Annotated in this window: 53 protein-coding genes, 6 pseudogenes, 1 CRISPR repeat array and 1 riboswitch (2 of these 61 running past the window's edge); of the genes and pseudogenes, 9 read left to right on the top strand and 50 right to left on the bottom strand. The window is 41.3% G+C overall.

Annotated elements, in window-relative coordinates:
• On the bottom strand, window positions 1–993 hold the 5' portion of the coding sequence (gene allC, locus PCORN_RS01610) for an allantoate deiminase (protein WP_036076935.1). 237 nt of this gene lie to the left of the window's left edge; only the first 993 of its 1,230 coding nucleotides appear in the window; its start codon is at window positions 991–993; its stop codon lies off the left edge, out of view.
• Between the two features lie 466 nt (window positions 994–1,459).
• Between allC and PCORN_RS01605 the strand changes: the two genes are divergently transcribed.
• Both PCORN_RS01605 and PCORN_RS01600 read left to right on the top strand, forming a co-directional pair.
• Window positions 1,460–1,822 carry an MmcQ/YjbR family DNA-binding protein gene (locus PCORN_RS01605; RefSeq protein ID WP_036076933.1) on the top strand — a complete coding sequence of 121 codons (363 nt, stop codon included), beginning with the start codon at window positions 1,460–1,462 and terminating at the stop codon, window positions 1,820–1,822.
• A 157-nt stretch (window positions 1,823–1,979) separates the two neighbouring features.
• Window positions 1,980–2,810 (top strand): alpha/beta hydrolase, encoded by an 831-nt coding sequence (locus PCORN_RS01600; protein ID WP_051999165.1) that lies wholly within the window; start codon window positions 1,980–1,982, stop codon window positions 2,808–2,810.
• Window positions 2,811–2,864: 54 nt separating this feature from the next.
• Here PCORN_RS01600 and PCORN_RS01595 read toward each other — a convergent pair whose 3' ends face one another.
• Window positions 2,865–3,284 carry a universal stress protein gene (locus PCORN_RS01595; protein WP_036076932.1) on the bottom strand — a complete coding sequence of 140 codons (420 nt, stop codon included), beginning with the start codon at window positions 3,282–3,284 and terminating at the stop codon, window positions 2,865–2,867.
• Between the two features lie 13 nt (window positions 3,285–3,297).
• A pseudogene (locus PCORN_RS01590) lies at window positions 3,298–4,460 on the bottom strand (MFS transporter).
• A 189-nt stretch (window positions 4,461–4,649) separates the two neighbouring features.
• Between PCORN_RS01590 and PCORN_RS01585 the strand changes: the two are divergent.
• The gene (locus tag PCORN_RS01585; RefSeq protein ID WP_036076930.1) at window positions 4,650–5,195 is read left to right on the top strand and encodes a PadR family transcriptional regulator; all 546 of its coding nucleotides are present in this window, start codon (window positions 4,650–4,652) and stop codon (window positions 5,193–5,195) included.
• A 517-nt stretch (window positions 5,196–5,712) separates the two neighbouring features.
• On the opposite strand, the gene PCORN_RS01580 is transcribed toward PCORN_RS01585, so the two are convergent.
• From PCORN_RS01580 to PCORN_RS18070, 7 genes are all read right to left on the bottom strand, one after another.
• Complete coding sequence (locus PCORN_RS01580) at window positions 5,713–6,048, bottom strand: hypothetical protein (RefSeq protein WP_149024207.1); 336 nt, start codon at window positions 6,046–6,048, stop codon at window positions 5,713–5,715.
• Window positions 6,049–6,327: 279 nt separating this feature from the next.
• Entirely contained in the window at window positions 6,328–6,732 is a 405-nt protein-coding gene (locus PCORN_RS01570) for an FMN-binding protein (RefSeq protein ID WP_036076924.1), read from the bottom strand.
• Between the two features lie 77 nt (window positions 6,733–6,809).
• Window positions 6,810–7,448: a TetR/AcrR family transcriptional regulator gene (locus tag PCORN_RS01565; protein WP_036076921.1), complete on the bottom strand. Its 639-nt coding sequence runs from the start codon at window positions 7,446–7,448 to the stop codon at window positions 6,810–6,812.
• Window positions 7,449–7,569: 121 nt separating this feature from the next.
• Window positions 7,570–8,958: a branched-chain amino acid transporter BcaP gene (locus PCORN_RS01560; protein ID WP_036076920.1), complete on the bottom strand. Its 1,389-nt coding sequence runs from the start codon at window positions 8,956–8,958 to the stop codon at window positions 7,570–7,572.
• Window positions 8,959–9,028: 70 nt separating this feature from the next.
• Complete coding sequence (locus PCORN_RS01555; RefSeq protein ID WP_036076916.1) at window positions 9,029–10,093, bottom strand: HEAT repeat domain-containing protein; 1,065 nt, start codon at window positions 10,091–10,093, stop codon at window positions 9,029–9,031.
• 12 nt (window positions 10,094–10,105) lie between these two features.
• Window positions 10,106–10,312, bottom strand: a complete 207-nt coding sequence (locus PCORN_RS18075) for an SMI1/KNR4 family protein (protein WP_051999164.1) — start codon at window positions 10,310–10,312, stop codon at window positions 10,106–10,108.
• Window positions 10,313–10,316: 4 nt separating this feature from the next.
• Window positions 10,317–10,514 (bottom strand): SMI1/KNR4 family protein, encoded by a 198-nt coding sequence (locus tag PCORN_RS18070; RefSeq protein WP_051999163.1) that lies wholly within the window; start codon window positions 10,512–10,514, stop codon window positions 10,317–10,319.
• A 147-nt stretch (window positions 10,515–10,661) separates the two neighbouring features.
• On the opposite strand from PCORN_RS18070, the pseudogene PCORN_RS01545 reads away from it, so the two are divergent.
• Window positions 10,662–12,396 (top strand): annotated as a pseudogene (locus PCORN_RS01545) (pyruvate oxidase).
• Window positions 12,397–12,504: 108 nt separating this feature from the next.
• Here PCORN_RS01545 and PCORN_RS16940 read toward each other — a convergent pair.
• From PCORN_RS16940 to secA2, 5 genes and pseudogenes are all read right to left on the bottom strand, one after another.
• Window positions 12,505–12,984 (bottom strand): DUF2716 domain-containing protein, encoded by a 480-nt coding sequence (locus tag PCORN_RS16940; protein ID WP_051999162.1) that lies wholly within the window; start codon window positions 12,982–12,984, stop codon window positions 12,505–12,507.
• A complete protein-coding gene (locus PCORN_RS01535; protein WP_036076914.1) occupies window positions 12,981–13,235 on the bottom strand; it encodes a hypothetical protein in 255 nt (84 codons plus the stop codon). The genes PCORN_RS16940 and PCORN_RS01535 overlap by 4 nt, the downstream gene beginning before the upstream one ends.
• A gap of 70 nt (window positions 13,236–13,305) precedes the next feature.
• Entirely contained in the window at window positions 13,306–13,698 is a 393-nt protein-coding gene (locus tag PCORN_RS01530) for an FN3 associated domain-containing protein (protein WP_036076911.1), read from the bottom strand.
• A 208-nt stretch (window positions 13,699–13,906) separates the two neighbouring features.
• Window positions 13,907–15,074: pseudogene (locus PCORN_RS01525) on the bottom strand (AI-2E family transporter).
• 84 nt (window positions 15,075–15,158) lie between these two features.
• Window positions 15,159–17,476: pseudogene (gene secA2 / locus PCORN_RS01515) on the bottom strand (accessory Sec system translocase SecA2).
• A gap of 431 nt (window positions 17,477–17,907) precedes the next feature.
• On the opposite strand from secA2, the gene PCORN_RS01510 reads away from it, so the two are divergent.
• Entirely contained in the window at window positions 17,908–19,734 is a 1,827-nt protein-coding gene (locus tag PCORN_RS01510) for a LysM peptidoglycan-binding domain-containing protein (protein WP_036076907.1), read from the top strand.
• A gap of 63 nt (window positions 19,735–19,797) precedes the next feature.
• Here PCORN_RS01510 and PCORN_RS01505 read toward each other — a convergent pair whose 3' ends face one another.
• On the bottom strand, window positions 19,798–20,712 hold the full coding sequence (locus PCORN_RS01505) for a hypothetical protein (protein ID WP_036076906.1): 915 nt from the start codon (window positions 20,710–20,712) through the stop codon (window positions 19,798–19,800).
• Between the two features lie 67 nt (window positions 20,713–20,779).
• Window positions 20,780–22,264 (bottom strand): right-handed parallel beta-helix repeat-containing protein, encoded by a 1,485-nt coding sequence (locus PCORN_RS01500; protein ID WP_159102505.1) that lies wholly within the window; start codon window positions 22,262–22,264, stop codon window positions 20,780–20,782.
• 230 nt (window positions 22,265–22,494) lie between these two features.
• On the opposite strand from PCORN_RS01500, the gene PCORN_RS01495 reads away from it, so the two are divergent.
• Complete coding sequence (locus PCORN_RS01495; RefSeq protein WP_036076997.1) at window positions 22,495–23,685, top strand: class I SAM-dependent rRNA methyltransferase; 1,191 nt, start codon at window positions 22,495–22,497, stop codon at window positions 23,683–23,685.
• A gap of 51 nt (window positions 23,686–23,736) precedes the next feature.
• Here the strand turns inward: PCORN_RS01495 and PCORN_RS01490 are convergent, their stop codons facing one another.
• From PCORN_RS01490 to cas6, 12 genes and pseudogenes are all read right to left on the bottom strand, one after another.
• Window positions 23,737–24,042 carry a hypothetical protein gene (locus tag PCORN_RS01490; protein ID WP_036076902.1) on the bottom strand — a complete coding sequence of 102 codons (306 nt, stop codon included), beginning with the start codon at window positions 24,040–24,042 and terminating at the stop codon, window positions 23,737–23,739.
• Between the two features lie 40 nt (window positions 24,043–24,082).
• Window positions 24,083–24,375 (bottom strand): annotated as a pseudogene (locus PCORN_RS01485) (transposase); the annotation flags it as partial.
• A gap of 292 nt (window positions 24,376–24,667) precedes the next feature.
• Window positions 24,668–27,928: an immunoglobulin-like domain-containing protein gene (locus PCORN_RS01480; RefSeq protein ID WP_036076897.1), complete on the bottom strand. Its 3,261-nt coding sequence runs from the start codon at window positions 27,926–27,928 to the stop codon at window positions 24,668–24,670.
• A 1,092-nt stretch (window positions 27,929–29,020) separates the two neighbouring features.
• A CRISPR array of direct repeats spans window positions 29,021–30,558; the repeat unit is 30 nt; unit sequence ATTTACATTTCACATTACTTAGATAAAAAC.
• Between the two features lie 200 nt (window positions 30,559–30,758).
• Complete coding sequence (cas2, locus tag PCORN_RS01475) at window positions 30,759–31,037, bottom strand: CRISPR-associated endonuclease Cas2 (RefSeq protein WP_036076895.1); 279 nt, start codon at window positions 31,035–31,037, stop codon at window positions 30,759–30,761.
• Between the two features lie 7 nt (window positions 31,038–31,044).
• Entirely contained in the window at window positions 31,045–32,034 is a 990-nt protein-coding gene (gene cas1b, locus PCORN_RS01470; RefSeq protein WP_036076893.1) for a type I-B CRISPR-associated endonuclease Cas1b, read from the bottom strand.
• Between the two features lie 28 nt (window positions 32,035–32,062).
• Window positions 32,063–32,536 carry a CRISPR-associated protein Cas4 gene (gene cas4 / locus PCORN_RS01465; protein WP_241433038.1) on the bottom strand — a complete coding sequence of 158 codons (474 nt, stop codon included), beginning with the start codon at window positions 32,534–32,536 and terminating at the stop codon, window positions 32,063–32,065.
• Window positions 32,537–32,550: 14 nt separating this feature from the next.
• Window positions 32,551–34,767 carry a CRISPR-associated helicase/endonuclease Cas3 gene (locus PCORN_RS01460; RefSeq protein WP_036076891.1) on the bottom strand — a complete coding sequence of 739 codons (2,217 nt, stop codon included), beginning with the start codon at window positions 34,765–34,767 and terminating at the stop codon, window positions 32,551–32,553.
• Between the two features lie 96 nt (window positions 34,768–34,863).
• Window positions 34,864–35,193: a hypothetical protein gene (locus PCORN_RS19975; protein ID WP_241433037.1), complete on the bottom strand. Its 330-nt coding sequence runs from the start codon at window positions 35,191–35,193 to the stop codon at window positions 34,864–34,866.
• A 2-nt stretch (window positions 35,194–35,195) separates the two neighbouring features.
• Window positions 35,196–35,636 (bottom strand): CRISPR-associated protein Cas5, encoded by a 441-nt coding sequence (gene cas5 / locus PCORN_RS19970; RefSeq protein WP_241433036.1) that lies wholly within the window; start codon window positions 35,634–35,636, stop codon window positions 35,196–35,198.
• The gene (gene cas7i, locus PCORN_RS01450) at window positions 35,623–36,492 is read right to left on the bottom strand and encodes a type I-B CRISPR-associated protein Cas7/Cst2/DevR (RefSeq protein ID WP_036076889.1); all 870 of its coding nucleotides are present in this window, start codon (window positions 36,490–36,492) and stop codon (window positions 35,623–35,625) included. Before cas7i ends, cas5 begins: the two co-directional genes overlap by 14 nt.
• Window positions 36,482–38,167 (bottom strand): Cas8a1 family CRISPR/Cas system-associated protein, encoded by a 1,686-nt coding sequence (locus tag PCORN_RS01445; protein WP_036076884.1) that lies wholly within the window; start codon window positions 38,165–38,167, stop codon window positions 36,482–36,484. Before PCORN_RS01445 ends, cas7i begins: the two co-directional genes overlap by 11 nt.
• A gap of 12 nt (window positions 38,168–38,179) precedes the next feature.
• Window positions 38,180–38,902 carry a CRISPR-associated endoribonuclease Cas6 gene (gene cas6, locus PCORN_RS01440; RefSeq protein WP_036076882.1) on the bottom strand — a complete coding sequence of 241 codons (723 nt, stop codon included), beginning with the start codon at window positions 38,900–38,902 and terminating at the stop codon, window positions 38,180–38,182.
• A 1,221-nt stretch (window positions 38,903–40,123) separates the two neighbouring features.
• On the opposite strand from cas6, the gene PCORN_RS16935 reads away from it, so the two are divergent.
• The gene (locus PCORN_RS16935; RefSeq protein ID WP_051999161.1) at window positions 40,124–41,152 is read left to right on the top strand and encodes a hypothetical protein; all 1,029 of its coding nucleotides are present in this window, start codon (window positions 40,124–40,126) and stop codon (window positions 41,150–41,152) included.
• A 100-nt stretch (window positions 41,153–41,252) separates the two neighbouring features.
• On the opposite strand, the gene PCORN_RS01425 is transcribed toward PCORN_RS16935, so the two are convergent.
• Genes PCORN_RS01425 through PCORN_RS01415 form a run of 4 tightly spaced genes read right to left on the bottom strand, consistent with a single transcriptional unit; the run spans window position 41,253 to window position 43,100 of the window.
• Window positions 41,253–42,179, bottom strand: coding sequence for an NADP-dependent oxidoreductase (locus PCORN_RS01425; RefSeq protein WP_036076873.1), 927 nt, complete (start codon window positions 42,177–42,179; stop codon window positions 41,253–41,255).
• Between the two features lie 55 nt (window positions 42,180–42,234).
• Window positions 42,235–42,531 carry an alpha/beta hydrolase gene (locus PCORN_RS18065; protein WP_051999160.1) on the bottom strand — a complete coding sequence of 99 codons (297 nt, stop codon included), beginning with the start codon at window positions 42,529–42,531 and terminating at the stop codon, window positions 42,235–42,237.
• A 19-nt stretch (window positions 42,532–42,550) separates the two neighbouring features.
• Entirely contained in the window at window positions 42,551–42,874 is a 324-nt protein-coding gene (locus tag PCORN_RS18060; RefSeq protein WP_051999159.1) for an alpha/beta hydrolase, read from the bottom strand.
• A 28-nt stretch (window positions 42,875–42,902) separates the two neighbouring features.
• Window positions 42,903–43,100, bottom strand: a complete 198-nt coding sequence (locus tag PCORN_RS01415; protein WP_036076872.1) for a YdbC family protein — start codon at window positions 43,098–43,100, stop codon at window positions 42,903–42,905.
• Between the two features lie 170 nt (window positions 43,101–43,270).
• Between PCORN_RS01415 and PCORN_RS01410 the strand changes: the two genes are divergently transcribed.
• Window positions 43,271–44,023, top strand: a complete 753-nt coding sequence (locus tag PCORN_RS01410; RefSeq protein WP_036076869.1) for a threonine/serine exporter family protein — start codon at window positions 43,271–43,273, stop codon at window positions 44,021–44,023.
• 77 nt (window positions 44,024–44,100) lie between these two features.
• Window positions 44,101–44,553, top strand: coding sequence for a threonine/serine exporter family protein (locus PCORN_RS01405; RefSeq protein ID WP_036076866.1), 453 nt, complete (start codon window positions 44,101–44,103; stop codon window positions 44,551–44,553).
• Between the two features lie 237 nt (window positions 44,554–44,790).
• On the opposite strand, the gene PCORN_RS20670 is transcribed toward PCORN_RS01405, so the two are convergent.
• From PCORN_RS20670 to PCORN_RS01325, 17 genes and pseudogenes are all read right to left on the bottom strand, one after another.
• The gene (locus PCORN_RS20670; RefSeq protein WP_077913739.1) at window positions 44,791–45,396 is read right to left on the bottom strand and encodes an ABC transporter permease; all 606 of its coding nucleotides are present in this window, start codon (window positions 45,394–45,396) and stop codon (window positions 44,791–44,793) included.
• Window positions 45,397–45,415: 19 nt separating this feature from the next.
• Window positions 45,416–45,940 (bottom strand): ABC transporter permease, encoded by a 525-nt coding sequence (locus PCORN_RS20665; protein WP_036076865.1) that lies wholly within the window; start codon window positions 45,938–45,940, stop codon window positions 45,416–45,418.
• A gap of 1 nt (window position 45,941) precedes the next feature.
• Complete coding sequence (locus PCORN_RS01390; protein WP_241433035.1) at window positions 45,942–47,048, bottom strand: ABC transporter permease; 1,107 nt, start codon at window positions 47,046–47,048, stop codon at window positions 45,942–45,944.
• A 19-nt stretch (window positions 47,049–47,067) separates the two neighbouring features.
• Window positions 47,068–48,006, bottom strand: a complete 939-nt coding sequence (locus PCORN_RS01385; RefSeq protein ID WP_036076864.1) for an ABC transporter ATP-binding protein — start codon at window positions 48,004–48,006, stop codon at window positions 47,068–47,070.
• 148 nt (window positions 48,007–48,154) lie between these two features.
• Window positions 48,155–48,986: pseudogene (locus tag PCORN_RS01380) on the bottom strand (MetQ/NlpA family ABC transporter substrate-binding protein).
• A gap of 18 nt (window positions 48,987–49,004) precedes the next feature.
• Window positions 49,005–49,679, bottom strand: a complete 675-nt coding sequence (locus PCORN_RS01375; RefSeq protein ID WP_036076863.1) for a methionine ABC transporter permease — start codon at window positions 49,677–49,679, stop codon at window positions 49,005–49,007.
• Window positions 49,676–50,698, bottom strand: a complete 1,023-nt coding sequence (locus PCORN_RS01370; RefSeq protein ID WP_036076862.1) for a methionine ABC transporter ATP-binding protein — start codon at window positions 50,696–50,698, stop codon at window positions 49,676–49,678. Before PCORN_RS01370 ends, PCORN_RS01375 begins: the two co-directional genes overlap by 4 nt.
• Window positions 50,699–50,795: 97 nt before the next feature.
• Window positions 50,796–50,915, bottom strand: a riboswitch (SAM riboswitch).
• 86 nt (window positions 50,916–51,001) lie between these two features.
• A complete protein-coding gene (locus PCORN_RS20660) occupies window positions 51,002–51,166 on the bottom strand; it encodes a hypothetical protein (protein ID WP_277620141.1) in 165 nt (54 codons plus the stop codon).
• 10 nt (window positions 51,167–51,176) lie between these two features.
• The gene (locus PCORN_RS01365; RefSeq protein ID WP_277620140.1) at window positions 51,177–51,839 is read right to left on the bottom strand and encodes a D-alanyl-D-alanine carboxypeptidase family protein; all 663 of its coding nucleotides are present in this window, start codon (window positions 51,837–51,839) and stop codon (window positions 51,177–51,179) included.
• 170 nt (window positions 51,840–52,009) lie between these two features.
• Entirely contained in the window at window positions 52,010–53,161 is a 1,152-nt protein-coding gene (locus tag PCORN_RS01360) for a sensor histidine kinase (protein ID WP_420912008.1), read from the bottom strand.
• Window positions 53,145–53,843: a response regulator transcription factor gene (locus PCORN_RS01355; RefSeq protein WP_036076860.1), complete on the bottom strand. Its 699-nt coding sequence runs from the start codon at window positions 53,841–53,843 to the stop codon at window positions 53,145–53,147. Before PCORN_RS01355 ends, PCORN_RS01360 begins: the two co-directional genes overlap by 17 nt.
• Before the next feature lie 57 nt (window positions 53,844–53,900).
• Complete coding sequence (locus PCORN_RS01350) at window positions 53,901–54,773, bottom strand: cation diffusion facilitator family transporter (RefSeq protein WP_036076858.1); 873 nt, start codon at window positions 54,771–54,773, stop codon at window positions 53,901–53,903.
• A gap of 132 nt (window positions 54,774–54,905) precedes the next feature.
• The gene (locus PCORN_RS01345; RefSeq protein WP_241433041.1) at window positions 54,906–55,727 is read right to left on the bottom strand and encodes a nucleotidyl transferase AbiEii/AbiGii toxin family protein; all 822 of its coding nucleotides are present in this window, start codon (window positions 55,725–55,727) and stop codon (window positions 54,906–54,908) included.
• 75 nt (window positions 55,728–55,802) lie between these two features.
• Window positions 55,803–56,456, bottom strand: coding sequence for a DUF6088 family protein (locus tag PCORN_RS01340; protein WP_036076855.1), 654 nt, complete (start codon window positions 56,454–56,456; stop codon window positions 55,803–55,805).
• Window positions 56,457–56,563: 107 nt separating this feature from the next.
• Window positions 56,564–56,869 carry a thioredoxin family protein gene (locus PCORN_RS01335; RefSeq protein ID WP_051999156.1) on the bottom strand — a complete coding sequence of 102 codons (306 nt, stop codon included), beginning with the start codon at window positions 56,867–56,869 and terminating at the stop codon, window positions 56,564–56,566.
• A 64-nt stretch (window positions 56,870–56,933) separates the two neighbouring features.
• Complete coding sequence (gene gcvH / locus PCORN_RS01330; RefSeq protein WP_036076851.1) at window positions 56,934–57,311, bottom strand: glycine cleavage system protein GcvH; 378 nt, start codon at window positions 57,309–57,311, stop codon at window positions 56,934–56,936.
• A 28-nt stretch (window positions 57,312–57,339) separates the two neighbouring features.
• Window positions 57,340–57,671: the 3' portion of an arsenate reductase family protein gene (locus PCORN_RS01325; protein ID WP_036076849.1), read on the bottom strand. Its footprint extends 22 nt past the window's final position; 332 of the gene's 354 nt are visible here — the last part of the coding sequence; the start codon falls outside the window, past its right edge; its stop codon occupies window positions 57,340–57,342.

Here is a 57,671-nt window from a genome sequence, read left to right as displayed (position 1 = left end):
TGGATCCATCGGCACTGGCGCTTCGTCCATCCATAAATCAATCGAGATATCGATGCCCATTTCCGCACAAATTGTTTTCATATCTTGCTCCATTTCTTTCGTGAAGCTGTGCAATTCTGCCTCATCTGTATGACGGCAATCCATCGTGAACAGCGTCTCACCAGGAACCACATTCACCGTATTTGGCTTCGGCTCTACTTTTCCGAATGTAAGTACGAGTGGATCGCCAATCTTTTTCGCTTTATCAATCGATTGCGACACGATTTTACTAAACGCATAAACTGTGTCTTTTCGGTAACCCATAGGTGTCGTTCCCGCATGGTTCGATTCGCCGTTTAGCACGATTGTATAGCGGCGTTGACCAGCAATACTATTCACCACACCAACCGCTTTGCCCTCGTTCTCCAACACTTTTCCTTGCTCGATATGGATCTCAACGAACGCCTTAATATCCTCACGCAGCGGTTTCGTTTCATCACGGAAATCAAACCCAGCGCCACGCATCGCATCAACGAATTTCACACCTTCAAAATCCGCAACGTCCGCCATTTCATCCTTATTCGCGATTCCAAAGAAGTTCTTACTTCCCCAGAAAACATACGGAAAACGGCTCCCCTCTTCTTCCGCCATCGAAATCACTTCTAGGTTCCGGAGCGGCTGGCCATGCTTTTCCTTCAAATACTTAATCGCTAGATATGCTGCTAGAACACCGAACTGACCATCCAACTTCCCGCCATTTACCACCGTATCAATATGAGAACCCGACATAATCGTCTCATCCTTATATGTAGACCCTTCCACGCGACCAAAAAGATTGCCGATATCATCAAAATACGTCGTGAAACCCGCATCATCCATTTTCTTCTTCACGCCCTGCTGCGCCTCCACCCAATAATCCGAGTAAAGCAAACGAGTCGTTCCCCCAGTCGGATCCGCGCCAATTCCCGAAAGCCAAGCCACACTATCCGCTACATCTTGAAAAATTTTATCCATCGTTCAAAGTCCACCCTTCATCTGATTTGTCCTTCTTGTTCTCTACTCTTTAAAGTGTAAGCGTTTCAAGTTTTGATTGCATCGTTTAAAAGTGATAAAAAACCTGTTCACCTTTTGTTCATTATAACTAATTAAGGTGTTGAAATTGTTGATAGTGATTATATAACAAAAAACTTCCTATTCTAGATAAGAGGTTTCCATGTATGCTGAATCCAAGAACTAAAAGCATTTCCTACTCCAACAGAACCAAGCTATAATAGCTATGTCGTCTATCTTCGACAAAGTGAAGCATCCAACAAGCAAGCTATAGGGTTCTCATTCTGCTTATGTTATAATATAGGTGAATCAATTTTATAACTCGAAAACGGCTTAAAATAGATTTCTTTTTTCATGAAAATCATTGGGCTGCAACGCTTTTGAGTTATGAAATCGGTTCAGATACCATTTTGAAAGAAGGAATCCACTTATGTCCTATAGAGAAGAAATATTCAACTTTTCAAAAAATAAATATAATACTTCACCTGAATACACTTTCAAAAAATATCCAAAGTATGCCGTTTTAAGACATATGGATAACAAGAAGTGGTATGGATTGATTATGAATGTCCCATCAAGTAAGTTAGGATTATCATCCGAAAATGAAATTGATATTATAGATATTAAACTACCAAAAAATGAGATAGAAGTTTTAAGGTTTAAGAAAGGTTTTTTCCCAGCCTATCATATGAATAAAGAAAATTGGATCTCGATTTCTCTTGAAGGACAAGTTCCCCTTTCTGAAATTTTAGAGCTTATTGAATATAGTTTTTCATTAACTCAAAAAGCCTAGTATGGTGAAAATCCATCATACTACGCTTTTATACATTATCCGTTTGTTAGCTGTCACGCTCAATCAATTATATTTACTTCCGTTGTAGTTTTTGCAAACCTATGTTACGCTTTTTTCATGAAAACAAAGGAGATGATCCCATTGCAAACCATTATTTTTGCTGAAAAAAAATGGCTTGGCGCTAAAAGGCGATTTCTATCCAAGTCCGCGTCCTGATGCAGCTAAAACGATTATTTATTTTCATGGTGGCGGCCTCATTTGGGGACTTCGCAACGACCTTCCAGAAGCGTACCGCAATCTTTTCCTCGAAGCTGGGTATCATTTTTTTGCGGTCGATTATCGATTGGCGCCAGAAACCAAACTTCCCGCAATATACGAAGATGTGCAAGACGCGATTTCCTGGTTTGAAGCCAACGCCCGTGCGGAGTTTGGCGTTGCGAATGCGTTCATCTTATTCGGACGTTCCGCCGGTGCTTACCTCGCGCTCCAAGCCGCAGCTGATGCCACGCTTCCAACTGCCGACGCTGTGCTATCCTTCTACGGCTATACCTCCATTGGTGGTTCCTGGTATCAAAATCCGAGTCCGCATTATGCGAAACTCCCAACGATTCCAGCCGATTTAAAAACCGCTTTGACTGGCAAAACCGAGCTCACAGAAGGATACATCGAAAAGCGTTACGCCTTGTACATATACTGTCGCCAAACCGGGCAGTGGCTCGATGAAGTTTTCGGACCGCATCAACACACCGATATCGACGCATTTTCCCTCGAAGACATGCGCGATTTCAGCTTTTTGCCACCCGTATTCATCGCGCATAGTACGACTGACAAAGACGTGCCATACAACGAAGCTGAAAAAATAGCCCAGACGACCTTCCAAAATGAACTTTTCACCGTGCAAAATTTGGAGCATGATTTTGATTCCAACATTGTCGATGGTTTGCCGGCCTACAAGCAGGCGTTACGTTTCTTAGAAGAATACAAATAAAAAAAAGCTAGTAGGAAAATCACGACGCCTTGACGTGAGCTTTCCTACTAGCTTTTATTTAATCAATAATACTGGGCATTCCGCGTGCTGGACGACTTTCTTCGCGACACTGCCAATCGTCATTTTTTGAACGAGCGACAAATCGTGATGCCCCATAATCAGCATATCTAAGCCCGCTTCCCCCGCGTATTTCGTCACTTCTTTAGCTGGAAAACCGCTCAAGATTACCGTGTTATACATCAGTCCTGCCTCGACGAACATCGTGCCTTTTTCGGCAAGCATTTTCTGCGCATCTTCCTCTAAACTTTCCGAAATATCTACACCAACCTCCACGTCCTCCGCAATCGCTTTGTCATTCACGACATGAATCAGCGTGATTTCCGGTACCTCTGCGAATTCTTGGCACAACGCCACCGTTTTTGTCACGATTTTTTTAGATAGTTGATCGTCTGCAATTAATACTGCTAATTTCATCCTAATCCCTCCATTAATCAAGTGCGCTCAACGCTTTTCTGCCTGCTAGCAAAATAATAATCCCGATAAGTACGGCAAATCCTGCTACATAAAACGTCACATGCGGATTGAACCAAACGGCCAAACTTCCAGCCAACCACGGCGCAATCGCACCACCCGTGAATCGGATAAAGCTGTAGGCCGAGGACGCCGTCGCACGTTCCACTGGCGAAACGACCATCACAGCCGACGTAATCAACGTATTGTTAATCCCTTGGAAAAATCCAGCAATCACGATGCAAACCGAAATGACCGTACTCGAATTCGCGCCAACGCCCATCACGACTAAGACAATCGCAAAAAATGCCAGTGCGCCGATCATCACTAATTTTGTCCCCCACATTTCTTCCAATCGCGGCGCCACAAAAACCGAAGAAATCGCGAGCATCAGACCCCAGCCGAAGAATACCAATCCGACTTGAATCGCGCTATATCCAACCATCAAAAATGGCGAATAAGCAAGTAATGTGAAGAATCCGAAGTTATAAAATAATGCCGTTAAACCTGTTACCAGTAAGCCTTTGTGACGCAAAGCTCGGAGCGAATCCCAAAATTTCGACTTCACTTTTGGCTTTGGTATCGGATCAAGAAGCATGACAATCGCCACAAATCCAATCGCCATTAAAACCGCTACCCCCGAAAAAATGGTGCGCGCCACGTGATGCTGCCGAGCAAACCACCAACCAGTGGGCCGACCGACATACCAAGTCCCATCGCCGCTTCATACATGATAATCGCTTTTTCCGTTGCGCCCGAACTAACCGCAATAATCGTTGCCAGCGCCGTCGAAATAAAGAGCGCGTTCCCGAGCCCCCAACCAGCGCGAAGCCCGACTAATTGCCCAACAGATTGCGATAATCCGCCAAGCCCTGCAAAAATAATAATAATGACGAGCCCGATAAGCAATGTCTTTTTCGCCCCGATTCGGCTCGATATAAATCCAGTAAACAGCATCACAATGCCCGTTACCAACATATAACTCGTAAATAATAACGATGTTTGTGCCGGTGTCGCATGCAGCTGCTCCGAAATTGATTTTAAGATAGGATCGACAAGTCCGATTCCCATAAAAGCGACCACACATGAAAAAGCTACTGCTAACGCCGATTTAGGCTGATGCAGTAAACTTTTCAATATGCCATCCTCTTTTTTTAATGCTACTTTTCCTTCTACCACGTTTACCACTCCTGTTTGTTTATTAATCTGTTTTAAAGTATACTCCTAATTCGACTATTATGTCAATATTGACATGTTTATTTTTACATTAAATTTTAGAATAAGATATGGTATACTGAACAAATAAACGTTGCGTTGGAGGGGTTCGAATTGAATACATTGAGTTACGTCCTGCTCTGCATGCTCGCGCGCAAATCCTGCACGGGCTATGAGTTAAAGCAGTATATGGAACTATTTTGGCAAGCACACCACAGCCAAATCTACACCGTTCTTGGCAAAATGGAAACAGAAGGCTACGTCCAATTTGAGGCTGATCCTGATACCACGAAAAAAAATTTACTCACTAACCGAAAAAGGCGTCCAAGCGTTAGCAAATGGGTGTTAGAAGAAACTGCCGAACCGATTAGCCGCGATGAATTCCTCGCTAAAATTTACGTGATCGCACTCATGGACAAAAGTACGGTAGCCCAGCTTTTCAACGACCGCCGCAGACACTACAAAAAAAGAGCCACGATTAATAAACCGAAGCTTGAGGAACTGGAAATACTGCAGAACGATCCAGCGCGAAAAGTAGAATGGCGCAATTCATTTGGACGGTATTTGATTGTAAAACGCCGTGATGAGCTGTGCATGCAAGAACTCGCATGGTGTGATTGGGCCGAGGATTTGTATCATAGTTCGTTTGATAAGATATAAAAAAGCGATGAGTCTAGGACATAACTCCAAACAAGATAAAATCGCTGCCCCTTTATTTTGAGGTAAGACGAAAATAATGCTTTACACAAATCGAGCGAAAGCGTTTGTATTCAGGGAATTTGATGGAAGCCGGAGAGCTGCGCATACTGGTGTATGTGATGACTGGAAACAGGGAGAGGGTAGTTTCCTCGACCATGTAAGAAGTTAAGCGTAGCAATATTGCGTAGCCGAACCGGAAGTCCGCCAATCCCGCCAGTGTAAACGCGCAAACAAGATAAAAAATTAATTTCAAAATAACCATTCATAAATTACTCCAATATCTGATTTTTTATTTTTACACCTGCACTTTCCAACTGAAAAATGATATTATCTACACTTTCTCCAAACGGAATATCCATTCGATAATTCTTACCACAAGACATTTCTATACGCATACCTTCACTATGATTAGAGAAAAATTTGCCCCCAAAAACGTTTAGATTCCAGTTCTACTTTTGTTATTTTCCTTAACTCTAATTTAAAATTTGCAGATTTTTGTACTAGCGGTAGAAAAGCTTTTTTTATTAGCAAGTTCGTCACATTCTTGTTCCCTCTTTCCTTGCCTTTTCTTAGCAAAATAATAAGGAGCATAAAACAACACCATTCCAATAACATTACCTGCCATACTCGCATGAAAAGCTTTCTTATTGTAGAAATCCCCGCCAACTTGAATAAAATACAATCTTCCACTATCCGTATAAACGCGCATATACCGATCGAATATGAACCCTTTTCTCTTCACTAAATGAAAAAACATATTATTCTCCCCTATGTAATCGTTGTATCGGAAACCGCTCAAACCATCTTTCATCATACAATGTCCGATAAAAATCCTTTCGCATATGATGTCCCCGATCGATAATCTCTTCCTTTTTTGAATAACTGTAACACGCAACCCCAATCAAAATCAACGCTACCAAAACCAGGCCCGCCGCAATAATTCTCCTCATGACGTGAAACTCCCTTATCTTTTTACACTTAGCGTACCATACAAATGACCCGAGAAACCAAATTTGTCCTAAACGTACGGATTTTGATCCTGAACGCACTGTAAAGAAGAGAAATGATACAAAAAACATCTGATTATATCAATCTACATGCCTTTTTCTACTGCATTTTCAACCGCTTTTTTAATAACTTTACTTGAATTTGTCGCGCCTGATATCGTGTCCACGTCTAATTTTTGTTCATCCACTATTTCATTAATAACCGCTTCTCCAGGTTTACCACGCTCATTTTTATGCTCTAAAATATCAATATTCACTATTTCTTTGTTTTTTATGGTCACTTTAACTTTAGCTTGTATATAATTCACATTACATTCTCCAGAATAAACGCCATCAGCAATATCTGATATCTTCATGTCGCCAACAGAAATTTCTTGAACCGCCTGTTTATAATCTGCTACATTTTTTAAATACACGGCTAAACAAACTAGACTAACAAGGATAACCAAAACAAGAATAGAAAGGATTCTTCTTTTTCTAAGTGATTTCATTTTCAGCACGTCCCCTCTTCTCTAAAGAAAATTTTTGTTATTTCGATTGTATTCCCAGAGATAATAGACCTATAATTTCATATTTCTGTATTTGCGATGGAGAGATACAGCATATGAAAGCCGTTTTCCAAAAATTTCTTTTTAGACAAGTTCATAGCGCTCTCTATATACGCTTCTTTATTTGAGCTGAGCTGAATAAAACCAGATAGCATCCCCCAAAAAGTAAATATAACTGATAAAATATCCAAATCATGTCGTAATTCACCCTTCTCCATACCAGCTATTAAAAAATCTTTTATCTTATCGTTAATATCTTCTCCAACTTGATATGTTTCTTTCTCTTCCGGCAAATAATCGCGACTTTCAAAATCAATATTTATTTTATCTAATACCATTTTGAAATAAAAAGGAAATTCTTCTTGATATTGCACTAACCCCTGACAAATTAAATCATACCTTGCCCTTGCCGTGTCATGCTGCTCTAATGAGGAAGCTATATACTTATAAAGCTTCTGCATACTTTCCAATACCAAAATGCTAATGATTTCTTCCTTATTTTCAAAGTATACGTATAATGTTGCCTTACTATATCCAGCCGCCTTTGCAATATCATCCATAGAAGTTGCAGAGATACCATTTTCCATAAAAAGTATGGAAGCTGCGGAAGCAATATTTTCTCGATGTACCCTTTTTGGTTCCTTTTTTCTTCGCCCCATGAATAAATGACCTCCTGACAAATAATTGAACTAACGGTTTAATTAAAACATTTTTTATTATATTTGTCAATGAGAGCATGAAAAAAGAGAACCCTATCTTTCAAGGATTCTCCGTTTTACATTATACGTTCAAATTAGAATGTCTTTTTCCATAAACGAAGTACACAGCCAATCCAACCACGAACCAGATAGCAAATGAAATCCAAGTAATCACGGAAAGATTTAAGATCAAGTAAACACATAATAGGAATGATAATGCTGGTACAACTGGATATAACGGTGTTTTGAAGCCTTCTGTCGGTAAATCTTTGTTTTTACGCAAGAAGAAAATTCCGAGTGAAACCATCGAGAATGCGAACAATGTTCCGATGTTAATCAGTTCAGCTAGTTGCGCTAGTGGCACTACACCGGACACAAGCCCCATTGCAATCGCAAAAATAAGTGTGTTACGGACTGGTGTATTACGTTTTCCTAACTTAGAAAAACTTTCTGGCAACAATCCGTCACGCCCCATTGCGAACAACAAACGTGTTCCACCATAAGACATAACAAGGATAACGGTTGTCATCCCGACAATCGCGCCAAGTGACAAGAGACCTGCGAACCAATTTTGCCCGATAGCTTGAAGTGCAAAGGCTACAGGAGCACTAACCCCTTCTAAATCAGCATAAGGGACGATCCCTGTCAAAACGCCGGACAACAAGATGTACAATAACGTACAAATCGCGAGGGAAGCAATAATCCCGATTGGCATATTGCGTTGTGGATTTTTCACTTCTTCTGATGCTGTCGAAACAGCATCAAAACCGATATAAGCGAAGAATACCATCGATGCTCCTGTGATAACACCACTAAATCCAAACGGCAAGAACGGTGTCCAATTGTCTGGTTTTACATAGAAAACACCAACAACAATAAATAAGACAACAACGGCAACCTTGATAAGTACCATGATATTATTGACACGCGTAGATTCTTTAATTCCTAGACTCAGTAAAATACCTATCACAATAATAATAATGAATGCCAACAGGTCAAAATAAGTACCTTGATCCGGATTGTAAGAACCAGATATCGCTGTTGGAATATGAAGACTAAATCCAGCCAGCAAACTTTTCACATAAGCCGCCCAACCACTTGCAACTGCTGCAACTGCGAGCCCGTACTCAAGTAATAACGACCATCCTAGTATCCATGCAATTCCTTCGCCGAACACATGGTAACTATATGTATACGCACTACCCGCAATCGGCAATTTAGAGGCAAATTCTGAATAACAAAGTGCCGCCAAACAACAAGCCAATCCTGCAATAATAAATGAAATAATAATTCCTGGCCCTGCAGTGATTGACGCAATTTGTCCTGGCAAAATAAAAATACCTGCCCCAACTACTGCCCCAACGCCTAGCATCGTTAAATCAAATGCACCGAGCGTCTTGTTCAAGTGGTGTTCTCCACCCGTTTCTAAATGAAATTTCTTTTTTCTGAAAAATGAATTGTTGTTTTTCATCAAACTCCTCCGTTCCTATACACGATTTTAGCATAATTTTCGGACTACTTCAACCTTCGTCGGGAGAAAATTACCCAACTAATTCCTCCAATGCATGATCGAACGCCTCACGAGCGGCAACTGTTTCTTCCAATTCCCGATATTCCTGCAAAATTGTCACGATAGAATCAAATACGGCTGGATTATTCCACGCGATTCCCGTCAAATATAGCACGGCACGAATCCTGACGATATAGTACTCATTTTTCAAGCTATCAAAAATTCGCTCCAATTCTGGGTGCCCTGAAAGCTCCAAAGCGTAAAGTATCCCAATTCGCGCGACATCATCTTGTTCCGCCTGCAATAAACGCTGCAAAATAGGAATCATTTTCTCATCCTCATTATAGCCAATCACTTCCGCGGCATAGCAACGAACTAGCGGGTCTTCATCATTTTCTAACATATCAAGAATTTGTGGAATAATCGTCGTGTTGCCCCACCGTCCCAAATATTCCAAACAATTAATCCGCCGCAAAACATCCTCATTTTTCAGACCAGCACACGCAATATCAAACGCTCGCGGATCATCCAAATACCATAAATACTCATACGCGCTATCCCGAATATCCGAATTTTCATGCGTCACGCCTTCAAGTAAAATATTAGCGACAACTGGACGATCGATGAAATCTACCAAAATTTCAAGCGTTTCATCTAATTCCGCATGCGCAGGCTCCAACATTCCGGCAAGCCTATTCCATTCACGCAACACATGCTTAAAGTTCTCCTCGATATTCTCCTGCATCCCTAAATATTCAATCGCCTCACAATAGAACGAAATCGAACCATCTTCATAATCCTCCACATAAAACTGAATATCCTCAATCGACTCTGGCTGAATACGAATATCCCCAGCGTATCCCTCACCAAACATATCCAATTTCATACTGCTTACACCAATAAAGCGTATCTCCAAATCATAAGCCTTCCGCTCCTTCGTCCAATACAAAAACTGCGTCGTTAAACACGGCTTTTGCTCAAAATATGGCGGAAGCTCGAGAAGCTCATGCGTAAATTTCTTTATGGTATTTAAGCGCCAAAGCTTGAAATTCTCAACCTCACTATTCATTTTTTCCCAACCATACCAGTGTTTCATTTTTCACCCTCCTCATTCTTGCATTCTAATCATCTCGCCTAAATCGCGATATATCTGCTCACACTCACAAGTCTCATGAAGCCACACATATACTTCTCTCAGTAGTTCCGCTGAATCGCCTATTCGTAAACACAGCAAATCACCTGTCCCATCTTCCGCAATTGCAATAAATGCATCCGATAGTCCATTTTCACGCGCTAATTTCGTATTCCTTGCCACATCATCAAATGTTTTTTTTCAAATTCCTCATATCTTTCACAGGATAGAACAGCCATTCACCAAACTCTGGTGCGTTCAACAATTGCACCAGTTCTCGATACTCCGGGCCAAAACGAATCCCCAGCTCCTGCTCCAACTTCGCCAAATCTGTTAGTATTACACCTTTCTTTTGCGTGGTGCTCATCGCTACATAACGTTCCATATCAATTCCTCCTGTGATCCATTTCGCAATATTCTAACCTCCATCATACCCATTTTTCCAAATTTCTTCAATAGTAAAAAAGTTTTCCTCCACGCAAGTAGGGTAGACAACACTATAAGACCAATCACTACGAAGGAGGACGAACACATGTCAAAAATCAAAGCAAGTACAGCTCTCGTGAACACGCTAAAAAACTGGGATATCGACCATGTCTATGGGATTCCGGGTGACTCGATTGATACGATTGTCGATGCGCTCCGTGCCGAGCAAGAGTCCATTCAGTTCATCCACGTCCGTCATGAAGAAGTCGCCACACTCGCCGCTTCCTCTTACAGCAAACTTACTGGAAAAATCGGAGTGGCCCTGTCAATTGGTGGCCCCGGCGCGATTCACATGCTAAACGGTATGTATGACGCCAAAATGGATAATGTGCCAATGCTCGTTCTAGCTGGCCAAGTCCCAACCAGCGTCGCCAACACGAAATATTTCCAAGAAGTCGACTTACCAACCTTATTTACCGACGTCGCCGTTTTCAACAAACAAATCGAAAGCGCGGAAACCTTGCCAGATATTGTAGACGAAGCCATTCGCACCGCTTACGAAAAAAAAAGGAGTTGCCGTTTTAACAATTCCAAACAACATTCCACTGACTGAAATCAAAAACATCGTCAAGCCAAAACACGAAGTTTACCAGCAAAGCAAACCGGAAATCGCGACAGAAACCATCGCTCGCGCAGCAGACCTTATCAATTCCGCGAAAAATCCGGTTATCCTAGCAGGCGTTGGCACCAAACACGCCAAAGAAGCGCTTGTCCAATTTTCCGAGCATACAAAAACGCCCGTCATCATCTCCCTGCCAGCCAAAGGAGTCATGCCAGACACACATCCGAATTTTCTTGGTAACCTTGGTAAAATCGGCACGAAACCAGCCTATGAAGCGATGCAAGAAGCGGATTTATTGCTCATGATTGGCAATGATTATCCGTATACAGACTACTTGCCGCAACATGACGTGACATGCATTCAAATCGATATCGATCCATCCAAAATTGGGCATCGTTTTCCAGCAACAGTCGGTATTGTCGGCGACGCCAAAGAAGCACTTACCGCTCTAATCGAAATGACAGATTACATAGCGAAGCGCGAATTTCTCGAAGCCTCTCAGGAAAACATGGCCAACTGGTGGAAATGGCTCCGCGAAGATCAGGAAAAGACAGGCACACCGATTGCTCCCGAAGCCGTTATGGCTCAGATTCAAAAAATCGCTGAAAAAGACGCTATCTTCTCTATCGACGTCGGTACATCAACCGTTTGGAGTACGCGTTATTTGCAACTCGATCACCACAACGATTTTCTCATTTCCGCTTGGCTTGGAACCATGGGTTGCGCGCTACCAGGAGCCATCGCCGCAAAGTATGCTTTCCCTAATCGCCAAGTCATCGCGCTTGCAGGAGACGGCGGTTTTTCAATGGTGATGCAAGATTTTGTCACAGCCGTGCATTACAAACTCCCAATGATTATCGTCGTGCTGAATAATAAGGAGCTTTCCTTCATCAAATACGAGCAACAATCCGCTGGCGAGCTAAATTATGCTATTGACCTTCCCGACATCAACTACGCGGATTTCGCGGAAAGCTGCGGTGGACTTGGCTTCCGTGTAGAAGAATTCGAAGACCTCGAAATCGCCTTCGAAGCCGCTCGCAAAGCCGAACTTCCAGCAATTATCGACGTGGTAGTGGACAGCAACGCCGCGCCACTTCCAGGCAAAATCGTGATGGACGAAGCGCTCGGCTACACAAAATTCGAAATCCGCTCCGTCCTAGAAGACCACCGTTTCAGCAAGATGCCTCCGCTAAAAACGATCATTCGTAGATTCTTTTAGAACGAGGCGTATAAGCTAATAAATCTGGAGCCAGCATAATTTTCGTCTACCCATATTAATTGGGTAGACGATTTTGTCTTGTTCAGAGTTCTGTCCAATATCCTATTTTCATTCTAAAAACGGACAACCATTTTCCTCAATGTACGCCACCAGCTCAGCGCCAACAACTGTCACTGTATTCCGCCACGGATGCCCTAACCACGCTAAACTCATATCCATGTTCAAAAAGAAATAATAGTCACCGTCCGGTAAATATGGCACGTACCACTCATCATATTCACCACGAGGATATTCTGTATCCACCAAAAAGCGATAATTTTCATTATACCAGTCCAGCGCATACATCTCCTCCCCGAAAAACCGTAAAAACAAATCTTTTGTCCACTTTTCCCCGTCAAAATACGTTTTTTCCAAATCATCATTTCCCGTATATCTATTTGCAACAATCTTATATTCCTTAAAAACCACATTCGAATCCCGCGGTTCAATCGCCTTCGCAAAAATCGAGCAAGACGGCCGAAAGTTATATTGCGCACAAAACTTATCGTCCACCGCGCGCCAATGCTCTATTTCATACCATTCCATCATCCGAACACGCTAGTCACAATCACACTTGCCGCAATCAAAATCACTGCGCTGGCAAAAAGACTCCCGAAAATATAGTGTTTTGCCTTCAAATTAGATACCGAGACAAACAAGAAACAAACACCAAGCACAATTTGAATCCAAACCGGAAATGCCAGCCCGGCCTTCGTCTGCACCATATAATACATAATATTAACCAAGATCACCACATAAATCAGTCCAACAACGCCAATTATAATTTTTCCAGCACTCATTTTTAACTCTCCCACCATAAAAGCCTTTTACCTCACAGTATACATGAGATAAAAAGCTTTTCCAAGACTATTATTTTGTTATCGGTCCCCAATTGTTCGTTGTGAAAGCACGTACGGTCAGTTTTGCGTTCGCATCAAGTGTTGTTCCAGCTTCATATTTCGTTGCCGTACTTGAAACAACACCATTTGCACCCATTGGATCGCTGCCGTCTGTTGTGTAGTAAATGTCTGTTCCAGCGTTGGGGTTTTCTAACTCCACACCCACACCGTTTGCTAGGATTTTCACGCCTTGCAACGTATGCGTCATGCCGTATTTCGTCCACATTTCCAGGGAATACTTCACACGATCCGCGGTCTGATTTTGCGCTTTTACTTGTACATTTTGCCAATCTTTATACATCGTACTTCTCGCGCCCATGTAGGCTGCATCGCGTGTTGTGAATGTGATATACGCTTTGCTCATCCTTATGTTGGTACTGTAAGTCACTTTGTTCCGACAGTACCAAAAAAAAAAATGACCAGCCAAGGGGGGGGGCTGGTCAAAAAAAGGAGTTCTCAAGGTTCCCAGTTAGAAAAAGGGGGGAAACTAACTGCTGTCCTTGTTTACATTCTCTATATTACAGGGGTTCAATGAAATTCTCTTGTGTTCTTTATGAGAATTTCATTGGATTTTATTTTCTCGGCTTGTCTTCTTCTAAATAATCGCTTTCTGGTTGTTCACCGTACAATCCGGATACGCGTTTAAACCATGTGAACATATGTGTCACAATGACTTTAAGCACCGCATAGCCTGGTACCGCGAAAATAACGCCGAGTATGCCGAATAGTTTTCCGGATACTAAAATCACGAATAGTATCGTAATCGGATGTACTTTTAGCGTTTTACCCATAACTTGCGGGGAAATGAATTTACCTTCTAATAATTGCACGACTACCCAAACGATAATCAGTTTTAAAAGTAACCATGGAGATGTCACGAGTGCTATAATAAGCGCTGGTGTAATCGCGATAACGGGTCCTAAGTATGGCACAATGCTCGTACATGCCGCAATGATTGCGAGTGTCAGTGCGTACGGCAAACCGATAATGAGGTAGCCGATGAATAGCAAAATACCGATACAAAAACTAACAATAATCTGACCGCGGATATACGAACTGATTTGACCGTTAGATTCGTGTAATACTTGGCGTGTGTGTGCGCGTGAGTTGACTGGCAACAATTTTTAATAGGTAGTCTGGTAATTTCTTGCCATCTTTTAATAGATAAAACAGGACTAGAGGCGTTGTTACGATTGCGAGTACGACTTCTGTCACGGTTCCAACGACGTTTCCGATACTATCGACCGCGCTACTTACAACACTTCCGCCTTTTTCAGAGATTGTTTTTGTAATCTCACTCAGATTCCCTTGCACTTTGTCTTTTACTTGATCGAAAAGTGGTGACTCTGAGAACTCATTGAACTTCGCGACGACTTTATCCCAGTAAGAAGGGAAAGTTTTCACCAAACTCACAATTTGATCTTTCACAGCTGGCACGATAAAACTGAAAATCAACACGATAACGCCGGTGATAATCACATACAGTAAGGCAATCGACCAACCGCGTTTCCAGCCCTTTCCTTCCAACCAATCAATCAGCGGGTTAAATAGATAGTAGGCGATTCCAGCCAAAATAATCGGCGCTGCAATCGTGGCTATAATGACCATAATCGGGTCAAAAATAAATGATATCTTCGTTAAAACATAAATGTCCAGCGCCACTAATAAGAAAATTAGCAGAGCGAGTACAAATTTATTTTCTGTGATAAACTGTTTGAATTTCGAAATGGACTCTTTCATTCTCCCAACCTTCTTTCCCTTTATTTTAAACGCATTCGGGAACTATTATACAAGTTATCCCTTAAAATATCACGTATTTTTATTCTAGCCTAATACGAGCCCTTCTGGATTGAGTTCCAATAAGGCATGCGCAAAATAGAAATGATAGCGGTCTTGGAAATTTGTAAATAGCTCTGCGCCTTCTTTTTGGTACATCACGAGTGGATCTTGTTGCCCGTAAGCGCGTAAATGAATTCCTTCGCGGAGTTGCACCATTTGATCCAAATGCATCACCCACATTTGATCCAGCAAGTTCAGATAAACCTCTTTTTCGATCTGATTTATCGTTCCTATTGGGAATTTCGTTCGTTGTTTCCGATGCCAGAAAATGAGGCTTCCTCGGCTTCTTCTTGCGACATCAACGTGACTTGGTCAAACGAATACGGAAATTTCGTTCCACCGAGTAGCTCGCCCATTTTTGCGTAGCGCACGTCTAAATCTGGTTCGCGTTCTGAGAATACATCTTCCGCCACTTCCCGCAAAATTCGCTCGGAAAAAGCGCCCAATTTATCGATGCCAAGCAGGCGGTCTCGCTCTTCATATACTTTTTTGCGTTGGATATCAATGACCTCATCGTACGCGATCAAGTCCTTCCGAATGTCATAGTTCGAGCCCTCTAAACGTTTCTGCGCCTCAATCACCAACTGATGTACTTTTCGCGAATGCACAGGCTTATCGTCAAAATTATATTTCCGCTTCATACGGCGAACATAACTCTCCCAACGTTTGTTATCGAAGTGATCGACCAATTCATCATCCAGCGACAAAATAAACTTACTAAAACCAGGGTCACCACGACGGCCAGAGCGTCCCATTAACTGCAAATCAATGCGGCGACTTTCATGGCGCTCCGTCCCAATCACAGCAAGACCGCCCAACGTGTAGACGCCTTTATCCAGCTTGATATCCGTTCCGCGCCCCGCCATATTCGTTGCCAGCGTCACCATGCCACGTTTTCCAGCACGCGCAATAATTTCCGCCTCTTGTTCATGATTTTTCGCGTTCAACACTTGATGCGGAATCCCGGCTTTTGAAAGCAGCCCACTGACCCACTCATTGCTCTTAATCGAAGACGTCCCAATCAAAATCGGCTGCCCACGTTCATAACGCCACGAAACCTCGTACACAATCGCTTCCCCTTTTTGCTCCCGCGTATAGAAAACTTCATCCGCATTATCCATCCGGTTCACACGTAAATGCGTCGGAATCACCACAACATCCATATTATAAATTTGACGGAGTTCCTCTTCCTCCGTTTTCGCCGTCCCCGTCATGCCCGAAAGCTTCTTGTACATCCGAAAATAATTCTGCACCGTGATCGTAGCTAACGTCCGCGATTCCTCACGTACCTCCACGCCTTCTTTTGCCTCGATCGCTTGGTGCAATCCATCATTAAAACGCCGTCCCGGCAAAGCCCGTCCCGTATGCGGATCAATAATCAAGACTTCCCCGTCCAACACGACATAATCCTTATCCTTATGCATCAAAAAATGCGCCCGTAAAAGTAGCGTCGTAATCCGGTGGAGCGGCTGATGTTCCTCCGCATACAAAGAATCAATACCCCAAAAACGCTGGGCTTTCTCGATTCCCGCGTCATGTAACCACACGAAACGTTTCTTCTCCTCGACCTCATAATCATCCGTCAACATCGTCCGAACGAGCGTATCCGCCACACCGTACAGCGTCAAGTCCTCTTCCTTACGATCCGAAATCAAAAGCGGCGTCCGCGCCTCATCAATCAAGATCGAATCCGCCTCATCAATCAACACGAAATCAAGGCTCGTCTGCACTTTGTCTTCCACCTGACGCACCATATTGTCCCGCAAATAATCAAAACCAAACTCCGCCGCCGTTCCATAAATAACGTCCGCTTTGTAAATCGCCTGCTTCTGCTCCTTATCAAGCCCAGAAACATTCAAGCCCACAGACAAACCCAGGTACTCCAATACGCGTCCAATTTCCTCACGATCACGCTTAGCCAAGTACTCATTCGCCGTCACGAGATGCACCTTATTTCCCCGCAGAATCTCTATGTACATGACAAACAAAGAAACGAGTGTCTTCCCTTCCCCTGTCTTCATCTCCGCGATTTTCCCATCACCAAGCACGAAAGCCCCAATCAACTGCACCATCACAGCCTCCAGACCGACCGTGCGCCGCGCAGCCTCCCGCACAAGCGCAAAAATATAAATCCGGTCACGCTCCGTAATCTCCCGTTCCTGAAACTTTTGTAGCCAGTGTTGCGTCTGTTCCTTTAACGCCGACTGATCCATCAATCTATATAAATCTTCCCGCTTTACTACCTCGCGAGCCAAATCCCGATATGCTTTTACTATTTTACGATCATCATAAGTTTGTGCCATTTTTTATGCCTCCTAATCCTCCCCTATTATAACCTAGAAACCCTTGCAAAACCAAGGAAATTACGGAATGATTTTCACATTACCTCATGATTGCTAAAAACAACTCGAATTCAATTGTTACAGTTTGATTAAATTTTTCTGTTGTTGCTTACCATTAGGTTTCGTGTCGCGCAAGTCTGTTAAAGCTATTGTACATTAATATAACGCCCTTTTTCCCAAGCTCATGCGTTCTATGACTAGGTAAAACATGCGTTCTGATTTCTCTTCTTTACAACCATGTTACAGAAACAACCGCGTGTTCATGAAATAGCTCTAAATCCTGATTTCTCCATTTGTAATTTAATTTAATTCCCCGTAGAATGGGTATTATATTGAGTATGTATATAAAGAAAAAAACCTAGAACAAAAAGTAAGAGAGGAGTTTTATAAATATGAAAAAGGCGGCAATCGCAACGGCAACTGCTGGAATCGCAGTAACAGCCTTCGCAGCACCAACTATCGCATCAGCAAGCACGGTCATCGTACAAGCAGGCGACACACTATGGGGAATCGCTCAAAAAGCAGGTACAGATGTTGATTCTATTAAAAAAGCCAATAAACTAACTTCCGATACAATTCATCCCGGTCAAAAATTAGAGGTAGCAAAAGTGGCCGAAGAAGCAAAGAAATCAGTCAACGCAACATGGTTAAACGTTCGTCAAGGACCAAGCGCTGACAACAATATTATCACTTCTATCAAAGGTGGCACCCAAGTCACTGTCGAAACAACGGAAGCAAACGGCTGGAATAAAGTCGTATACGCAGACGGAAAATCAGGTTATGTCAATGGCAAATACCTATCTGACGTCACTGCTGTAGCTCCTGTTGTAGAACCAGTAGCGCCAAGCACACCCGTAAAAGAAGAAGTAACCGAACAACAAACCGAAACACCAGTCGCACCAAAAGCGGAGGCAGAAGTAACACAACCTGCCCCAGAACAAGAAGTAACAGCAAACGCGACAACACATAAAGTAAAAAGCGGCGACACACTTTGGGCATTATCAACCAAATACGGCGTATCCGTTCAAAACTTGATCGCATGGAATAACCTATCTTCCTCTTCCATCTACGTTGGTCAAACACTTGCAGTCAATCAAAGCGAAGCACAAGCTCCCGCGCCTGCACCTGAAAAAGAAGAAGTAACAGCTCCTGTTGTGAAAGAAGAAGCACCAGAAACCGTTACAGAAACTGCACCACCAGCGAAAGAAGAAGTTCAAGAAGAGGTCAAAGAAGAAACACCTGCTCCAGTTGCACCACCGAAATTGGAACAAAACGAAGCTCCAGTCGTTCAAGTAGATACAAACGCATCTACATACAGCGTCCAATCTGGCGACTCGCTTTCTAAAATTGCGACACTTTTTGGCACAAGCGTAGCAAACCTGCAAGCAATCAACAGCCTAACTGACGATAACATTGTTGTCGGCGACGTTTTAAAAGTGAAAGGCTCCGCACCGGTGAAAGAAACGGTGAAAGAAACGGTGAACAAACCTGACACGGAGAAACCAGCCGTAACACCAGAAGTATCGAAACCAGATACAAACACGACAACAAATGTTAACAAACCTAGCAAGCCGAATAAACCAGCTATCAACACTTCTAATACATCTAACTACACTGTCCAAAGTGGCGATTCGTACTTCACAATCGCGCAAAAATTTGGCACAACGGTAACTAACTTGAAAGCACTCAACAATGCGTCAAGTAACAGCCTACAAGTTGGCGATGTATTGAAAGTAAAAGGAACAGCTTCAAACGTTAACAAACCATCAACGTCAAACAATAATAACAGCAATTCGAATTCCAACTCCAATAACAATTCCAACAGTGGCAATAGCAACTCATCGTCTGGCACTGCTAGTTTCAGCGCACTAATGAACGAAGCGCAGAAACACCTTGGAAAACCTTATTCATGGGGCGGTAATGGTCCATCATCATTCGATTGTTCTGGCTATACGAAATACGTCTTTGCAAAACAAGGCATTTCGATTCCACGTACATCTGGATCTCAATACGCAGCTTCCACAAAAATCAGCGCGAGCCAAGCACAACCCGGCGACCTTGTATTCTTTGATTATGGTAGCGGCATTGCACATGTTGGTATCTACATCGGTGGCGGCCAAATGATCAACGCACAAAATGATGGCGTGAAAATTGACAACGTAACATCTGGCTACTGGGCTAAGTATCTTGTAGGATACGGCAAAGTTGCTAATTTCTAAATAATAAAAAGAAGCGGAACGATTGTCCAAAATCGGATGATCATTCTGCTTCTTTATTTTGCGCTAATTCGCTATTCTAAAATCTACTCTAATAATCTCTTTAAAAAACGGATCGACGCCGACGAGTTCGTACTTACTTCCATCCTTTTGAACGATATCACCCAGGCCTTTTAATACATATGTTTTGGCTAACACATCCACATCCGCTTGTTTCACGACGACATCATTTTTAAATAAACGGACACGTACGACTGGGCCATCGAATACTCCTCGATTCTCCATTGTTCCCAACGTATAGAGATTAGGCGTCAAGCTCACCTGTAGCGCGTTCACCTTTAAATCGATGCGGACCACGTCTTTATATCCTGCATCCAAACCGACGACTTCATACTTGCTTCCATCCTTCTCTATGATATTCTCCAAACCTTTCAGCGTGTATTTATCCGCTGCAATATCCGCATGCTTTACAGCTTTCCCATCTTTAAAAAGTCGTACGAAACAGATATTATCCTGAAAATTCCCCGTCAATTCCCGATCCCCAACCGTATAGTCCGCCACAGTTAAAATCGACCGTCTTTCCAACGGGATCCGAATAACCTCTTGATAGTTTTTATCCACACCGACCATATCATATTTACTGCCATCATCTTGAATGAGACTTCTCATTTCCTTGAAACTATAATCCGCCCCGAGCGTATCCGCTTGTTTCAACACCTGATTATTTTTCAAAAGACGAACCTTCGTGATAGCGCCTCCAAAATGACCTTTATAATCATTGGTACCGGTGATATACACTGGAACATCTAGTATTGGCAAGACTTTCAGCGGAATCCGCAGCACTTCTTTATACGCCTTGTCCACACCGAGAAGTTCATATTTTGCGCCATCTTCTTTTACAAGGCCTTCCAATCCTCGGAATGTGTAGCTTTTGGTCGTCGTATCTGTGTCTGCTTGTTTGATAACCAAGCCATCTTTCACTAATCTAACCTTCCAAACCGGCTCCCGATACCGTCCCTCATATAAATTCGTGTTAGTGTAGAGTGGTTTATCCTGCAAAAAAAAATGTGTTATCCAACGATTCAATATTACCCCGAACTGCCTGTATCAAATCTCCGTTCCACGTATTCAATGTCATCCCGAGTTCTGCCAATTTCACTTTTTGTCCGCCATATTCATTATCACTTACCGAAACAAGATAATCCAATCGTGTGGTCATATCAATTTTATTCCCAATCAGATGCAGTTTTTCCGTCGTCGAACTGACAGTAAAAAAAGCGAAATAGCCGTTATCAACTAGCTTCCCATCCACTCCGAATTGATTATTTGTAAACGTTATACCTGTTTTCTCCCCTTCAAAAATCCGAACAGGATAGCGAATATTGCCCTCCGCTCGAAACGTATTTTGCTCCAACGTAATATTGCCCGGCTTCGTCACAATCGGCGCACCGTCCTTCTCCTTTTCACGACTATTAATGTACACCAACGTGAAAATATCGCGCCCCTTCAAATCGACCTCGTTCCCCGTCACAACCACGTCCTTTACACCACACAACCGAATTCCTGTGAAAAAAATGACGTGCTCCTTATAAATTTCTTCCCCATAATCAGCTATAATCTTCGTATTATTCGGATTGTAACTATTGACCCTACCCGCCGTCAAAATATTATTCTTGATAATCAAATTCTCGTTTTTCGGGCCATAACTATCAATCCCCGCATCATTCATAACATCGACCGGAATTCCCGCCTCATATTTCATCTTAAAATGCTCATAACCGTAGCGCTGCATCCAATTCGTAATCCGATTATTCTCAATCAGAATCGGCTCATTTTCCCCGCCATTAAAGCGATACATCTGAATACCTGAGCGTCCAAGATTCGTCAGCTCATTATCGTAAATCCGAATATTCTTGCAAAATTCCAATCCAATCCCATTTTGCAAACCAGAATTTTGAATCGTATTCCCGCTAACCGTCGCATTCGCAACCCTGCCAAGATAAAGCGCAGAACTCCCCTTCTTCTTCGCATCGATAACACAATTTTTGATGGTAAGCGTATCAATAACCTGATAATCCTCATAGTTTGTCTCATCATACGCCGTTCCAAAACTAACAAGACTAGATGCCTTCTGATCCACCGCATCGTCCATATAACTAATTTTCAAATTTTCCAGGCGAATCGCACTTGCACGCATCTCATTCGCTGGAAAACGATTCGTGATTCCCGTCACCACTTTTGTAAAGATGAACGCAGCGTCACGATTCTCTTCCCCTATAATCGTGACATTTGACGGTATCGCCAGCGTTTGACTAAAATAAAAATCTCCTTTTGGCACATAGATTGTGGTAGGCTTGGAACTATCCAATTTACGCATAAGATCATTCAAGTTGTAAGCATTCTGATCAGCAAGTCCCTTGTTGTTAGCGGTTACATATTCACTCATATCTAATTCGTTCGTTTCTGCCTGAATCCTCTGATGACCAACAGTACAAAAAACAACAACTATCAATAAAAACAGTAACTTCTTCAAACAAAACATCCTTCCTATTTTTTGGATATCATGCCACTCTCCTGAAGATCCGTGCGTCATTACTCCTCCTCTCTAAAATAGCCCCCTCAACTAAAATCATAGCACAACTCGCTATCTAAAAAGTTAAATATTTCCGTTAAAAGCTCGATAGATATGAACGTTCTGTCACAATTTCGTTTCCGATTGTTTTATGATATAGTGGAGTTACTACTTTATAAATGAGGATGAAAATTGTGAATGAAATAACCGTTAAAATAAAGAAAAAATCAGCTCAAAGTTACATAAAAGGCTACCCATTACTGACAAAAGAGGCGCTTGTAACAATGCCAGCCATGGAAGAAGGAACGATTCTGCGCTTAGTTGACGAATCTGGTCGCTTTCTCGCAAAAGGCTATCATGGCAATCAGAATAAAGGCATCGGCTGGATACTAACCTATGATGAAAAACAAACACTTAATCAAGCTTTTTTCATCACGCTTTTTGAAGAAGCTTTTGCCAAACGTCAAGTTTTTTTCAACGACGATGCCACAACCGCATTTCGAATTTTTAATGGCGAAGGAGACGGTTTAGGCGGTTTAACGATCGATTATTATGACGGTTTTCTCGTCTTGCAATGGTATAGCCACGGAATTTATCAATGGAAATCGACGATCCTTGCCGCTATCAAAACGGTGATTACAACGCGAGGCATCTACGAAAAACGACGCTTCGACGCAAAAGGTCAGTATGTAGAAAGCGATGACTTCTTAGAGGGTGACACTGCCCCAGAACCGCTTATCGTCAAGGAGAATGGCATCAATTACGCGGTGTACCTAAACGACGGCGCGATGACCGGCATTTTCCTCGATCAGCGCGACGTACGTAAAACGATTTGCGACACATACGCCGCTGGACGAACCGTTTTGAACACGTTCTCCTACACCGGCGCATTTTCTGTCGCCGCAGCATTCGGAGGCGCCTCGCATACAACCAATGTTGATGTGGCCAATCGTAGCATTCCAAAGACACGCGAGCAGTTCACCGTGAACGAACTCGATCCAGCCGCACACACCATCATGGCCGAAGACGTTTTCCAATATTTCAAATACGCGAATCGTAAAGCATTAGCGTTTGATATGGTCATCCTAGACCCACCAAGCTTCGCCCGCACGAAAAAAACAACATTCAGCGTCGCGAAGGATTACGGAAAGTTGTTAGAGGAAAGTATTGCGATTACGAATCCGAACGGGATTATCGTGGCCTCAACGAACTACGCTGGATATGGCATGGATAAGTTTAAGCAGGTCGTGCAAGAAGCGTTTAAGAATCAGGGACGGAAATATCGAATTGTCGAGCAGTTTACGCTACCCGCAGATTTTGCGACGCGGAGTAGTTTTAAAGAAGGCGATTATTTGAAAGTATTGTTTTTGGAAGTGAAATAAGGAAGAACCTCTAGTCACGGCGTGTCGAAATGCCTTGATTAGAGGTTTTTATTATATATTGCGATTCGAACACTCCTGTTTAAATGCCTTGTTCGCCAGTGTCTGAAATACGATAGCTATGGCGAGAAAAATAAAGAAAACAATGCTGGGCCAGAGATACCCATTTCCAAAATTTGTACATGCAATCCATATGAGCATAATCAAAATCCCTATCATAGAAAAAATATAGGATGTAATCAAAAGGCGCTGCACTTTATCGCTCAAAACGGTAACTGTGTTCTTATCCTTAATATCGCGCCATATTCGTCCACTTACCATACGATGTACAAAATAATTTTCCAGCTGTCCATTTTTCATTTTTCGAACGCCAATAATGGTCATTGGAATACTCGATATGTTTGTTTTGTTGCATTACTTGGATTTTCGTCCGAATATCAGCGCCGCCTGCTTTAAAATATCATTCTCCATCTCTAATTGCGTATTTCGATTACGTAGTTCTTGCATCACTTTTTGTTCCGATGGTAGATTGTCTTTCGCCTGAAAAGAACCCGTTGTTCGACTCTGATGTATCCATTTATCAAGTGCCGAAGTGTTATCAATAATTGCTTTACGTGGCCTTCCTGATTCATATAATGCCACTATTTGTTTTTTGAATTCGGATGTAAATGTTCGCTTCATTTTTTTTGTCATGATACATTCCTCCAGTGTGCTTTTCTTTTATTGTATATACCTTATCTTTTCTGTACAGTTTAGTATAACCTATCCAATATCTTGACGTTTCCTAACTAGATTCCCAACTTTTGGACATACCATGAATAAATATTTCCTCTTGTAAACACTGTTTTACAGCGTTATATTTTTTCCTCTATTGAAAAACGTGTGCGCTTTGACATACAAAAAGCCCCCTTTTAAAGTAGATTTGGAATTTTTGTTTTTCCACTACTTTATAGGGAGCATATCAGGGTACGGCTCTTTTTAAATATTACTGACTTACAACTTCAATCACTTTCGTATCCAGTAGTTTGCCGGCTTTATCGAAGGCTTGCATCGTTACGTTGCTGCCTACGCTGCTGATTTTATCAAAAGCATAGAACTTGAATGCGCCATCTACAAACGTACCGCCTTTATACTCAGTACCATCTACGGTCACGATTGCATAGTGTACATCATCTGTGTACGTTCCTGTGATATTTTTATCTGTGCCAAGTGTAAAGATGTCTGGTTGCACCTTACCTATGCTTACTTTTGCGGGTCCTGCTAGTTTTACTGTTTTCGTGTCTAGTAGTTTGCCAGCTTTGTCGAAGGCTTGCATCGTTACGTTGCTTTCTGCATTGCTGATTTTATCGAAAGCATAGAACTTGAATGCGTCATCTGTAAATGTACCGCCTTTGTACTCGGTACCGTCTACTGTCACGACCACATAATGCACGTCATCTGTATATGTTCCAGTGATGTTCTTATCGCCAGGCACTAACATGTCGTTGACGGCAATGCTTCCTTTTGTGACAACGGCTGCGCCTGTTATGACGTTCAGTGTTTTCGTGTCTAATAGTTTTCCTGTTGTATCATAGGCTTTTACAGTGACAACATCAGTTACGTTCTTGATTTTGTCGAAGGCATAGAAAATGAAGGCTCCGTTGGCTACTGTACCGCCTTTGTATTCTTTATCACCTACGGTTACGGTTACTTTTGTTACATCGTTCGTGTATGTTCCCGTGATGTTTTTATCTGTGGATAGGTTGTACGTCGCTGGTGTGATTTTCCCTTTAGTTAGCTCGACAAATGTTATTTGTTGTTCTGCTAGTTTTTTGCCATATTTATCATATGCAATCGCGAGCACCTTGTCTGTGTTCTTGATGTTTTTGTCATTGGTATAGAACGTGAACGTACCGTCTGCTTTGACTGTGCCACCTGTATACTCTTTATCGTTGATGGATAGAGAGATTTTCGCTACGCTTCCTGTGAATGTTCCTGTGACATATTTGTCGCCACCGATGAGGAAATCAGCTGGTGTAATGGTACCGATTGTTGCTAAGCGTTCGTTCAGTAACGATTGGGCACGGTCTAGGTCTTTTTGTAAGTTGCTTTTACCAACTGGGTCTGTGACTGCGTCGATTAGTTTTTGTGTGGCTTCAATGGCAACTTGGTCGGTGGTGTCTTTGGTGGTATCGCTAGACGTGTCATTGTTTGTGAATAAATCTTTGACAGCGTCTGTAGCAGCATTTTGGCGATTTGTTTCGGCTTGAGTAGCCTCATTTTTCGCTTCAAGTGCGCTTTGCGCTTTGGCGATATTTTGTTCTAAATCTGCTTTGACTGTTGGATCAGTGACAACGTCTACTAATGCTTGTGCGGCATCAATGGTAGCTTGATCGGTGGTGCCTTTGATGGTATCGCTAGATATGTCATTGTTTGTGAATAAATCTTTGACAGCGTCTGTAGCAGCATTTTGGCGATCTGTTTCAGCTTGAGTAGCCTCATTTTTCGCTTCAAGTGCGCTTTGCGCTTTGGCGATATCTTGTTCTAAATCTGCTTTGACCATTGGATCAGTGACAGCATCTACTAATGCTTGTGCGGCATCAATAGTAGCTTGATTGGTGGTGTCTTTGATGGTATCGCTAGATGTGTCATTGCTTGTGAATAAATCTTTGACAGCGTCTGTAGCAGCATTTTGGCGATCTGTTTCAGCTTGAGTAGCCTCATTTTTCGCTTCAAGTGCGCTTTGCGCTTTGGCGATATTTTGTTCTAAATCTGCTTTGACCATTGGATCAGTGACAGCGTCTACTAATGCTTGTGCGGCATCAATGGCAGCTTGATCGGTGGTGTCTTTGATGGTATCGCTAGACGTGTCATTGTTTGTGAATAAATCTTTGACAGCGTCTGTAGCAACATTTTGGCGATTTGTTTCGGCTTGAGTAGCCTCATTTTTCGCATCAAGTGCGCTTTGCGCTTTGGCGATATTTTGTTCTAAATCTGCTTTGACTGTTGGTTCAGTGACAACGTCTACTAATGCTTTTGCGGCATCAATGGTAGCTTGATCGGTGGTGTCTTTGATGGTATCGCTAGACGTGTTGTTATTTGTGAATAAGTCTTTGACGGCATCAGAAGCTGCATCTTGACGGTCTTTTTCGGCTTGGAGTGTAGCATTGTTGCTGTCTAATTGTGCTTGTACATCCTTTAGTTGCTCTTGAAGTGCTGTTTTTTGTGGAGAGTCAGGCATGTTGTCTATTAGTGCTTGTGCCTTATCGATAGATGTTTGATCCGTGGTTGAAAGGATGATATTTTGATCGTCCGTTAAAGCGTTGACAGCAGCTTCTGCGAGACGTGCATCTAGCTGATTTTGAGCTTCATTTAATTGATGTTGTAATTCTGCTTTCACGCTATCTGAGATGATAGCAGTCACTAAATTTTGGGCGGTATCGATCGCGACTTGATCTGTCGTACTATTGATAGTACCAGTAACATCATTATCGACAAATAGGCTAGCAATAGTTTCCCGTGCCTCTTGGTTGGTAGCTTCATCGATTTCTTTTATAGAATAATTACTCATAGCAGCAAAATGATAACCGCCAACAGCGTCCAAGTTCATGTAGGACATTTCAGCAGAAATAACGGTTTTATCGGAAGTCGCTCTAAATTCAATAATTTCATCCTTGTTCGTCACGGTTTCCGCGGAGGTTCCAGCTAAACTATACGAATTACTTTTATAAGTTACATTACTACCGTGTGTTGCTACGCGTGCACTCATTCCGATGACACTATTTTGTGGACTTGAAGCAAAACCGCCTAGATTATATAACTTCGTGTCATATTTAAATTGATATAACTTTCCAGGTTCCGTTGTAATGGTTGTCGCAATATACGTATAATTTTGTGCACTTTTTCCGAAATCACGTGTAGAGAAACTAAATGGATTAGATGCTGAAATTGCTTGATTGGGGTTTAGACTTGTACGTAACCAACCGCTATCATTAGTCAGTGTTGGCGTTTTTTCAGGATCAGGTACTGTTATAACACCAGTCTCACTAATCTGATAATCTTTGAACTTGTTATTCACCATGTTGAAATCTTGGCTTATAAGATTGGCTCCAATGGGCTTATTAACATAGCTTGACGTGGGTTCCATAGCTATCGTGTTGGCGTTCTCCTCAGAAGCTTCCACCAATAAGGCCTGAAATGGTGTCACAAAACTGGTTCCTACAATAGATGTTAATGCCAGCGTAGTAAATATTTTTTTGATTTTCAAATGAATAACCTCTTTCAAATTTTATTTTTAGGGTGCTTATTGGACGGTTTCTGTGGCCGAGCTCAAATTGTGTCATTCGTTGTTTTTTGTTTTTTGTGAATGTGAGAGCGCTAAAGTATAAGATTAGTTACAAAGCTTAATTTCGCCTATCTTGTCGGCACCTCTGTGAAAATAATCTGGAGGGGAGTTATAATACTTGTCCCTAGTACGGAGGTAATTGCTAAAATGCTAATTAATTTTCAAGATTACTTTGGCTTATTTTCCTTGGCATACCCTTATGTTATCAAATTTTTTATAAAAACTAGTATTTTCCAGAAAATTATTTTGTTACGTCAACTTATAGGACACTTTCTTGTGTTAGGAAAATAACGCTAAATAAAAAAGAAGATGCTTGTCACGGTGTTCAGTGAGGAGCATCTTCAGCTATGTACCATAAATAAGTTTTAAAACAGGTCATTTTTGACCCAGAAAAAGTAATCAGATTCTCATTTTTTGGGTGAAATTCAATACTCCGAACATCTTCATAATGGCGAACTAAATATAGTGCCATATATTCTTCCGTTTTCATTATTTTTGCGCTTCCTTATTACTCCCAGCTGCTTGTTTATCGAAATTGTTCATATACATTCTACCTCCTGTCAAAATAATAACGACAACTACAACAATCAAAATCAACCATACGTATTTTTTACGTATCTTACACCTCCACTTTATGTCATATAAATGCGTTCTCTATAAAAAACTTACTTTAGCTGTAAGTTCCCCTTAATAAAACGGTAATATATTCCGAACTTTTTGTAAACAATTGCGGTGCGGTTTAGGTTATTCATTCCTTCCAGATTACTTGAACCAATTTCATAATTCAAAAGCGTTGCAGCCCAATGGTTTACAGAACGCTACCTCCCCAGTAATAACGTTAATTTCTGCTCATTTTCCATAAAAATACAATAACAGGAACCTACAAAACTATTAGGAACGCCATTCTAAATTAGAAAGGGATATTATTCCTCCGCAAATAAAAAAGGAGTTATGAAATTGGTTCACTTAGATAAAAACTATCGTGTTGGGTGTGGGCCTTGGCTTACTTGCACTATTTACATTTCACATTACTTAGATAAAAACGTGAATCGGAGTTAGAGGAGCTAGCGGGAGAATGTAATTTACATTTCACATTACTTAGATAAAAACCGTCACGACTTACGAAAGTACACACAACGGTATGCAATTTACATTTCACATTACTTAGATAAAAACCCGCCCCGTGACTATCGATAGGATTTATTTTTACTAAATTTACATTTCACATTACTTAGATAAAAACCACAACACGAGTAAATCCATGCTTCTATCCCCTGTCGTATTTACATTTCACATTACTTAGATAAAAACTTCAAGATGCTATGAGTAAGCAGCATGTACTGTGATTTACATTTCACATTACTTAGATAAAAACAGAGATGCTAACTTATACTTACTCTGTCCCCTACATTTACATTTCACATTACTTAGATAAAAACCCAATCCACCTAAGGGAGAAAATCCAGATGCAACGGGATTTACATTTCACATTACTTAGATAAAAACTGACGACCGAAGGCAGATCGGAAGTAATTCATATATTTACATTTCACATTACTTAGATAAAAACTAGAGTTACAACAAGTGAGAATTGCAAAGAGCCCAATTTACATTTCACATTACTTAGATAAAAACCGACAGAAATTTATTTTTCCAAATCAAACAACCCGAATTTACATTTCACATTACTTAGATAAAAACATGAGCGTATGCGTGGTATTGGGAAGTTTTCAATATTTACATTTCACATTACTTAGATAAAAACCTTGTTGATTTTGCGAACAGCATCATTCAATGGAATTTACATTTCACATTACTTAGATAAAAACTACGTAAGCAGGTCGACGGGTTAGGTATCCCTCGGAATTTACATTTCACATTACTTAGATAAAAAACCGTTTCTTTTCTGGGCCTAAAACCTTAGAATACCGTATTTACATTTCACATTACTTAGATAAAAACGTCGAAGAAGACGAGGCGAAACAACTACTTTTCGAATTTACATTTCACATTACTTAGATAAAAACTGAAAGAAGGCATTAAGTATCTGATTATCAACGCGGATTTACATTTCACATTACTTAGATAAAAACAAAAAGGACTTGTTTACCAAAAAACATTGTTGAGTAATTTACATTTCACATTACTTAGATAAAAACGATTGTTACGAAATTGCCGTCATTCCCAGTTATTTATTTACATTTCACATTACTTAGATAAAAACGACGCTCGCTTATATGGTGATGGCTTCATGAGCATATTTACATTTCACATTACTTAGATAAAAACAGATTGCCGCAACCTTGAAGCCAGTTACAAGTGGATTATTTACATTTCACATTACTTAGATAAAAACGTTGATGCGAAAGCTGTTGTCGATGCTTTAGTTACATTTACATTTCACATTACTTAGATAAAAACTATCATTTATTGTGTGTCATGATTGGAACTGGAAAATTTACATTTCACATTACTTAGATAAAAACATCCTTAGTACCTAGCTCCAGAAATTGCTCCACCAAATTTACATTTCACATTACTTAGATAAAAACCCGTCCAATTTCAGCCCTACTCCCATAATACCTCATTACCCCAAATCTGTCGACCGCCAGAAAAAATCAGTATTTCCACCTAACTTTAACATCCCTTACCCCTTCAAATCGCCTCAACCCATTCTCCCCCAGCGCTCAACCAAAATCTGTCGACCTCCCATAGATTTGACACTACCGGAGGTCGACAGATTTTTTAACCATCAGAAAAAATTAGACGTTTTTTCATCAGCTACGCCCCAGAACTCCTTCTCCAGCCAGCGTTCTTGCCTACTCGAAAACACAATCACAGAGTCTTCTTCATCGCGAATATATTTATCCAATTCCATCCGCAATTTTACCAATAAAGCCGGAGTAATTTCTCCTTCAAAAACCGATTTTTGAACGTGCGTCAAATATTTTTTACAAATTTTAAAGATATTTCGTGATACTTTCGCGCCTCCATTATCTTGCGCAATATCATAAATCAAGATGATATACATGCCTCACTCACCACCAAATCTTAAATCCTTCATAGCTCTTGTCATTCATCAAATGCTTAATTAATTTATAGCATTCCAACCGAATCAAATGACGGTATGACACATTGCGACCCAAATCTCGATGTTTCACCGTCTCTTTCATCCGAATATCATACGCCTGCAAAATTTTCTGCCGCGCTTCTTTTTTCATATAGCAAAAATTAGCCTCTTTTTCAAAATCTTTTTCTGTAATGATATTTTTATTCAGCATACTAAAAATCAAACGATCCGCAATCAACGGCTTGAAAACCTCCGAAATGTCCAGACATAACGAGAATCGCCGTTCACCCGCACTGTGCAAATAACTGATAGCCGGATTTAGCTGCGTCTTGTATATCTCCGTCAAACAGCTCGAGTACACCAGCGAATTCACATAGGAAATCAGTGTATTTATCATGTTATCCGGTGGGCGCTTCACCCTTTTCTCAAAGTCAATTTCTTGATTAATAATCGACTGCCAAGCCCGATAGTAAACCTTGCGAATATTGCCCTCAATCCCCATCAACTCTTGAATATTGTCCGTTTTTGTAATCTTCCTGCGCAATGACTTGATTTCATCCATCGCCGCATCCACATCTTTTCCACGTTGCCGATAATACCTTAAATTCCGCAAAATATTGAACGATGCACTCTCAACAAATTGTATCGCAACATCATGACGCTTTTTCTCATCCGCATAATGCGAAACCTGAGCAACGAGCAACTCTCCGGAAACATTCGATTCCCGCGGATAATAACTCCCACTATAAAATCCGTAATAATTAAAAATATGCACCGGAATCCCGAGCTGTCCAATATAATTCAAGCATTTCGTATTCAAACTCACTTCGCCAAACAGAAAAATTTCACGCGTCATCTCGACTTTCAAATCTTTAAAATTCCCATCCGGCGCCGTCAATCTCACCACATTATCCTTCCGCTTCAACTCGCCATTCGAAAACAAATAATAACTTTCCATCTAATTCACCTCTCAAATATAGCAATACTCAAAGTACGCACATTTTTTTACAGATTGGCTTTTCTATAACATTTGGCGCTTTTTCTTGGGAACAAATCTCCTCAATATCCGCCAAAATCCGCATCAATGTTTGCTCATCTTCCTCAGTTAGCTCCACCTCTTCCCGCCGCCGCAATTTCGGATAATCAATCACACCATTCTCAATTGCAATCCCTTTTTCCCGTAAAAAATAAATATAATACTTCAACTGCCAAATTCCCGCTTCTTCGATGGCACGGCTTTTTTTCACCTCATGAAGCACTTTCCAATCACGAATAAAATCAATATTTACCGTCTCATCGATCATCACCTGACCCGAATCACGATTGTAACTCGACTCATCCAGCAATTTACCGAGCTGCACATTCTCATCCAAATGCTCCATCCGAATCGACTTCGAGAAACACCACAATTTCCGCTTACACACAAAATAATAATAAACATGCGTCCCGCTAATTCTCATTCCACCGCTCACTCCTAGAAAAATGGATTTTCCTGCTCCTTTTCTTTTGGCGTTAAGCCTAGCCCTTCATCATAGTGACAGTCAAAAATAATCACTTGCTCATACTTATTAATCTCGATTTTCCTACTACTCCCCTCTTCATAAATATAACCAGGCACGTCGAGCATAAACGCCGAAAGCTTTGTCCTTGCACGCATTTTATCTTTACGAGTCGCCCCCGTTTTGATAGTCTCCATGTATCCAGTAATTTGCACCTTATTCTCCCTATAAATACTTTCTGGAATGGCAGCAACAGAATTAATATTGCGGAATCGCTTCTGCACCTCTTTTTTATCTAATTCATACGTCTTAAACGATTTCACGTAGCCAATCATGCCCTTCACTTCGTCATAATACTTGCTACCCTCTAGCGCCTCCGTCGAATAAACCTGATCAATCATCGAAAGCTTCTCCGCCTCAGAAATCGGACCATCGCAATTTTGCAACACAGCCTTCGAATTATCATGGATCTGCTCATCAATAAAGCCACGCGGCGCTACACCCGAACAATCCTCATCAAAAACATACACATTCGTCGCGACATCCAGCGCACGATTCCGATAACAACGCCCCATCCGCTGAAAAAGTCCATTCAAATCCGAAAGCTCCGTGAACAGCACATCAAAATCGATATCCAAAGACGCCTCCACAACCTGCGTCGCAATCCAAATACAAGGCCTGTCGCTATTTTTATGACCATCCAACAAAATCGCTTCCTCTTTCACCGAACGATCGCGCTTAATAAACTGGCTGTGCAGCAATCTCACTTCTGCATCACCATACATAGCAACTAATTCCTCGTACAACGTTTTTGCCACACGAACCGTATTACAAATAACCAAAATCCGATTGCCATCATAAAAATCCTGAATAAAATCGCTCGTTATCGCCTCATGCACCACCTGCACACTATGGCGAACTCGATTTGATATGAAATCCTCCTCCGCTCGCGTGAACGAAACACCATTTTCAGCTAGTAAATCAGGAATAATCCCCGGCAACGTCGCCGTTAAAATCGTGAATTTCCCACCGACTTTTTGAATATAAGAAAGTCCAACAATGAGGTACGCCAACAAGTCCGGCGAATACATCTGCACTTCGTCGATAATGACTTTAGAATAAGAAAGCGTCGCAAGCTTCGGCTCAAATCCAGCATACCGAAACACAAAATCAAAAAGTTGATCCAACGTGCACACCGTTATTGGCAGCGACATCTGACGCGTTTTCGTATAATATTCATCGATATCCATATCAAAATGAGATTCGTGCGTCAAGTATTGCCCGTAAGTTTCCGAATGCAACAAGCCAACACGATCCGTCTGAAACTCCTTGATAATCCCCGTTTCACTATCAATTAAACGGCTATAAATCGCATTAATCGCCGTCCGCAAAGGCAACGTGAAAAAACCTTTATGATCGCCCAGCCAAAGTAGCCCCGCTTCCGTTTTTCCCATCCCAGTCTCCGCGACAACAATAACATTCTCATCCTGATGCGCGTGCATATATTTTTGTAAGGGTTTCCAATCGGCGTCAGGATTTTTCGTTCGGAATCCAGCCAGCTGTTCCGTCATCGCCAACTCCAAAAAATCATTCGGCTTCTCCACACCAATCCCCGCACTAGCCGCGAAATCAATCCGGTTTAGGAGGCCTTTTAACAGGACGTATTTACGAAAAGTATCAAATGAGACATCGTCATCCTCAAAAATTTGATCGTTAATATGAAAATATATCTCTGGTATGTAATCAGCCGTATGGTACTCTAGACTATTTTTTAATGTACCATATTCAAAATGATCCCATTCTATTTCTAATTTCGAGATTTCTTCTTTCCAAGCATCTTTTGACCGATGAAATTTTCTCTCATGATGCCTTGCTATAGCCTGAAAAAGCACTCTAATTTCATACTCTAAATAGCCTTCATCTTCCAACCTCTCAAATGGGACAAATGCTACAGATAAATAACCATGCGGAATCTCATTTGTTTTAAACGCAGAACCACCACCAGATACTTTTTGCTGAAATACTAAATTCATCTTCCCTAAATCATGTATTAAACAAGCTAGCCATAACAATTTCCAATCCACGGTAATTCTTGGGTATTTTGCTTTTAGAACGTGAAAATTTTCTAAAAGGTTATCCGTGTGTTCCTGTATAGTCTCCCTTGGATTAGATTTAGCCAAAAATTGATTCATTTTGCTCACTCCAAAAACTTGGACAGATACATTAATCCCGTGTAGCCCTGCAAATCTTTTACATAGCAATCACATGATATCCATCCAAGTAAAATTTTACTCTTCCACCCTTACAAACATCAATTTGTCGTCCTCATCTTTAGAATAACTTCTGCTCGCTGATACCGTAACATCAGTTGCATAAAAAACATCTTTTTTCAGCCAATTTCTAAACATCTTAGGAGCTTTAGCCGTGCCTCTATTCACCAATTCGTAGGTACTTGTCAAAAGATACCTTGTTCCTAAATTATTACGGCGTCCTATGTTTACATCCTGACCAAAAATAACAGCTTTGTTTTCCACATCCTTGGAAGGTATATAAGCCCCATAACCAGTATCTACTGATATATTTTTATCAAACTTTATATTCCTTTCAAAAGCAACCACCTTCACCTCTTGAATCGTCGCGATATCTTCACGTCGGCCAAGCGATGGGTATTCCACAGGAGTCTGAAACGCATCGGCAATCTGTTCCACCAAGCCTGATCTTCCGGAATCACATGCAAAAGTAGCTCCACATCCACGAGCAACTCCGCCGTCGCAATCCCGCGCCCAACGCCATAATCACCGACTTTTAGCTGGTGGCGTTTCTCATCATACCTCATCCCATTTTTGAATTCATAGCGCGTATATAAATCATTCACCTTGGAAAAATACTTGCCTTGAATGCTAATTTCCATCGGGTGGTAACTCGTAAATCCGCACATTGTATGCACCATTCCAATCACCGTCGAATATGGTGGCAGCGGGTACGTTTCCTTCAATTGAAAGCTCGTCGGTTTCTTATAATTCACCAAATCCTGCCAGAGTTTAATCCTAATTGCTTTCATAATACGCATCAATCTTTTCTTTAAGATCATTGAAAAAAGCAGGAACCGATTCGGCGTTTAACTCTTTTTCAATCTCAGAAGTGTTATCAAACTGATTTTTAATAACGCCACATTTCGTGTTTTCTTTGATACCGCTATAATCCAGAATGCCAAGGATACTCTCGACAAGGACTTTATTATCCTTAATGTCTACTACGTTTTGGAATACTGGATTTTTCACATCGTAAACCCCACCAATCACGAAAAGTGGCTTCAAGTCTTCACGACGCCCACGAATATCGCGATATAGGAACGAAATAGTATCCATTAGCTTTTGCACGCGACGGCTTTTTTCTTTATTATCAATCTGAATTTGCCCATCAATCCCGATTTGGTCCAAGTCAATCGTCACCGTGTAGCGATAATAAGAACGATGAATCTCAGCTTGCGCGATGTTCATGTTTTCGCCAACTTTATCCGCCTGTCCTTTATTTGTTAAGAAATCCAGATCAGCTTTAAAAGTCTCTAATGAAATCGCGTTGGAAAGTCGAACTTTAGCAGAACGTTTTTGCCCTTGCGTCCCTTTCTCCGTTTTTAAATATCCGAAAAAGTCCAGCTCTGGAAAATCAGTGATCGTCGCTTCACTCAAGAACTGAATCACCTTCTTATCACCGCTACCTTCCGCTTTAACTGGTGCTTCTTTCTCACCAATTTGCTCCATCATGTTGTACCGAATCGCTTGGCGAGAAATATATGTATACTGGTCGCCATTGTTGCGAGATATCTTTTTAAGTGCCGAAATATTTCCCAAGCTTTCCCCGTAGTTCGCACTTTCTGCCTGAAAAACAATCGTCATTGCCAGTCCTTTACTTTTCATCGTTATTTCCTCCATCTTTATCTTTGTCATCTTGCTCTATAGCACCATTGACGCCGACCATAAACGCATAGCCAACTGTTTTAAATGTCTCATCACTTGTAAAAGATTCCAAGAAGAAATCAGGAATCACCTTGCCTAAATATGAGTAACTGTTTAAAATAATGTCCATAAACGCATCCCGATTATTTGTTTTCAGCGCATTCAAAACTTTGTAGTTAAAACCAGCACGCTTATGCTCTGGATACGCTTTTTTGAACTCATTTCCGCACTTATTAATATGCCAAATCCGACCTTTCGAAATCTCTGTCATCGCCTCTATCTCCTTTAAAAAATTCGTATTTATCTCGAGCAAGCTGCCGATATGCCCGATGTGATAGTAAGTATTGCTCACATTCGTCACTTTTAAATACATCGTTTTGTGGATAAACGTAAACAAATTCTCGTTATTCATCAGACGCCGAACCGTTTCTTGATAAAAGTTAACGCTCAGATTGCCTTCTTTGAAACCGCATCTTTGAATCGCTTTTAACGCATTTTTTGACTCTCGGAAAATGTTTAGTGCTCGTTTGGACAAGATGTTAAAGCGGTAAGTCTCGTTTTCGTAACGGACAACCTGAATATCTGCCAACTCATAATGCCGATTGCCCTCGACTTGATTCGTGGTAGCTTCAACCAAAGCGCGATAAGGGCTCGCTTGTGCTAAAGTTTGCGCCGGATCGTGCAGAATCGCAAATCGTATTTTTTCATTGACCTCGTATAATGTATCAATACTAAATGAATCATCAATGAAAATACCATTACCAAAAGCATACGTAAATCCAGCTGGAACGCACGAATAAATTAATTTGCATACAGCACATATCTCTATGTCATTGTAAAAATCCCACACATGAGATGATTTCTTCGCAATATCAAACCCTGCATAATTCAAAAAACTAAAATTATATTTTTCTTTCTTGATAGGTTTATTACATGCTGAACACTTATATTCAGAATCCACCTTGTCTATTTCAAAATATTCTTGGGCTGGTGCTATAAAGGTTTTTCGATAATCCTCATAAACATCCTTCTCTTTAGTCTGCGGATTTAGAAATGAAACACCATTCCATCCATTTTTTATAACAGTATAGATAACATTTTTAGCCGCTAAATATTTTTTACCCTTCTCACTATCACAAAATGAGATAATTTGCTCTAACTTCAGATATACTTGCTTCACTTCTTGAATAATATCGGTGCGCTTTTCATCGAATGTTTCTTTCTTTTTCAATACTCCAACCTTTGTAAGACCCTTCTCCCAACTGAGAGGAGCTGCCGTAACGTCAATAAGGGGATAAACACTGATATAACTGGCACTTTTTAGATAACGCTTCGCTACATTCGCGATATAATCGTTGAGTCGCTCCAAAGCATCCTCATCAAAACTCAAAAAATCATCTTTTTGATACCGTTTGATTTCTTCTTTGAAAGATACAATCTTATACCAAGATAACATCTTTTCGTACTCCTTGATAAAATATGCAAAATACTTATCTTCAAAAGCATCAAACAAACCTTCGTCAAAAAAGATACTTCGTCCTTCCAGTCTTATATTTTCACGCCCAACGATATTAATAAAACCTACCATGCCTGAATTAAATAGCCAATCACTCGCTCGACATTCTATTTCTCTCATCTTTTCACCTCCCTATGCTTGTTCCAACATCCCAAATCCAATACCAGTAAGCGAACCAAGGCCATCACTAACAATGTGATCTAGCATATATTTTGGGGCTTCTATTTCTAAAAGGCCTATAGAGCATGCAACGTACAAATCGTAATGTAGAACTACAGTCTTTTTCATATCAATAGGTTTTATACTCATTTTACCCATGTCTTCAGATAAAAAATCGCCATATCGATTTTTAAGCTTAGAATAGATATTTCTTTTTAGCAGACTTTCGAATTCGTCATCGGTGTAATCATAAAACCAATCCTTATATGTTTCTTGATTATGATCTCTACAAACTATCGGAGAGAGCGTTCTCAGAACAACGCTCGATCCTACAATTTCTTTTTCCGGTAACACGTCTACTTTTTGAATTTGTAAATGGCTTTGATCAGACATTTTTATTTTTTGCCATTTCAAACTTGTAAATGCATTATAAAAAGGAATCGCTAGTCGTACATTACCTGTAGAGAAATTAATAATTAATTCCTTTCCAGAAACTATAATCTCTTTATTAGTAAATCGTGCATTTTTAAAATACACCGAGAATGTAAAATCTTTTTGTTTATTTGCTTCATAGAGATATTTAAAGATATCTGGATGTGTTTTTGATAAACCTTTTTTCATAATCATTAATATTTTACTTCTATAATCTAATGGCATAATTTCATTAGTCAATTGGCAAACTATTTTTAACCTCATGTTTTTCACCTCCTTACTTTTATTTCAATCCACATTTGTGTTAAAATGAATTTATTGGTAGTATATTTATACATTTTTGTTGACACTTTTGTTGGAAGTGATGTTGTAGCATCTACTCCCAACAAATCAACAGAATCTATACCACTATCATCTACTCTACCTGAACTTTTAGCATGATGTAAAGTATTAGAAGGAATACAACTAATACTAGAATCCTAATCAGATTTGGGGTGGGTCGTCTACTACCTACCCTACTATCTTTTACTCCACTTACGTTTGTTTCAATCCACACGATCATCCTATAGCAAACGATAATAATCATAGCTCCTAATCCTCGCTCTAACATTTTTTCACCACCTTCTCAAATAAATAATCCTATGTAATTAAGAAACTTTGATTATATCAAAGTTATCTTTTCATATATCACATATGATGGATTTATCTTAACACGTAAGTAAAAATAAGACAAGTAGTTTATGGTAAAAATATTTCTATTAAAATAAGCTTGCATCTTTTAAAAAACTAATTTTTCAGTCTTTTTTCTTTAGAAGCTGAATCAGCCTCTTCAAAATGAAATAGATTAAAATGCAAATCAAAGTGCTTAATTACATATTCACATTACAAATTACTTAAATTAAACACACTAACCCATTCTATACTGGTTTAATCGATTTGTCCATTTTCTTTTAATAGGCACCTCTTTATGAAAAAAACTGATTCTTTAAACAGTAGTATTTATTGCTTACGTCAAAATAAGTTTCCCAGCCATATTCTTCTCAATCGACCGGTACGCGCAAATATATTTAACAATTCTATCATAGAAAACATTGATACATGCTTGGATCTAATCAAAGAGTTACTCTCCCATAATTTTTTAATCTGTTCACGAAAATCACATCTACATTATTTCAAAAAAAATCAATTGCAATTCCACGCCTATGATGTTAACCTGTTATTAAAACGAGTTTACAAAAACCTTTTAGAAAGGAGCCAAAAAAATGTACGATATCATAATCATCGGCTCTGGCGTCAGCAGTATCTTCACCATGCTAAAACTAGACACTAACAAAAAAAATCCTCGCCATTGATGCAGGACCTAGCATAGAAGACCGCCTTGTAAAACCTTCCACCACCGGTTTTGGCGGTTTAGGTTTATCGGAAGGAAAGTATAATTTTTCCCCCGACTTAGGTGGCAATTTAAGTAGCAAAATCGGAGAAAACTTGGTAACTCAGTATTTATCAGAAGTGGAAGATATCATCAATACGTTTGGTGGCCAATCAGCATTAACCTACCAATCCCATGCAGATATCCAAAATGATTCCTCCATCCAATTCTTAGATTGCCCAACAAAGCACCTAGGCACCGAGCTTTCGAAAGAAGTGTATAACAATATATTTTCACACTTATCTACTAAAATAGAATTCCTTTTTAACAATGCAGTAACCAATATGGAGAAAACCGACGATACATTCCGCGTCACAACATCAGAAAATCATATTTTCCACGCAAAAAAAGTCATTGTTGCCACCGGTTCAAAAAAGAATCCACTCCTGAACAATAGTTTTGCAAAATTAGGGCTTACATATCAGAAAAAGAGAGTCGACATCGGTTTCCGTATCGAAATGTTAAGTGAAACATTTGATGCCATACTTCAAAACAATCTGGAAGTCAAAATGCGAAGTGGCAATCTATACAGCTACTGCATGAACAAATTTGGGCGGGTCATAAAACGTAATCTGCATGGTCGCGTGACGCCTGAGGGGCAGAATGCTAGAGAGGATAAACCAAGCAAGAACCTAAACTTCACACTTTTCCGTCCTTATTATTTTGATAACGAGATAGAAATGAACGCTTTTCTCGATTCTCTATTCTCTAAAATCAACCAAAATCAAGATAGAATAATTGGTTATCCGCTTTCTTCGTTGTCCAGAGAATTTGAACCGGACAAGGAAATCCAAGGCACGGTAACATATGAATCGGACTTCTCGGCTGACATTATTTTAGAGGACTTATTGAAAGAAACGATCGCTTTTTTTCATCACTTAGAACGTAGTATGCAGTCTAAAATAGATGGAAATACCTTATTATATTGCTACGACACGAAGGATTTCGGGCCGGAGATACATACCAATATTGATTTCGAATCTGATATCCCTAACCTCTACTTTATAGGTGATTGCTCAGGCGCCACGCATTCACTGTCACACGCAGCTTGCAGTGGGCTATATTTAGGCGAAATTCTACGCTAAAAAAGGTAGTGCATTCACGGCTTTTCGCTCCATGAATGCACTACCTTTATTCTGACCTTTCCTCAAAAAAAACACCCAATTTCTCAGGTGTCTCCGTCTATTACTTCAAAATCAACTTCCCAGCCACTTGCTTTTTATCAATCAACTGATGCGCGCCAATCACGCCGCGTAGATCGAATGTCAGCACTTCCGCTGTTTTTAGTTGTAATTTATGCGCGCGGTACAAATCAGCCAAGTATCCTAAAGCTTCTTTGTCCTTCATGTCTTTCGAACGCTTCATACGGATAGCTTTCACTTTCTTCTCGTCTGCATTTTCTGGCAAACTGGTTAGCGAAACATAGCGTCCGCCTCTTTTCACGTAGTGTAGTCCTTCTGCTGAACCTTTACCGCCAAAACTCATGTCCAGCACAACGTTCGCTTTGTTATGCAACACTTGGGATAAATCATCCTGATCATAAGAAAAAACGTGGTCAGCGCCTAATGCACTCACGTAATCCGCATTTTTACTGCTCGCAACACCAATCACTTTGTGTCCTTGTTCTTTCGCGATTTGGACAGCTATCGAACCAACTGCTCCTGACGCGCCGAGAATGATCAGTTTTTCGCCTTTTTTCAGTTTGGCAACTTGAAGTGCGTAATAAGCTGTAATTCCGACTGATGCTAGTCCAGCGGCTTCCTCGATACTCATCTCTTTCGGTTTTTTCACGACGTTGTAGCTCGGAGTCGCGACATATTCGCCGTAACCGCCAATTGCTGGATGGCCAATAACGATATCCCCAACCGCGTAATTCTTCACTTTGGAACCTATTTCGGTAATTTTGCCGACAATGTCACTTCCTGGAACAATCGGAAACTCGAGTGGGCGCATTTTTTGCATCGTGCCTGCTCGTAGTAAGCCGTCATAAGGGTTTACCCCTGCCGCTAAAACCTTGATTACTAGTCCTTTTTCACTTGCTTTTGGTTTTGGTAACTCTAATTCTTCAAATACTTCTGGATCGCCAAACTTTGTAAAACCTAATGCTTTCATCCTGTAAAACCTCCCGATCTGTCTGTTTCAGCCATGTTTTTCGTGCACAGCCTGCTTATTTTTCTTCTTCTGCCGTGAGCCAGTCAATAATTTCGTCCTCTTCGGCTGCATTCACATTGTGCATGACATAAAAAGTTCGCAGCGTCACGTCATCGCTTAATTCTTTAAAATACCGCGCGATTTTTTCGCCTTCCTGAACGGAAAAAACGGCATCATTAACTCCATGCCCGACAAAAATGCGTTTAGGTTTTAATAATAAATTTTTCGGTGCGGTTTCCAAAAAGGCTGGGATTCTCCCGCTTAGGAAAACACCGCCATGATACATGCCACCGTTCTGAACAAACTCAGTCATAGCAACAATACTTCCTTGATCAAAGCCAAGTAAATACATTTTTTTTGCGGTCAATCGATGGGTACTGTTTCACAATCGTTTCGATAAATTCGTGAATGCTGTTTGCTGCATATGTAATCGCCTTCTCACTAGGTTCCCCTTCTGCCACCATTTTATAGTAGGAATATCCTGGACCTTGCTGTACGTTGCCACGAATGCCTACAATGACAAATCGGTCCATCACCGACTCTAAAATGCCTGGTATGTCTAGCTCGTCTGCGCCTGCTCCATGAAGTGTAAAGATGGTTGGAAACGTATCCTCCACCTTCCGATCAATTGGCTCATAAATATCATATGCAAACATAAAACAATTCCCCCGTTACTTCGCTAATTCAGCGATTTTTTTTAAACTCTTCCTCCGTGAGCGTAATGCCTTTGCCCATTTTTTCATTGCCTGGTGACCAATCACGAATATCGTATTTCGGCGCGCGACCGTTCCAACTAATCAGATTGACCTCTCTTCGCCACCCTTTCGAATTCTCCGACAAAACACCAATATGTTCTACGATTTCATATTCAATACTGCTCATCTGCCAAAACTCCTTTATTAAATAATGCCCCATAGTTCATACTAACAGATATTTACCCTCAAATCGCCTCGCAGAATCGTATTTCCCAAAAATCTTTTTATTTTAACTAGAAAAATTGCCGTGGTTGCGTTAGGATGGGATTAGAGACTAGATAGAACGGAGGTTGGATGATGGAAGAGACTCCTCAAGATTTTTTGCTAGATACATGTTTATTGGCGGGAAAAATTATGATGGAAAGCGGTGCGGAGATGTACCGCGTGGAAGATACGATGAGTCGGATTGCAGAGGCTGGCTCGGAGTCGAAAGGGATTAGTTTTGTGACGCCGACTGGTATTTTTATGGCTTTGCAAGGTGGGACTGCCGTGAAAATGGAGCAGATTCCAACGCGGACAATTAATTTGGAGAAGGTTTCTAAGGTCAATGATTTGTCTCGTGAGTTCACCATGAAAAAGATTTCATTAGGGCAATTTTATACAAGATTACGTTCGCTCGACAAAGATGTGAAATTCTTCCCAATTTGGTTACAGATTGTGGCTGCCGCGGTTGTAAGTGGAACGTTGATGATGATTTTTGGTGGTGTTTGGAAGGACTTGATTACGGCCTGTATTATCGGGGCGATCGGCTTTGTGATTTTTTATTATGGGACGGAATTTTTCAAGGTAAAGTTTTTAGCGGAGTTTTTAGCTGCATTTACGGTTGGGTTGTTAGCCGTTTTGACGATTTCGATTGGCTGGGGCGTTAGTTTGGATAAGATGATTATCGGTGGTGTGATGCCGCTCGTGCCAGGGGTTCCGATTACGAACGCGGTGCGCGATTTGCTTGCGGGACATTTATTATCTGGAATGGCACGCGGGACAGAAGCGTTGATAACAGCAGGGACGATTGGAATTGGGATCGCCGTTGTATTTCGGTTTTTTGGATAACGAAGTGCTGAAACGGCCCGCTCTGCTCCGACAAAAACTGGAGCGGTCGCAAATAGAAATTAAGGAGGTAAAATCAAATGTTTTGGACTATAATCATGCAACTGGCTTTCAGTTTTCTGGCCACACTTGCATTCGCTATCATCACCAATGTTCCCCGCCGATCGCTCATTGCTTGTGGTCTAACGGGTACATTTGGCTGGATGACCTATTGGACTTTAATGCATCTCGACGCTGGCACAACGATGAGTACACTCGCTGGGGCTTTTGTCGTCGCCATTGCTAGCTTCTTCTTTGCAAAATCAAAAAGGTTACCTGTCACGATTTTTAACGTTCCAGGCATTGTTCCGCTTGTGCCTGGTGGTCTCGCCTACCAAGCTGTTCGAAATTTTGTACTTGGGGATTATCTCGAGGCCATCTCATTCTCTGTTCGTGTTGCTTTAGTTGCGGGTGCAATTGCTGCAGGATTGGTACTTTCAGAGGTTTTGAACCATAGTATTCGGCGTTTTCGCGAACATAAGGAGAATATCTAATTATGAAGGAGAGGTGATAACAATGCTATTTGTCTTAAAAAGATTCACGCCAACATCTGAATATAAATTCATTGGAACACTGTCAAAATTAGAGTCTATAAAAAACACAGATAACTCTATGCACCTGATCAAAGAAGTTTTAGAAGAATATGATCATGCCTTTCGTAATTTAGTAAACCGATAATACCAAAATAAAAATTCGGCGACGCGTCATTAACGAGGCATCGCCGAATTTTTCTATACGAAGGAATTCACTCGATTATTTTTCGTGAATTTGTAACTCGCAATGCAGAAGAACAGCAAGGCGTAGCCCAGTATAATCGCGATGTTCAAGCTAATCGAAGCCAAGTCGCCATTTTGTTGTAATGTCGTAATCGCGTTCATCACCCAATATTGTGGCAGGAATTCCGCGATTTTTCGCATGAAAGCGGGCATGATTTGAACCGGGATAAGCGCGCCGGAAAGTAGACTCGTTAGTGTAAATAGAATCATTTGTAATCCGCTGACACTTTTTCTGCTCGTCGCTGTGAATCCGAGTGCCAATGATAACAAGACCGCCATGATTGAGAACACGAACAACACACCGAATAGTGCGAAGTAGGATACGCCTGGATCGATATCAAACACAAATCGCATTGCCGTTAAGCAAATCACGACCTCCGTCACAACGACGGCAAGCGCGAACAAGGCATTTCCGAAGAGATACGCTTTGCTACTGAGCGGTGTTGACATCAACCGATAAAATGTGCCATCTTCCTTCTCCTGTAAAATGAGTTCTCCCAGATTTCCCGCTGCATATAACAACATCATACATAGAAAACCGAGGATTTGCGTCGACATCATTAGCACAACATCGTGTTGATTACTCGTCGTTTTTTTGCGTCACACTGATTTCTGACTGATCAAAAGTCGTGGCATACTTCGCAAAATCTTGCCCACCTTTTTCACTCGCCTGAATCATCGTCATTATATTACTGAGCGAGGCATCAACCGCTCGCTTCACTGTGTTATTCACCGCATCGCCCTGCATCGATTTCACCTTAATTTGTTGCGGATCCAGTGCCGCGATACTTTTTTCTGAGCCTTTCTCAAAAATCACCAGCGCATCCAATTGTCCGCCGGTCAGCTTCTTATCTCCAGCCGCCTTCGAAACAGACTGCACGGTGTCGCTATCCTGTTTCATCCACGTCACCATTTGGCTCGTATAAACGCCTGGGTCCTCATTTACCAAACCAATTTTCAGCGCTGTCGTCCCTGATTGCGCCCCATACGAAAGAAAATAGATCAAAATACTCAAGATTGGCAAACCTATAATCATGATTAATTTCGCCTTGTTTTGCGTGAGATTTTTTAAATTATGCCTGAATATCCAACCAACTTGCCGCATCTTAATACACTTCCTTTCGTCTAATCCACAGGCTCATTCCGACAACAAGAACCGCTGTTATCAACAGGTTCACGCCTATCGGAAATACCGCCGCTGCTACATCATGATTATACAATACATCCCTGACACCAATCCGAACCCAGCCAATCGGCGATAATTTCGACATCAAGCCATCGCCAGTCGGGAAATACGCACCACCCAAAAAGGCAAATACTTGTATCAAAATAGTCGCAGCACCATTCGCCGCCGGATTCCCATTACTAAACACGTCGACCGCCATACCAATCGCCACCGACAAGAACAATAAACTAAAATAAATCACAAAAATAACAAGCGCGTACTTACCCCAATGAACCCCGAAAAACAAATCCGAAATCACCATCAGTAAAATGAGTGACACCGTTTGCATAAAAATCGCGCCTAGAAAATTCCCAATAATCGCGGTGGACTTCTTAATCGGCGCAATAAAAAGCCTCACATCCGTATGCCGCACCTTCTCCTCACGGAACACATTAATCCCGCTATTAATTCCAAACATCATCACCATCGCAATCATGGCAATCGCATAATATTCAAAAGCACTAATATTATTCCCCGAAGCCAATTTCTCCACTTGAATCGCCGAATCCGAGGCTTTTGGAGGGTTCTGCAAAACGCTAGCCTGCATCGGGTCTACTTTTATAATTGTGCTCGCCAATCGATACTGCGACGTAAAGCCATCCAAATAGCCATCCAGCACGCTCATCTCAATCTGACTCGGAGAATTCGTCGTTACCGTCAAATCATCCTTCACGTCCACAAAACCAACAGCATCCCCATTCGCCACCGCATCTTTGCCAGCCTTCGCACTGTCCGCTTCCTTAAACGTCACCTGCTTCCCACTAGCCTCCGTCGCAAACTCACCGAACGCCTTGCCAACCGGACTATCCTTTTGCACCGTGTATTCCACCGTCATCTTATCTAGCTCCACATCGCTACTAAAGGCATCCTGCAACACACTTCCCAACACCAAAATCAACGCCAACGGGAAAATCATCATATAGAGAAAATAGCCCTTGTCACGCAGCGTCAGCTTGATTGCCTTCAACATTATATGAAAAATCATCATCACAAGCTCAACTTCCTCTCTAATCCCGTAATTTTCGGCCCGTCAAATTCAAAAAGACCGTTTCCAAATTCAGCGTTTGCTGGTTCATCTCCATCACTTCTACCGACTGTCCAATCAGCGCCTCTAAAACTGCGTTCAAATTGTTTACTTCACTGTTAGACGTGATGCTAAGCACATTGCCCTCCATCACATCCACCACCAAAATCCCGGAAATAGCCCGCAACGCATCCAAATCAATTTTCGACGCATCATCCACAACTAAACGCATCTCTTTCCGATCCGAAACAAGGCTCACCAACTGCTCCTTCGTGCCTTCCGCGATCACTTTTCCATGGTCAATAATCGAAATATAATCACACAACTCCTCGACTTCTTCCATATAATGACTTGTGTAAATAATCGTACAACCCGACGCATTCAACTTCTTAATCGACTTCAAAATATAATTCCTAGACTGCGGATCTATTCCAACAGTCGGCTCATCCATAATAATCAGCTCCGGTTTATGCGCAATTGCACACGCAATATTGAGGCGCCGCTTCATGCCGCCCGAAAAAGTCCCAGGCTTATCCTTCGTCTTATCCGCCAAACCAACAAACTCCAACGCCATGTTCGCAGCCGCATCCAATTCCTTTCCACGAAGCCCATAAAGCCCAGCAAAAAAGCGCACATTCTCAAACGCCGACAAATCACTATAAAGCGCAATATCCTGAGGTACCAAGCCAATCCGCTGCTTAATTTCCAAACTATGCGTCTCCTGCTCCTCCCCAAACAAACGAATCTGTCCGCTATCCTTCTTCAAAAGCCCACATAAAACACTAATCGTCGTACTTTTCCCAGCACCATTAGGCCCAAGCAAACCAAAAATCTGCCCCTTTCTTATCGTCAAATCCAGATTATCAACGGCAATATTCTTATCAAACTTCTTCGTTAACTGCTCAATCTCCACGATTTTCATGACATTCCCTCATTTCCATTATGCCAAAAATAATTTCTAAATCAGCATGACAATTTTAATCCAGTCCATTTTATAAAGCAAATATAGCACATTTCCACTCACAAAAAAAATCGCCCACCCAAATTCAGGTAGGACGACTCGACGCTTATTAGTTAGAAACAGGTACGACTGCACCCTTCCATTCTTTTGTGATGAAATCTTGAATTTCTTTAGACTGTAAAACTTTCACCAATTCTTTAATATCCTTATTATCTTTATTCTTCTCTTGTGCTGCAACGATATTCACGTAAGGAGAATCTGTTTTCTCAATCGCAATCGCGTCATTCTTAGGGTTCATGCCTTGATCTACTACAAAGTTCGAGTTGATCGCCACAATATCGCCCTCTTCATTGTTATACGCCGTCATCAGATAACCAGCATCCACATCGTATTTAAATTTAACATTCTTTGGATTTTCAACGATATCATCAAAAGTCACATCTTGACGCTTCACGCCGTCTTTTAGTTTAATCACGCCATTGTCTGCTAAAATACCTAGCACACGCGGCCAATCCGATTTACTATTAGACATGATAACTTGCGCATTTTTCGGTAGGTCGTCTAACGAATCAATCTTCTTAGAATAAAGGCCCATTGGCTCGATATGAATTCCGCCCATGTTCACGAATTTGTAGTCTTTTTCCTTCATTTCTAACTCCATGTAAGGAATCGTTTGGAAATAGTTCGCATCCAAGTCACCTTCATCTAACGCCACATTCGGCATTACATAGTCCGTGTACTTTTTAATATCTAAATTAATACCTTTTTTTCGCTAAAATAGGTTTCGCTTTTTCTAAAATGACAGCATGCGGTGAGTTAGATGCACCAATAACAAGCGTTGTTTCTTTGTCGCCACTCGCATCATCTTTCGAACCTCCGCCACAAGCCGCTAAAACTAATACCAATGTTAGTGTAAATAATCCTAATAAAACTTTTTTCATCCGTTAACTCCCCTTTTCTTATCGTTTGTCGACCCATTTGGTCAAGATGTCCCCAATGAACTGGAAAACAAATACTATAATTAAAATAATAATAGTTGCAACTAATGTGACAGCTGGTTGGGCCCGTTGGAAACCTTCTAAATAAGCCGCGTTTCCGAGTCCACCTGCACCGATAACACCCGCCATAGCCGTAAAGCCAACCAGTGAAATCGCCGTCACGGTAATTCCTGAAATGATTGCTGGTAGTGCTTCTGGAATCAATACCTTACCAATAATCGTGAATAGGTTCGCACCCATCGCTTTTGCTGCCTCAATAACGCCCTTATCCACCTCACGAAACGCGATTTCCACCATTCGTGCATAAAATGGAGCCGCTGAAATAATCAAGGCTGGTAGCGCCGCTTTAGGTCCGATAATCGTACCAACAAGCGTTTTTGTCATCGGAAGTAGTAACACGATTAAAATAATGAACGGAATCGATCGGAATATGTTAACCAAAATCGCCGTTATCCAATAAGCCGTCCGCGATCCCGCGTCCTTTTTACGATTCGTCAAGAATAAAACGAGCCCCAACGCCAAACCTAGGAAAAAGACAGCGAACAGCGAAATAATCGTCATGTAAAGCGTTTCCTCCGTGGCTGTTTTCATCATGTCCCAATCTACATTTGCAAAATACCCTGTAGAATCGTTCATCCTTCAATCACTTCCGTTTCTATCTCAAGCTCGCGTAACCGGGTGATTGTGGCATCAACTTGCGATTCCTCACCTTGAATTTGAATATATAAAGTCCCGTACGCCCCATTTTGTGTTTGCGTCAGGTTCCCGTGTAAAATATTTAGTAGCACCTTATTATCTTGCGCTACTTGTGAAATAATTGGTTGCGTCGCTTGCCCACCAACAAAAAGTAACTTCACAAGCTTACCTTCCGAATAGTTTTCCAGCAACAAGTGAATCAATTCTTCCGTCTCATCCGATTCGGTTACTTGGCGCACAAATCGTTTTGTCACCGATTCTTTCGGATGTTGGAATACTTCAATAACATCCCCCAGTTCGACCACACGACCCGCTTCCATGACCGCCACACGATTACAAATTTTGCGAATAACGTGCATTTCGTGCGTAATCACAATAATCGTCAAGTTCAGACGGCGATTAATGTCTAGCAGTAGCTCCAACACTTCATCCGTCGTTTGCGGATCAAGCGCAGATGTCGCCTCATCACAAAGCAATACTTTCGGATTATTCGCAAGCGCCCGTGCAATCCCAACACGCTGCTTCTGACCACCACTTAGCTCAGACGGATACGCATCTTCCTTCCCTTCCAAACCAACAAGCCGAATCAATTCATTCACCCGAAAACGCCGCTTCTCGCCACGCACTCCCGCAATCTCCAGTGGAAACGCGATATTATCATACACCGTACGCGACCAAAGCAAATTAAAATGTTGAAAAATCATCCCGATTTGCTGACGCGCCTTACGCAATTTACTCCCTCTAATTTGGGAAATAAACAAATCATCCACTTCCACCGTGCCTTCTGTTGGCAACTCCAAGCCATTAAACATCCGAATCAGCGTACTTTTCCCAGCGCCAGAATACCCAACGACACCAAAGATTTCACCTTCTGCGATGTCCAAATTAACATCATCCACTGCTCTCACATTGTTTTTCCGAGTCTTATAATCCTTCGCAACACTTTTAAGCCTTATCAAAGTAAACTCCACCCTCAATCTTTTTCTAAAAAACAAAAAAACCTCTCTTGCCACTTGAGCGAAGAAAGGTGTAATTACATGCATAATTTACGCTTTTCTCTCATCTCTCAGAGTCTGACACTCTGCATGATTTAGCACCTTGCAATGGATAAAATCAGTCATCCACTTAGGTTGCCGGGTTTCTTCGGGCATATCCCTCCACCACTCTTGATAAGATTATTTTTTAGACGCATTCACTTACGCGCCTTGTGTTTATTAATATTACATGTTTTTAGTCGGATTTGTCAAGATTCAGTCTCGATTTTATTTTGAAAAGCCTAACTCCATCATTTTTTTAGCATCTGTTGTTCGTTTATCATCCGTTTCACTACCGAGTGTAATCGAGATTACCCGCTCTCCATTTTGAACCGCCGTTCCCACAAGACAATAGCCAGCTTGATCTGTATATCCAGTTTTCAAACCGTCCATCCCGCTTATCTCATCTTCTTGCAGCACTCCGTTCGTCGTATGAATCGTATCTCCTTTTTTTTGTCACATAATCCGTTCGCGATGTCGTATCCAGCACCTCCGGATAATCATTCAACAATTTCTTCGTCAAAATCATCAAATCCGCCGCCGTTGATACCGACATCTCACCATCTTTATCCAAGCCACTTGCACTGCTAAAATGCGTCTTCTTGGACATGCCAAACTGTTTTGCCCTCGCGTTCATTTTCTCCGTGAAATTCTCCGGGGCAACTCGCTCAGCTAAAGTCTCGGCCGCATCATTTGCCGACATAATCAACATCGCCGAAAATAAATCCTGTACCGTATAATATTTCGTTCCCGTCTTCGCATATAGGCTCACCGCCTGCGGATCATCCAATCGTCCCAGCGGCAACATCTCATCCCAAGAAAGGACCTTTGTATGTATCGCCTCTAAAACTAAATAAGTCGTCATTAATTTCGTTATGCTAGCAATTGGAACTGCCCGACTCGCATCTTTCGCAAAAAGTTCCTTCTCCTGTTTCGTATTCATAACAAGTGCGTTTGTAGCCCCAATCGATGGCGTAGCACGAATGTCTCTTCCTACTAAAACAAAAACTAAAATAGCAACTATCGTCAAACAAGCAAGAATTAAGATCAATGTCTGTTTTTTCATAATTTCCCCTCCTGCTTACATCTTATCTAAAAATGATAAAATGGAGAGTAAGAAATTAGAAAGAAAAGCTTAAGATTCAGCGCATAAAATGACAGTTTTGTAAGAAAACTAGCCGTCACGCGCTGAATCTCAAAAATATACTATTATATCACATACGAAAACACCATTCATTAGCTCTCACTAATTGGTAATTTCACAGTAAATGTCGTTTTCCCTTTTCTACTCGTAGCGAAAATATGCCCGCCGTGCCGCTCGACAATCGACTTCGCAATCGCTAAACCAAGTCCAGTGCCCGTTGTTGTACGATTTTTATCGATTTTATAAAAACGTTCAAACAATTGTGGTAAATCACCAGCCGGAATCTCCGCACCATAATTGGAAACCTCAATAATCGCCATACCCGCTTCTTTTTTCGCGCTGATATCCATTTTCTTCCCAGACGCACCATATTGGAGCGCATTCGAAAACAAATTCTCAAATAAACGCATGATTTGCATACCATCACCCATGATTTTCAAGTTCTCTACGGTATACATTTCAACAATCCGCACCTCTTGTTCGGCAGCAGAACGCTCATACTCCGAAACAAGCTGACGAAGTAATTCCACCATGTCAAGCGTATCCTCTTTAATCTGAAATTCTGGACTCTCAAGCCGTGTATAATCAAACAAGTCATCGATAAGTTTATGCAATCGCAGTGCCTTGCCATACACTAATTCCGTGTAATGACGCAATTCCACTTCATCACGATACCGATCCTCATGAATATAGCTCAAATAACCCAATATGGAAGTCAACGGCGTACGTAAATCATGCGACACATTCGTAATCAAATCATTTTTTGCCTGCTGCGCCTCTTGCTCCTGCTTGATAAGTTCCGCCTGATGACCACGCATTTTTTCGATACTTTCCTCCAACTGCACAATCTCAGGAATCAAACTCTCCTGCTCCATCGGCTGATCTTGAAGAATCGCCATATTAATCTGCCGCAACTGTTTTCTAAGTAAATTCTGCTTAAAAAGCCAATAGAAAAAAAAAAGAAAAAATACGAGCGCCACACCAATCATACCGAGATATTTCAACATGATAAGCCATGGTGAATTCAGTAATTTGTCATAGCGACCGTAGCCGAATAAATAAATAAAACTCTTCGTTGTTCCAGTCAATACAACCGAATCTTGTGTTACCGAAACAAGCCACAAACCGATACTCCGCAATGCCACAAAACTAGCAAACCAAGAAAGCACCGCTAAAATAATGATTTGCAGTGGGTGCAATTGCCGCCAAATTCGCCACACTAGCTGCTTAAACTTCAATTTTATAACCTACTCCCCAAATGGTTTTGATCACATTTTCTCCGTCCATCGCTTCCTTCAACTTATCGCGCAAATTACTGATATGCACCATAACCGTCTTACTCGCACCTAGCGCCTTCTCGTGCCAAAGTCGCTCAAAAATCAGCTCGGAACTAAAAACACGACCCGGCTCATTCGCCAGCAAAAATAAAATATCAAATTCCGATGTCGTCAAGTGTAAGTCCTTGTCGTTCACCATCACTGTATGCAATTCTCGATCAATCACAATTGGTCCTAAAATAAGCTGATTCAGCGGCGTACCACCCACATTTCCCTGCTTCATCAACTGCACTCGTCGCAAAATCGCCTTCACACGCACCGACAACTCTAGCGGATTAAACGGCTTCACCATATAATCATCCGCACCAGTCAAGAGTCCCATAATTTTATCATTATCCTCGGCCTTCGCACTCAGCATCAAAATCGGCGTCGTAATACCCTCCTGGCGCATTAAACGGCAAACCTCTAAGCCATCCATTTTTGGCATCATAATATCCAGTACAACCAAGTCCAGTTGCTCTTTTTGCACCGTTTCCCATACCTGCGCACCATCGTACGCATAATGAATCGTATAGCCCTCATTCTGAAGATATAATTTCACTAAATCTACAATTTCCTTATCATCATCCGCGATTAAAATCGATGTCATTCTCTCGCCACCTCACTTTTCGTTTCACATACACGTATTGTAACATAAAGGCTCACATCATTTCGTTAAAATTCGCTCTTGCTCCGGCTCCAAATGAATCAACACCTGCGCCTTCGCATAAAAATCATAAATCTCCTTCTCAATCACATCACAAAGCGAATGCGCCTGTTCGATTGTCTGGTTATTCGCCACAACCAAATGAAAATCAATATATTCCTGCGCACCAGCACGACGCGACCGAAAATCATGGAACTCAATAAAATCCGCCTGATGCGTCATAATAATCCGCTTAATCTCCGCTTCCTCACTCGGCGACAAACGCTTATCCATGAGCGGCGGGAACGACTCTTTCAACAACTTCCCAGCCTCATACATAATATAAAACGCCGTCAAAATCGCGATCACCGGATCCAGCCATAACCAGCCCGTTAAATGAACGAGCAACAAACTAAACGCAATCCCAAGCGACGTAAACACATCCGTATACAAATGGAGCGCGTTCGACTTCATCGCCACTGAATTCTCCTTATCCGCCGCCTTCTTAATCACCCTAGAAACCACAATATTCACCGCTGCCCCAAACAACATCACAGCAATACCAAGCCCTGGAAACCGAATCTCATGCGGATTCAAAAATTTATTCATCGACTCATAAATAATCCAAATACCCGCAACAAAAATAAGCAACGTCTCAATCGTCCCAGCGATATTCTCTGCCTTCCCATGCCCATATGGATGATCATCATCTGCCGGCCGGTTCGAAATCCGAATCGAGAAAAAAGTAATCACCGACGCAAACAAATCCATCGACGAATGCACCGCCTCCGAAATAACCGCAACCGAGCCCGTCAAAAACCCCACAATAAATTTCAAAATAACGATAACAAAATTACTTATTACCGATAGAATAGTCAAATTAGAATTACTCATCATTTACCCCCGTTAACATAAATAACTACCTAAAGTATAGTACCACACCTCTTTCTTGTGGGTCTATAGCAATCTTTTTTAGGTAGCTCATTTCTATATCGGGTGTGAAACTTTGTTGGACAGGCGAAACAATCACACATGTTCATTTTCGGGGAAAAACATGTTCTCAAACGTGGCCAATAAGAATAATTTAACCGCCTCATACGACATATTATCTTGAATAAGTTGCGCTGTAATCGACTCATAATCCGCTTTATAGTAATCCGATTCCAACAATGATATAAGCACCTTCTGGCATGCAAAGCCAATCTCCGCAGAAGGATTCTGTTCCACATCAACAGCAAGCTCTTTTTGCACATCTAAAAAAAGCGAGCGCATCGTCTCACTTTTTAAATCTACATGCTCGGCTATCTTATGCAAATCGTACAAATGCCTCGATAGCCCCATGCTATTACATTTCACATAATGATCCATCACAGCAAAAACTTTATCGATATAGGTTCGCTCTATCGACTGGACTTTCATTGAAAATGGTTTCAACTCAGGAAATACCTCTGCTAAATCGATTCTATCTATAGATTCCAGATATTCAAAAATATAATTAGAAATCCGCTTTTCCACAACAGGATAAGGCACATAATGCGCAAAAGTCTCAATCAGAAGATGTTCCTTTAATGCATGATTGGGCCGCAAATTATCAAAATAAATCTCGTAACAATTAAACCGTCTCCGCGACATAACCCTATCCGGATTAGCTAACTCTAAGCCCAAATCAGCAATCATCGCTATAATACATTCCTTACTCCGCTTCAATTCCGTATTCTTCAACCTGGCCACAAACGTAAGATCAATATCCTCAGAAAACCGATCTATCACATGGTACGCTTTCGATAATGACGTGCCACCTTTAAAAACAATATCTGGCAACCGTTCGCTCAACTCTCTCAATAGCATCGACACATAATAATCTTTCTCTACAATAGCTTCTGATAACGATTTATAGCCGCACCCGTCGCAATGATAAGTTGCTCAAATGTCTCTTTGTCCTCGAATAAGTGCATGATATAACCCCTTTTCAATTAATTCTTTCGATGTTTTACTGGGATACTTAACAATAATTTCAATAATCTCGGCTTCCGATAAAGTGACGTCCCCTAAATAAGCTTTAAGTCGCTCTATCATGATTTCTTTCGGTACTTCATTGTAGGAAACCTTATCTGTCAATAAATCAAACACTTGCAGGACTTTATAATTCTCAAACGTAATTGGAACACGCGCCTTTTTCAACGTTAACTGCGTATTTTTCAACGTCACCGTTCTTTTTTTACTCGCATTATTTTCCGTTACAATTTCAAGCACAACAGGAACTTGTGTCGTTAGATGCAATTCATTCGCCAATGCAAGCCCCGAAAAATAACCATACCGCTCCGTTTTATCTTGAATATATTTCCTTTCAATCACGACTCGCTCACTAACTTGCGTGTTCTGCTGCAACATTTCGTTCCATTTCGGAAAATAATAAACGCCATCACAAAAACGCGCTATCTCCTTTTTCTCCACTAACCGATTAATATTTCTGCGCAAGCTATCCGGCTTCAATCCAAAATTCTGCTTACTCATATTCGTCGTCACAATCGGTTCATTATAACCATATTCATCCAACAAAATCTCTCTTATCGCCATCTTCTCCACCTCCGCGCCCTCATTCTTCTTAAGTATACAATATTTAAACAAAAAAAGTAAAAAATTCGAGACAAAAAAAACTCAGAAGCTCCCACTCCTAAGTTCCCTCACTCCTTCAAAAAATCATAAACCTCCATCATATTTCCCATTCGATAACTCGTCCCCGCGAGTTCCCCGTCCCTAAACACTAGCAACACCGGCACATTCGTAATCGCCCAACGCTCCGCCAACTCCGGAACATAGTTCAAATCCATTTTGCCAATTGTAAGCTCTGGTATCGCCTCATCCGCCAAGTCCACCAATTTCATCGCTTGCTGACACCCTAAACACATCGGCGTGAAGAAATACACCGCAAAATTTTCCCGAGTATCCAGTCTCGCCATCAACTGCTGCTTATTCCAAATATCTACCAAATCCAATCCCTCCAAGAAGAAAACCCCGTCGCATAATGCAAGCAGGGTCTTCTATGTATCACCATTAGTCTAATGTTTTTTCGTAATCTTCCGCCGAAAGTAATGCCGCAACTTGAGCCGCGTCCGCATCTTCCACTTTCAACAACCAACCCGCATCATACGGTGCTGAGTTAAGTAGTTCTGGCGCATCCTCTAATTCCGCGTTTACTGCCACCACTTTACCAGTAATTGGCGCGTAAAAATCAGATACTGTTTTAACAGATTCAATACTTCCAATCGAATCGCCTTGTGTAATCGTGTCGCCCACTTCTGGTAACTCAACGAAAACGATGTCGCCTAGTTGATCTTGCGCAAAGTCTGTAATCCCGATAACGAAATTTCCCGCATCATCTTTCACCCATTCGTGCTCTTCTGAATAACGTAAATCTTTTGGTAAACTCATCTTAATAAATCCCCCTTCAAGTCCATATTTACTTCCAGTTTTCTACAAATTCGCTTTCCTTGAAACCAAGTGTCACTTTTTTGCCATCTGTAACGATTGGTCTCTTAATTAGTTTACCATCTGTAGCCAGTAATGTAAACGCTTCATCCTCTGTCATTTGCTCTACTTTATCTTTTAAGCCCATTTCGCGATACAAAATGCCACTTGTATTGAAGAAACGGCGAATTCCTAGGTCACTATTTTTAAACCATTTTTGTAATTCCTCTTTTTTCGGTGGTGTTTCAATCATGTCTACTTGATTATAAGCCACATCGTTCTCATCTAGCCACTGTTTTGCTTTCTTGCATGTCGAACATTTCG

Origin of the sequence: Listeria cornellensis FSL F6-0969, from assembly GCF_000525855.1 — a bacterium.
Lineage (GTDB): Bacteria > Bacillota > Bacilli > Lactobacillales > Listeriaceae > Listeria_A > Listeria_A cornellensis.
The sequence above is the reverse complement of the archived record's forward strand: the minus strand, read 5'-3'. Positions and strand labels throughout refer to the sequence as shown.

Coding starts and splice junctions, on each gene's coding strand:
- PCORN_RS01605 (WP_036076933.1), top strand. CDS start 1,460: ATGTCCTATAGAGAAGAAATATTCAACTTTTCAAAAAATAAATATAAT.
- PCORN_RS01595 (WP_036076932.1), bottom strand. CDS start 3,284: ATGAAATTAGCAGTATTAATTGCAGACGATCAACTATCTAAAAAAATC.
- PCORN_RS01580 (WP_149024207.1), bottom strand. CDS start 6,048: ATGATGAAAGATGGTTTGAGCGGTTTCCGATACAACGATTACATAGGG.
- PCORN_RS01570 (WP_036076924.1), bottom strand. CDS start 6,732: ATGAAATCACTTAGAAAAAGAAGAATCCTTTCTATTCTTGTTTTGGTT.
- PCORN_RS01565 (WP_036076921.1), bottom strand. CDS start 7,448: ATGGGGCGAAGAAAAAAGGAACCAAAAAGGGTACATCGAGAAAATATT.
- PCORN_RS01560 (WP_036076920.1), bottom strand. CDS start 8,958: ATGAAAAACAACAATTCATTTTTCAGAAAAAAGAAATTTCATTTAGAA.
- PCORN_RS01555 (WP_036076916.1), bottom strand. CDS start 10,093: ATGAAACACTGGTATGGTTGGGAAAAAATGAATAGTGAGGTTGAGAAT.
- PCORN_RS18070 (WP_051999163.1), bottom strand. CDS start 10,514: ATGGAACGTTATGTAGCGATGAGCACCACGCAAAAGAAAGGTGTAATA.
- PCORN_RS16940 (WP_051999162.1), bottom strand. CDS start 12,984: ATGATGGAATGGTATGAAATAGAGCATTGGCGCGCGGTGGACGATAAG.
- PCORN_RS01535 (WP_036076914.1), bottom strand. CDS start 13,235: ATGAGTGCTGGAAAAATTATAATTGGCGTTGTTGGACTGATTTATGTG.
- PCORN_RS01530 (WP_036076911.1), bottom strand. CDS start 13,698: ATGAGCAAAGCGTATATCACATTCACAACACGCGATGCAGCCTACATG.
- PCORN_RS01510 (WP_036076907.1), top strand. CDS start 17,908: ATGAAAAAGGCGGCAATCGCAACGGCAACTGCTGGAATCGCAGTAACA.
- PCORN_RS01490 (WP_036076902.1), bottom strand. CDS start 24,042: ATGAAAAATGGACAGCTGGAAAATTATTTTGTACATCGTATGGTAAGT.
- cas2 (WP_036076895.1), bottom strand. CDS start 31,037: ATGTATATCATCTTGATTTATGATATTGCGCAAGATAATGGAGGCGCG.
- cas1b (WP_036076893.1), bottom strand. CDS start 32,034: ATGGAAAGTTATTATTTGTTTTCGAATGGCGAGTTGAAGCGGAAGGAT.
- cas4 (WP_241433038.1), bottom strand. CDS start 32,536: ATGAGAATTAGCGGGACGCATGTTTATTATTATTTTGTGTGTAAGCGG.
- PCORN_RS01460 (WP_036076891.1), bottom strand. CDS start 34,767: ATGAATCAATTTTTGGCTAAATCTAATCCAAGGGAGACTATACAGGAA.
- cas5 (WP_241433036.1), bottom strand. CDS start 35,636: ATGAAAGCAATTAGGATTAAACTCTGGCAGGATTTGGTGAATTATAAG.
- cas7i (WP_036076889.1), bottom strand. CDS start 36,492: ATGAAAAGTAAAGGACTGGCAATGACGATTGTTTTTCAGGCAGAAAGT.
- PCORN_RS01445 (WP_036076884.1), bottom strand. CDS start 38,167: ATGAGAGAAATAGAATGTCGAGCGAGTGATTGGCTATTTAATTCAGGC.
- cas6 (WP_036076882.1), bottom strand. CDS start 38,902: ATGAGGTTAAAAATAGTTTGCCAATTGACTAATGAAATTATGCCATTA.
- PCORN_RS01425 (WP_036076873.1), bottom strand. CDS start 42,179: ATGAAAGCATTAGGTTTTACAAAGTTTGGCGATCCAGAAGTATTTGAA.
- PCORN_RS18065 (WP_051999160.1), bottom strand. CDS start 42,531: ATGACTGAGTTTGTTCAGAACGGTGGCATGTATCATGGCGGTGTTTTC.
- PCORN_RS18060 (WP_051999159.1), bottom strand. CDS start 42,874: ATGTTTGCATATGATATTTATGAGCCAATTGATCGGAAGGTGGAGGAT.
- PCORN_RS01415 (WP_036076872.1), bottom strand. CDS start 43,100: ATGAGCAGTATTGAATATGAAATCGTAGAACATATTGGTGTTTTGTCG.
- PCORN_RS01410 (WP_036076869.1), top strand. CDS start 43,271: ATGGAAGAGACTCCTCAAGATTTTTTGCTAGATACATGTTTATTGGCG.
- PCORN_RS01405 (WP_036076866.1), top strand. CDS start 44,101: ATGTTTTGGACTATAATCATGCAACTGGCTTTCAGTTTTCTGGCCACA.
- PCORN_RS20670 (WP_077913739.1), bottom strand. CDS start 45,396: ATGATGTCGACGCAAATCCTCGGTTTTCTATGTATGATGTTGTTATAT.
- PCORN_RS20665 (WP_036076865.1), bottom strand. CDS start 45,940: ATGCGGCAAGTTGGTTGGATATTCAGGCATAATTTAAAAAATCTCACG.
- PCORN_RS01390 (WP_241433035.1), bottom strand. CDS start 47,048: ATGATGATTTTTCATATAATGTTGAAGGCAATCAAGCTGACGCTGCGT.
- PCORN_RS01385 (WP_036076864.1), bottom strand. CDS start 48,006: ATGAAAATCGTGGAGATTGAGCAGTTAACGAAGAAGTTTGATAAGAAT.
- PCORN_RS01375 (WP_036076863.1), bottom strand. CDS start 49,679: ATGAACGATTCTACAGGGTATTTTGCAAATGTAGATTGGGACATGATG.
- PCORN_RS20660 (WP_277620141.1), bottom strand. CDS start 51,166: ATGGACGGTTTGAAAACTGGATATACAGATCAAGCTGGCTATTGTCTT.
- PCORN_RS01365 (WP_277620140.1), bottom strand. CDS start 51,839: ATGAAAAAACAGACATTGATCTTAATTCTTGCTTGTTTGACGATAGTT.
- PCORN_RS01355 (WP_036076860.1), bottom strand. CDS start 53,843: ATGACATCGATTTTAATCGCGGATGATGATAAGGAAATTGTAGATTTA.
- PCORN_RS01350 (WP_036076858.1), bottom strand. CDS start 54,773: ATGAGTAATTCTAATTTGACTATTCTATCGGTAATAAGTAATTTTGTT.
- PCORN_RS01345 (WP_241433041.1), bottom strand. CDS start 55,727: ATGCTATTGAGAGAGTTGAGCGAACGGTTGCCAGATATTGTTTTTAAA.
- PCORN_RS01340 (WP_036076855.1), bottom strand. CDS start 56,456: ATGGCGATAAGAGAGATTTTGTTGGATGAATATGGTTATAATGAACCG.
- gcvH (WP_036076851.1), bottom strand. CDS start 57,311: ATGAGTTTACCAAAAGATTTACGTTATTCAGAAGAGCACGAATGGGTG.